This is a genomic window from Pseudomonas sp. O39, from assembly GCF_045447295.1.
GTDB classification, from domain to species: Bacteria; Pseudomonadota; Gammaproteobacteria; order Pseudomonadales; family Pseudomonadaceae; genus Aquipseudomonas; species Aquipseudomonas antarctica_A.
Genome location: NZ_JBJGXV010000004.1, coordinates 114,183 through 169,565, shown reverse-complemented (window position 1 = coordinate 169,565; position 55,383 = coordinate 114,183). Strand labels below are relative to the sequence as shown.

Genomic DNA, 55,383 nt, shown 5'->3' with positions numbered 1-55,383 from the left:
CAGTGGAAGCTGGTTTCAAACCTGGAGAATCCAGCTGAAGGTGATAAGCCGGCGTATAACTTCGAAGTGTGGGAGAGGGGCAGCTGCTAGCTTTAAGCCACAAGCGACAAGCTGAAGTTTAAGCGAAGTGCTCTTTCTTGCAGCTTGCAGCTTGCAGCTTGCAGCTTGCAACTCAGCTAGCTAGCTGCACATGCTCATCGGCATTCAACAGCGCTTTATCCGTCTGCTTCATGACCTGGCTGGTAATCGCGCCCGCCGTCATCGAGCCGTTTACGTTCAAGGCCGTGCGGCCCATGTCGATCAGCGGCTCCACGGAAATCAGCAGCGCCACCAGTGACACCGGCAAGCCCATTGCCGGCAGCACGATCAACGCGGCAAACGTCGCACCGCCACCCACGCCGGCCACACCGGCCGAACTCAAGGTCACAATCGCCACCAGGGTCGCGATCCACAGCGGGTCCAGCGGGTTGATGCCGACGGTTGGCGCAACCATCACGGCCAACATCGCCGGGTAGAGGCCCGCGCAACCGTTCTGGCCGATGGTGGCACCAAACGAGGCGGCAAAACCGGCGATGGATTGTGGAATGCCGAGGCGGCGCGTCTGCGCTTCAATGCTCAGCGGAATGGCCGCCGCACTGGAGCGGCTGGTGAACGCAAAGGTCAGCACCGGCCACACTTTACGGAAGAACCGCAGCGGGTTGATCCCGGCCAGGGACAGCAGCAGGCCGTGCACCACAAACATCAGGCCCAGCGCCAGGTACGACACCACCACAAAACTGCCGAGCTTGATAATGTCTTGCAGGTTGGAACCGGCGACCACTTTGGTCATCAGCGCCAGCACGCCGTACGGCGTCAGCTTCATCACCAGGCGCACCAGGCGCATCACCCAGGCTTGCAGGGTGTCGATGGCGTTGATTACTTTCTGGCCTTTTTCCACGTCATCCTTGAGCAGTTGCAGCGCGGCAAGCCCCAGGAATGCAGCGAAAATCACCACACTGATGATCGACGTCGGCTTGGCGCGCGCCAGGTCGGCGAACGGGTTCGCCGGCACGAACGACAGCAGCAATTGCGGGATATTCAGGTCGGCGACCTTGCCGGCGTAATCGCTCTGGATCACTTGCAGGCGCGCCATTTCCTGGGTGCCGGCCACCAGGCCTTCGGCGGTGAGGCCGAACAGGTTGGTCAGGCCGATGCCGATCAGCGCCGCAATCGCCGTGGTGAACAGCAGCGTGCCGATGGTCAGGAAGCTGATCTTGCCCAGGGACGAGGCATTATGCAGACGTGCCACTGCGCTGAGGATCGAAGCGAATACCAGCGGGATCACGATCATTTGCAGCAGTTGCACATAACCATTACCGACCAGGTCGAACCAGCCGATGGAGGCTTTGAGCACCGGGTTACCGTCGCCATAGATGGTGTGCAATACCGTACCGAACACCACGCCGAGGGCCAGGGCGAACAGGACCTTCTTGGCGAGGCTCCATTGCGTGTGGCGAGTTTGTGCCAGGCCCAGCAACAGGGCCACGAACACCAGTAAGTTGAGAATCAGGGGCAGATTCATTGAAGCTCCGTTGAGAAGGCAGCCAATCGCGTGAGCCTGCGATTGCGAACCGGAAATGCTAACAGCTTGAAATATATTGATTTAATACCGATATGGAATGTGTACTGTCGTTTTTGGAATAAGCGTTTGACGTTCAGGCGTATGCCTTTGGCGCAATCACGACGCAAGCGGTCGCGCTCGGGCGATAACTGTCACACAGATTTGTTAGCGTCGATGTCTTTCACTCAGGGAGAAAACGCTTATGAAGCTCGCGCCAACACTACTTGCCGCCGCCTTCTGCTTCGGCCTCGCCGGCCAGGCATTTGCCGCCACCGAGTTGAAGCACTGGCCGGCGCCCGCCGCCGAGCAACTGAACAAGATGATCGCCGCCAATGCCAACAAGGGTAACTTCGCGGTGTTCGACATGGACAACACCAGCTACCGCTATGATCTTGAAGAGTCCTTGCTGCCGTACCTGGAAAACAAGGGCCTGATCACCCGCGACACCATGGACCCGTCCCTGAAGCTGATCCCGTTCAAGGACACCGCTGAACACAAGGAAAGCCTGTTCAGCTACTACTACCGCCTTTGTGAAGTCGACGACATGGTCTGCTACCCGTGGGTGGCGCAGATCTTCTCCGGCTTCACCCTTAAGGAACTCAAAGGCTACGTCGATGAGATGATGGCTTCCGGCAAGCCAGTCCCGGTCACGTACTACGACGGTGACGTGGTCAAGAACATGGACGTGCAGCCACCAAAAGTCTTCACCGGCCAGGCTGAGCTCTACAACAAGCTGATGGAAAATGGCATTGAGGTCTACGTGATGACCGCCGCGTCCGAGGAACTGGTGCGCATGGTCGCTGCCGATCCGAAGTACGGCTACAACGTCAAACCCGAGAACGTCATCGGCGTGAGCACCCTGCTCAAGGACCGCAAGACTGGCGAGCTGACCACCGCACGCAAACAGATCGCTGCCGGCAAATATGACGAGAAGGCCAACCTGGGGCTGGAACTGACCCCCTACCTGTGGACGCCGGCGACCTGGATGGCCGGCAAACACGCAGCCATCCTGACCTACATCGACGAGTGGAAAAAGCCGGTGATTGTCGGCGGTGACACGCCGACCAGCGACGGCTACATGCTGTTTCACGATGTGGACGTGGCCAAAGGCGGCATTCACCTGTGGGTCAACCGCAAAGACAAGTACATGACCCAACTCAACGGCATGATGGCCAAGCACGCAGCGGCCCAGGCCAAGGAAGGGCTGCCGGTGACGGCCGACAAGAACTGGGTGATCGTCAAGCCTGACGAGATTCAGTAAGACCGAGGCGCCTGCTTCGCGAGCAAGCCCGCTCCCACACTTGACCGAGTTCCAGCATAGGAGTGCGGTCGACCACACTTGACCGAGTTCCAGCACAGGAATGCGGTCGACCACACTTGACCGAGTTCCAGCACAGGAATGCGGTCGACCACACTTGACCGAGTTCCAGCATAGGAGTGCGGTCGACCACACTTGATCGGGTTCCAGCATTGGAATGCGGTCGAATGTGGGAGCGGGCTTGCTCGCGAAGGCGGTGTGTCAGGCCATACATGAGTCGGCTGGCCCACCGCTTTCGCAGGCAAGCCAGCTCCCACAGTTGGTCTTCTATGTCTGGGGAGTTTTCTGCAGGCAAAAAAAATGCCCCGCACTTGGCGGGGCATTTTTATGGGCGAGGCTTACAGGCCGTCGAGCATCGCCTTGTTACGTACCGCACCCTTGTCGGCACTGGTAGCCAGCAGGGCATAAGCCTTCAACGCGGTCGTCACTTTACGTGGACGCTTCTCGACCGGTTTCCAGCCTTTCTTGTCCTGTTCGACCCGGCGTGCAGCCAGTTCTTCATCGCTGATCAACAGGTTGATCGAGCGGTTCGGAATGTCGATCAGCACTTTGTCGCCATCCTGCACCAGGCCAATCGCGCCACCGGCGGCGGCTTCTGGAGAAGCGTGGCCGATGGACAGGCCCGAGGTGCCGCCGGAGAAGCGGCCGTCGGTCAGCAAGGCGCAGGCTTTGCCCAGGCCTTTGGATTTGAGGTACGACGTCGGGTAGAGCATCTCTTGCATGCCCGGGCCGCCTTTCGGGCCTTCGTAACGGATGATGACGATGTCACCTTCTTTGACTTCGTCGGCGAGGATGCCGCGTACCGAGCTGTCCTGGCTTTCGTAGATCTTGGCGCGGCCTTCGAACACGTGGATCGACTCGTCCACGCCAGCGGTTTTGACTACGCAGCCGTCGAGGGCGATATTGCCGTACAGCACGGCCAGGCCGCCTTCTTGCGAGTAGGCGTGCTCGACACTGCGGATGCAGCCGTTTTCACGGTCGTCGTCGAGGGTGTCCCAACGGGTCGACTGGCTGAACGCGGTTTGCGTCGGGATGCCCGCCGGGCCGGCCTTGAAGAAGTGATGCACGGCTTCGTCGGTGGTCTGGGTGATGTCCCATTTGGCGATGCCTTCGGCCAGGGATTTGCTGTGCACGGTCGGCAGGTCGGTGTGCAGCAGGCCGCCGCGGGCCAGGGAGCCCAGGATCGAGAAGATCCCGCCGGCGCGGTGCACGTCTTCCATGTGGTACTTCTGGATGTTCGGCGCGACTTTGCACAGTTGCGGCACGTGGCGGGACAGACGGTCGATGTCGCGCAGGTCGAAATCGATCTCGGCTTCCTGGGCGGCGGCCAGCAAGTGCAGGATGGTGTTGGTGGAACCGCCCATGGCGATGTCCAGGGTCATGGCGTTTTCGAAGGCCTTGAAGTTGGCGATGTTGCGCGGCAACACCGACTCATCGTTCTCGGTGTAGTAACGCTTGCACAGCTCGACGATGGTGCGGCCGGCTTGCAGGAACAATTGCTCGCGGTCGCTGTGGGTGGCCAGGGTAGAGCCGTTACCCGGCAACGCCAGGCCCAAGGCTTCTACCAGGCAGTTCATCGAGTTGGCGGTGAACATGCCGGAGCACGAACCGCAGGTCGGGCAGGCGCTGCGCTCGTATTCCGCGACCTTCTCGTCAGAAGCGCTGGAATCGGCGGCGATGACCATGGCATCGACCAGGTCGAGGCCGTGGGAGGCGAGCTTGGTCTTGCCGGCTTCCATCGGGCCGCCGGACACGAAGATCACCGGGATATTCAGGCGCAGGGAGGCCATCAGCATGCCGGGGGTGATCTTGTCGCAGTTGGAGATGCACACGATGGCGTCGGCGCAGTGGGCGTTGACCATGTACTCCACGGAGTCGGCGATGATCTCGCGGCTCGGCAGCGAATACAGCATGCCGTCATGGCCCATGGCGATGCCGTCATCCACGGCGATGGTGTTGAATTCTTTGGCTACACCGCCGGCGCGTTCGATCTCGCGGGCGACCAACTGGCCCAGGTCCTTGAGGTGGACATGGCCGGGTACGAATTGGGTGAACGAGTTGGCAATCGCGATGATCGGCTTTTTGAAGTCGTCATCTTTCATCCCCGTGGCACGCCACAGTGCGCGCGCGCCGGCCATGTTGCGGCCGTGGGTAGATGTTTTCGAGCGGTAATCAGGCATTGGAGCACTCCGGGCGGCTAATCAAGTACTAAAGGGGAGTGAGCTTCTATTGACGTCTGGAACACTCAGAAAATGGCCGCGTGTCCAAAAGTTGCCACTCGCGTCGCGGGATCGCCGCGTGCTTGGGCCTCGAGCTCATAAACCCGCCGGGGGATGACTGGCGATGAATAACGTCGATTCTACACCGCTGGCGGCGGGAGGGAATGGCCGTAAGCGTGGAGATAGCGCTTACGGGACGTGTGGCGGGGCATTAGCGCCCGACCCGCGCATTCGTCAACCAACCCCACAGGCTGAAAAGGATGAAGCTGACAGCAATGGTCATCAGCAAATGCGTGCCGGTTTGCGCAAGAGCGGCGCTGCTGACGGCGGCGCTGAGGAACATGATGCTGTTGCCTGCGGATGCGGCTGTGCCTGCACTGCTGGAGAACAGCAACATCGCCGCAGAAATCGCGGCAGGCCGAACCAGGGTGACGGCCAGGGCGCTGATCAGCATCGGAATCAGCAGGGTGATGGTGGTGATCGCCTCAACGCTGACGATCAGTGTCAACAGCACGCCAGCGACAAGCAGCAACCCGAGGCCGAGGTTGATTTGCCGGGGCAGCGGGATGCGCTTTTGCAAATACGACGCCGCGACGCCGCCGAGCAGATAGGCCACGCCGTACACCATCAGCACCAGGGCGTACTGGTATTCCGACAGTTTCAGTGCATCCATGAAAATCAGCGGCGTCACGCTGATCAGCGCGAAATAACAGGCAAACACCAGCGCGGCGATCCACCAGTAACGCAGGAAGTCCCGATTGCTTGCGACGGCTTTCAGCGTGCCGATGATCGAAACCGGGGCACGGTGGGGGCTGGCGGATTTGGACGGCAGGATGCAGAACGCATGGATCAACATGCCCAGCGCCATCAGCGCGAATCCGTAGAAGCTGCCTTGCCAGTCGAATGTGGTTTGCAGCCAGGAGCCTATCAGGGGTGACAGCGCGACAAACGAACCGCTCAGGGTCATGTAATAGAGGCGTACCCGGGCTCGATCCTGTTCCTCGAACAGGTCTTCCACCAGGGCGTGGCCCAGCACGAAGAAGCCACAGCCCATCGCCTGTACGGAGCGAAACAGCAGGAAGGTCAGGTAGTCCGCGGCCAGTGCGCAGCCAATCGCGCCCAGGATCGACAATGTGATGCAGCCGAGCAGGACTTCCTTGCGTCCCCATTTATCCGACAACGGGCCCGCGACCAATTGGGAGATGGAAAAGACCAGGGTGAACAGGCTGATGGAGAGTGCGATGTCCGCCGTAGGCATGTCGAACCGGGTAGCCAGCGCGGGGAATGAGGGCAGGAGAATATTGATCGGAAAGAAGCTGATCAGTGAAATGCAGGTGATGAGGATGAAGCGGGACAGTTGTTGGCGTTTTACGTCGCCACTGAGTGGGGGCGAGCAGGTGAACTCAGACATTGTTTTTGTTTTCCGGAGTAAAACCAGAAACCAATACTAGTCTGCGACATGTGGAATTCAATCAAAAACCTTGTGGGAAGCCATATGGACTTGTGTGGCCTGCGGCAATGTTTCTGACACAGCACAAAAAAATGTGGGAGCTGGCTTGCCTGCGATAACGGAGTGTCAGTCAACAGATTCATTGACGGGTTCACCGTAATCGCGGGCAAGCCCGCTCCCACATTTTGATCTGCGCTTATTGCTTAGCTGTTAGGCAGCAACCGGCAGGTAATGCTCTTGATATACCGCGTCTCTGCAATCGCCGGATGCACCGGATGATCCGGGCCCTGGCCGCCGCGTTCGAGCATCTGGATATTGCGATCCAGGTGGCGGGCGCTGGTCAGCAGGATGTTTTGCAGGTCGTCTTCCGGCAGGTGCATCGAGCAGGATGCGCTGACCAGGATGCCGTCCTTGCTGAGCAGGCGCATGGCTTGCTCGTTCAGGCGACGGTAGGCGCCTTCGCCGTTTTTCATGTCTTTTTTGCGTTTGATGAAGGCCGGTGGGTCGGCGACGATCACGTCGAAGCGTTCTTCGCTGGCTTTCAGCTCTTTGAGAGCTTCGAAGACGTCGCCTTCGATGCAGGTCATTTTCTCGGCAACGCCGTTCAGCGCGGCGTTGCGCTCAACGCCGTCGAGGGCGAAAGCGGAGGCGTCGACGCAGAACACTTCACTGGCGCCGAAGGCTGCAGCTTGCACGCCCCAGCCGCCGATGTAGCTGTACAGGTCCAGCACGCGTTTGCCTTTGGCATACGGGGCCAGGCGCGCGCGGTTCATGCGGTGGTCGTAGAACCAGCCGGTCTTCTGGCCCTGGATGACTGGGGCTTCGAACTTCACGCCGTTTTCTTCCAGCGCTACCCATTCCGGCACCAGGCCGAACACGGTTTCAACGTAGCGGTTGAGGCCTTCAGCGTCGCGCGCGGCGGAGTCGTTCTTGAACAGGATGCCGCTCGGCTTGAGCACTTGGGTGAGTGCAGCGATCACGTCTTCTTTGTGGGCTTCCATGGTCGCCGACGCGATCTGCACCACCAGGATATCGCCGAAACGGTCGACTACCAGGCCTGGCAACAGGTCGGAATCGCCGTAGACCAAGCGGTAGAACGGCTTGTCGAACAGGCGATCACGCAGCGACAGGGCGACGTTGATGCGGTGCACCAGCAGCGACTTGTCCAGGGGCAACTTGATGTCGCGCGACAGCAGGCGTGCGCAGATCAGGTTGTTCGGGCTCATGGCCACGATGCCCAGGGTCTTGCCGCCGGCCGCTTCCAGGATAGCCTGGTCGCCTGCCTGGAAGCCATGAAGAGGTGTGGCGGCCACGTCGATTTCGTTGCTGTAGACCCACAGGTGGCCGTTGCGCAAACGACGATCGGCGTTGGCTTTGAGACGCAGGCTTGGCAGGGACATGACGTCGCTCCGGAAAAAAGAGCGGGAGTATACCGTGTTGTGCATGAATTCGCGGCGCCGCCGGACATGTGGGAGCGGGCTTGCTCGCGAAAGCGGTGGATCAGCCACTGTATTCGGTGACTGACACCGCGCTTTCGCGAGCAAGCCCGCTCCCACATTTGATCCGGTTTCAGTTCGGCATTTGGGTGTCGGTCAAGTCTTCATAAGGGTTAGAATCCCCGCCTAGCCCAGAGTGTGTACTTATGTCCCAAGAGCTTTCCGCCGAGCAGATCCAACAGGCCCTGCAAGGCATCAGCGTGCCGCCTCAACCGCAAATCATGGTGGATTTGCAGATGGAGCAGTACATGCCCGACCCGGATCTGGAAGTGATCGCGCGGTTGATCTCCCAAGACCCAGGCTTGTCCGGTGCGCTGCTGAAGATCGTCAACTCGCCCTATTACGGCCTGAGCAACAAGATCGCCTCGATCCAGCGCGCAGTGAACCTGCTGGGCAGCCGCTCGATCATCAACCTGATCAATGCGCAGTCGATCAAGGGCGAGATGAGCGACGACACCATCGTCACCCTCAACCGCTTCTGGGACACTGCCCAGGATGTGGCCATGACGTGCCTGACCCTGGCCAAACGCACCGGTTCGCAAACCGTAGACGAGGCCTATGCCTTGGGCCTGTTTCACGATTGCGGTGTGCCATTGATGCTCAAGCGTTTTCCCAACTACATGACGGTGCTGGAAGAGGCCTACGCCAACGCCGGCCCCGACTGCCGGGTGGTCGACACCGAGAACAACGCGTTCAACACCAACCATGCAGTCGTCGGTTATTACACCGCCAAGTCCTGGCGCCTGCCGGAGCATGTGACCGACGCCATCGCCAACCACCACAATGCCCTGGCGATTTTCAGCGATGAGTCGTCGCGCACTCCGCAACTGAAAAACCTGCTGGCGATCCTGAAAATGGCCGAGCATATCTGCTCGTCTTACCGTGTGCTGGGCAGCCAGTCGGTAGACCATGAGTGGAATGCTATCGGCCACCTGGTGCTGGATTACGTGGGCCTGTCGGACTACGACTTTGAAAGCATGAAGTTGTCGATCCGCGAGCTGGGCGCGCACTGACCCTTTTTTCAAGAGGTACACATGCCCGAGTTACCAGAAGTCGAAACCACCCGGCGCGGAATTGCGCCCCACCTGGAAGGCCAGCGGGTCAGTCGCGTGGTGGTGCGTGAGCGGCGCCTGCGCTGGCCAATCCCGGAAGACCTTGATGTGCGTCTCTCAGGGCAGCGCATCGTATTGGTGGAGCGGCGGGCCAAGTACCTGTTGATCAATGCCGAAGTGGGCACCTTGATCAGCCACTTGGGCATGTCGGGCAACCTGCGCATGGTGGAAGTCGGTTCGCCGGCACTCAAACATGAGCATGTGGACATCGAACTCGAATCCGGCCTGGCCCTGCGTTACACCGACCCCAGGCGTTTCGGCGCAATGCTCTGGAGCCACGACCCGCACAACCACGAGTTGCTGATGCGCCTGGGGCCCGAGCCGTTGACCGACCTGTTTGATGGCGAGCGCCTGTTCCAGCTGTCCCGTGGGCGTTCGATGGCGGTGAAGCCGTTCATCATGGACAACGCAGTGGTGGTGGGGGTGGGCAATATCTATGCGACGGAAGCGTTGTTTGCGGCGGGGATTGACCCGCGTCGGGCCGCGGGCGGTATCTCACGCGGGCGTTATTTGAAGCTGGCGATTGAGATCAAGCGCGTGCTGGCGGCCGCCATCGAACGGGGCGGTACCACGCTGCGCGACTTTATTGGGGGTGACGGGCAGCCGGGGTATTTCCAGCAGGAACTGTTCGTCTATGGCCGGGGAGGCGAGGCGTGCAAGGTCTGCGGGACGGAGTTGCGCAATGTGGTGTTGGGGCAGCGGGCGAGTGTGTTTTGCCCTAAGTGTCAGAGCTGACTCTGTGTGATGGCTGATAACGCCTTCGCGAGCAAGCCCACTCCCACACTTGAATGTATTCACACGTCTAAATGTGGGAGCTGGCTTGCCTGCGATGAGGCCCTGATGGGCGCCACAAAGGCTTAGGCCTTACCGGTAATCTTCCGGTACTTCTCCATCAACTGCTCTTCAGTCTCCGGATGGGCTTCATCCAGCGGAATGCAATCCACCGGGCACACTTGCTGGCACTGAGGCTCGTCGTAGTGGCCGACACACTGGGTGCACAGGTTGGGGTCGATCACGTAGATCTCTTCGCCCTGGGAAATCGCAGCGTTCGGGCACTCGGGTTCGCAGACGTCGCAGTTGATGCAATCGTCGGTGATGATCAGGGACATGGAAACTCCTGCCAGGGCTGTCAGCCAGGGCATCTGAAAACGAATGCGCGCAATTGTGCCGCATTGGCGCCCACAGTGCGAGCGCACATGACCTGTGGCTTATGTGCTTGTGGGGGTGAGCTGGCTTATTGTGGCAAGCCCGCTCGCCACAACAAGCCCACGCCTCAGAAATTACTTCTTGAAACGCAGGGTCAGCGCATCTGCCACGGCCGGGTGCACGAACTTGGTGATATCCCCGCCCAAAGCAGCGATTTCACGGACCAATGTGGAGGAAATGAACGAATAACGCTCCGACGGCGTGAGGAACAGGCTTTCCACGTCGGGCGCCAGTTGACGGTTCATGTTGGCCAGCTGGAATTCGTATTCGAAGTCCGACACTGCACGCAGGCCACGCAGGAACACATTGGCGTTCTGCTCTTTGGCGAAGTGCGCCAGCAGCGTCGAAAAGCCCACCACTTCCACGTTAGGCAGGTGCTTGGTGACCTCGCGTGCCAATTCCACGCGCTGTTCCAGGGGAAACAGCGGGTTTTTCTTGGGGCTGGCGGCGACCGCGATGATCACATGGTCGAACAAGCGAGAGGCGCGTTCGACCAGATCGCCATGGCCTTTGGTAATCGGGTCGAAGGTACCTGGGTACAACACTCGGTTCATCGCGTCGTCCTGGCGGAGTCCGTTGGGGAACCGGATGGTATCGCAGCCGTCCCGGTCGGCCAAGTCAACTTATGCAGAAGAAAGCACTATAGACAGCACGAATACCGTGTTTTTTCATGCCGTTTTCAGACGTTCGGCCAATGCTGTCGCCAGTTGCGCCGTCAATCCGTACACCGACAATTGCGGGTTAGCCCCAATGCTGGTGGGGAATAAAGAGCCGTCGTGGATCGACAGGTTGCGCAATTGGTGATGCCGGCCGAGGCTGTCGGCCACCGCGTTTTTCGGGTCTTCACCCATGGCGCAACCGCCCATTACGTGGGCGCTGCCCAGTGTCGTACGGTGCAATTCCAGGCTCAGGCCGTCAATCAGGCTGCGCGCCTCGGCCAAGGTGTTCACGTAGCGTGCATCGTGGTGCAACGGCTTGACCGACTTGGCGCCCGCCGCGAACTGAATCTCGGCCATGGTATGGAACGCCCGGCGCAGGCCGTCCCAGGCGTAATCCGACACCTGATAATCGAGCACCGGCGTGCCGTCACTGCGCAATTCCACGGTGCCGCCCGGGCTGTCGGGATGAAAGCCGTCACGCAGCAGCGCGAGCATGGCGTGGGTATGGGGCAGTTGGCTCATGTCCAAGGCGTTCTGTGTGCCGTAGCCGCCGAACAGGGTGCTGGCCAAGCCCGGATGTAAGGGCGGAGCCTCCAGCTTGTAGGACATTTTGCCGGTAGTGCCGTCCAGCCATTGGAAGTGGTCGGAATAGATCGACTGCGGCGCACCGTAGAACGGGTTGATGACCTCGTCGAACAGCCCGGCGGAGAAGTTCACCAAGTGCAGAAAAGTGCGCTTGCCCAGCCGCGAATGCGGGTCGGGTGCGTCCGAACGCATCAGCAGTGCCGGGCTGTTGATGCCACCGCCGGACAGGACGTAATGCTTGGCCTTGACCGTGATCTTGCGCCCGGTGGGGGCCACGCAGCGTTCATCCATGGCGACGCATTCCAGGCTGCTGATCGTGTCGCCGCTGTAGTTGAGGCGTTCGGCGCGGGCCAGGTAGAGCAGCTCACCGCCTTTTTCCAGGGTGGACGGAATGGTGGTGACCAGCATCGACTGCTTGGCGTTGACCGGGCAGCCCATGCCGCAATACCCCAGGTTGAAGCAGCCGCGCACGTTGCGCGGAATCACGTGCCAGCTGTAACCGAGTTTTTCGCAGCCTTTGCGAATCACATCGTTGTTGGCATTCGGTGGTATGGCCCACGGCGCGATACCCAGGCGCTGCTCCATCTTCTCGAACCACGGCGCCATCTCGGCGCTGCTGTGGCCTTTTACCGCGTATTCGCTGGCCCAGTGGGCGAGGGTGGCATCGGGCGTGCGAAAGCTCGACGTCCAGTTGATCAGCGTGGTGCCGCCCACGGCCCGGCCCTGCAGGATGGTGATCGCGCCGTCTTTGCTCATGCGGCCGATGCCCTCCTGGTACAGGCTGGCGTAGGCCTCGTCTTCCAGCAGTTTGAAATCGCTGCTGGTTTTGAGCGGGCCTTCTTCGATCAGCAACACCTTGTAGCCGGCTGCGCTGAGGATCTCGGCGGTAGTGCCGCCACCGGCGCCGCTGCCGATAATCGCCACATCGGCTTCCAGGGTCAGGTCGTTGCCTAAGGCGGCGCCATTGTGGGTTTTCCAGCCACGGGCTAGGCCGTCGCGGAACAGATCGGGTACGGGCATATGAAGTGCACTCTTGTTTTTATGAGTTAAACGCTACGAAGTTGCGGTCAATGTGGGCGCTGGCTTGCTCGCGAATACGGTGTCTCCGTTAAGAATTTATTGACTGACCCACCGCTTTCGCGAGCAAGCCCGCTCCCACATTTTCTGATCGGGTTATCAGGGTTAGATCTTCGGCGGGCCGGGGTAGCCGCAATGGGCCCAGGATTGCGGGCGGAAGTACCAGGCCATGATCACCAGCTTGAGCAGTGAGCCCTGGCCCATGCGCAGCAGGTTGAGGTAGCTGTTTTCCCAGCGGTGCAGGAAGTTGCGAATCTGCTCGCTGCTGGCGTTTTCCCAACTGCCCCAGATCCCGGTCAACGGGCCGCGGGTGATACCCATACCCAGTACGTCGAACAGTTGCTGGGTGAGCTTGAACATCTCCGGCGACAAGTGCTGCAGGCTGTAGTCGAGTTTTTTCAGGGTGTCTTCGATCCCGGCGACCACGTCCTGGGCGCTGGCGGCGCCTTCGAGCAGCACCGGGATGACCGCGCGCAGGAACGGCAAATCACTGCTGCGCAGCATGGCAAAGCCGCTGGCCGGGGTGCTGCTGGAGCAGCCACTGAGGCTGGCGCCGAGCCCGGCGGTGGCCAGGAACGCGCTGGCGCACAGGCCGATTTTCAAGACGCCGCGCCGCGACAGCGCAGGTGAATCAGTCAGGCTAGGGTTCATTGTTATTGTTATCCCGAGGGTGTGTTATCAACGGATAAACAGCTTCTGAATCAATTTCTGGATCGACTTGCCGTACGGCGGGTAGATCAACTTCGCCGCGTTCAGGCGCTGCTTGACCAGCACACCCTTGGCCTTGCTGAACGTGAGGAACCCTTCATGACCGTGGTAGTGGCCCATACCGGACGGGCCGATGCCGCCAAAAGGCATGTCGTCCTGAGCCACGTGCAGCAGGGTGTCATTCAGGCACACGCCGCCGGAGTGGGTCTCGTGGAGCACGCGGTTCTGCTCGCCCTTGTTGTAGCCGAAGTAATACAGGGCCAACGGGCGAGGGCGCTGGTTGATGTAGGCAAACGCCTGGTCGATGCCGCGATAAGGCACGATTGGCAGCACCGGGCCGAAGATTTCGTCCTGCATCACGGTCATGTCATCGCTGACATTCAGCAACAGGCTATGGGCCATGCGCCGAGCCTGGCCTTGCTCGTAAAGTGGAATCAGGGTGGCGCCTTTGTCGGTGGCGTCTTTGATGTAGGCATTGAGCCGGGCCTGTTGCCGCTCGTTAATGATGGCGGTGTAGTCCGGGTTGTCGGCCAGGGTTGGATAAAACCCACGGACTGCCTTGGAGTAAGCCTCGACAAAGCCCTCCACTCGGTCTTCCGGCACCAGCACATAGTCCGGCGCCACACAGGTTTGCCCGGCGTTCAGGCATTTGCCGAAGGCGATGCGCTCGGCGGCGTCCTTGAGTGGCACGTCGGCGGAGACAATGGCGGGCGACTTGCCGCCCAGCTCCAGCGTGACCGGCGTGAGGTGCTCGGCCGCCGCGCGCATCACGTGCTTGCCGATGCTGGTGGCGCCGGTGAATAACAAGTGATCGAAGCGCAGTTTGGAAAACGCCATACCCACTTCGGCCTCGCCCAGCACCACGCACACCAGGTCCTCGGGGAATATTTTCGCCAACAGTGCCTTGAGCAGCGCGCCCGTGGCGGGTGTGGACTCGCTGAGTTTGAGCATCACCCGGTTACCTGCCGAAAAAGCGCCGACCAGCGGGCCAATGGCCAAATACAGTGGGTAGTTCCAGGGCACGATTACCCCGACCACACCGAGCGGCTGGTAGATGACTTTGGCTGACGCTGGTTGGAAGGCAATGCCCACAGCGCGACGGGAAGGTTTCATCCAGCCTTTGAGGTGTTGGCTGGCGTAGTGAATGCCATGCAGGCTCGGCATCAGTTCGGCGAACAGGGTTTCGTCGGCGCTACGGTGGCTGAAGTCCTGGCTGATCGCGTCGATCAGCGCCTGGCGCTCGTCGCTGAGCAAGTCGCGCAACGCCTTGAGCCATTGCTGGCGTTGCTCGGCGGGCGGCATCGGGTTGGCCGCATAGGCGAGACGTTGGGCGTCGAACAAGCCCTGGAGTTGATCCAGCGCCTGGGCGTCTTGCAGGTAGGCAACGTTGGCAGACATGGCGCAGTTTCCGATTGTCATTGGAATGCATCATTTATTAGAGTCATTGCTCTAAAATGTCAAATAACATTGCAGCAACATGCGGATTTATCCTGAGCAGGATAGGCCGTAAGATGCTTCATCACGTGTTCAGAAGCTGATCCCCTATGGCACCACGAGTAAAGACCAGCGAGCGCATTGTGCAAACCAGCCTGGAGCTTTTTAACCAGCAGGGTGAACGCAGTGTCAGCACCAACCATATCGCCGCCCATATGGAAATTTCCCCGGGCAACCTGTACTACCACTTCCCCAATAAGCAGGCGATCATCGCCGTGCTGTTTCGTGAATACGAAGCCCTGGTAGACAGTTTTCTGCGCCCGCCCCAAGGCCGCGCCGTTACCGTCGAAGACAAACGCTTCTACCTGCAGGCCGTGCTGGCCGGCATGTGGCGCTACCGTTTCCTGCACCGTGACCTTGAACACCTGCTGGAAAGCGACCCGGAACTTGCCACCGGCTACCGGCGGTTTTCCCAGCGCTGCCTGATCCAGGGCAACGCCATCTATCAGGGGTTTGTCGATGCTGGCATCCTCAATATGGACCCCGTGCAAACCGAAGCGCTGACCCTTAATGCCTGGATCATCCTCACTTCCTGGGTGCGCTTTCTGTGCACCACCAATGAAAACTCCGCTCACTTGAGCGCCGAAGCGATCAAGCGCGGTGTGTACCAGGTGCTGGTGCTGGAGGCGGGGTTTGTCACCGCCGAGGCGAAAGAAGCAGTGGATGCCTTGTTCAAAGAGTTTTACGTGCCGTTGAATCAGGCACTGGAAGAAGTGAAGTAGGGCCTTTCCCCAATCTATTCACAGGAGTCCGTCATGCCGCTTGCCCAACTGATCAGCCCCCAGCAATTGGCCGAGCGCCAACAGCGCGGCGGGCTGGTGATACTGGATTGCCGCTTTGCCCTGGAAGACCCGGACTACGGGCTTTGCAGCTACGCCGAAGGGCATATCGAAGGCGCGCAATATGCCGATCTCGAACGCCATCTCAGCGGGCCGGTGACCAAAGGCGTGACCGGTCGTCATCCGTTACCGGCTGCAGATACGTTGGTTGTGCAACTGCGAGCCTGGGGCATCAACGCCGACACCGACATCGTGCTGTATGACGACGGCCCCGGCGCCTATGCCGCCCGTGCCTGGTGGCTGCTGGCCTGGCTGGGCAAGCGTGATGGCGTGTTTATTCTGGACGGTGGCCTCAAGGCCTGGCATGCGGCAGGTTTCCCGCTGAGCCTGGATGCGCCGGTGGTTGAGCCGGGAACATTCGCCGGTACGCCGGATAATCACCTGCTGTTGGACGCGGAGCACCTGCAAAAGCGCCTGGGCGAACCGGGCATGACCTTGATCGACGCCCGCGCCCAAGCACGTTTTCGTGGCGACGTGGAGCCGATCGACCCGATCGCCGGGCACATTCCCGGCGCGCAATGTGTGGCATTCAACGAAAACCTGGGCAGTGATGGCCGTTTCCTGCCGGCTGAGCAGCTCAAGCAGCGCTTCGCCGCGCAGTTGCAAGGGCGTTCGCCGGATGAACTGGTGGCGTATTGTGGTTCGGGTGTGACGGCGTGCCACAACCTGTTCGCCCTGAGTTTGGCGGGTTATCCGTTGGGCAAGTTGTATGCAGGGTCGTGGAGTGAGTGGATTACTGATCCGGCGCGGAAGATTGCGACTGGCGAATAAATATCCAGTTTGAAAACCCGATTAAGTGTGGGAGCTGGCTCGCCTGCGATTGCGGTGTGTCAGTCAGTAATCGGCCAGCTGACACGGCCTCATCGCAGGCAAGCCAGCTCCCACATTATTTACCGTGTTTCTCCAGCAACCATTGGGGAATGCGGCGCTCCAGGTAGTAGCTGGGGCGCTTCAGCGAGCCGTCGACAAACCCCACATGCCCACCCTTGGCCAGCAACTCGAACTCGGTGCAATCCGACAGTTCGCTGGCTTCAGGCAAGCTGTGTGCGAACACGAAGGGGTCGTCGGCAGCCTGGATGATCAGGGTCGGGGTACGGATTTCGCCCAAGTAGTAACGGCTCGACGCGCGGCGGTAATAGTCCTCTGCACTGAGGAACCCGTGCAGCGGCGCAGTCACCCGGCCATCGAAGTCCCAGAACGTGCGCATCTTCTCCAGGGAGCCAAGCGCTTCCAGGGTTTTCAGCCCGTCAGCCCGGCCATCCTGTAGAAACCGGCTCTGCTTGAGGCGGATATACGCCAGCATCTCGCGCATGAAATGCTTCTGATAAACCCGCGAAAAGCCCAACCCGATGCGATCTGCACATTGATCCAGCCGAAACGGCACCGACACCGCCGCCGCGCCTTGCAGCCCGGAAGCTTCGCCGGTTTCTCCCAGGTGCTTGAGCAGCACATTGCCCCCCAGCGAATAACCCACCGCGTACAGCGGAGCCAACGGCCGCTTGGTGCGCAGATGGGCAATCGCGGCCGCCAGGTCTTCGCTGGCGCCCGAGTGATAGCTGCGCGCCAAGAGGTTGGGTTCACCCGAGCACCCACGCCAGTTCAAGGCTGCGCTGGCCCAGCCTTGGGTGGCGAGGGATTTTTGCAGGCCAGCCACGTAGGGCGAATTGGACGAGCCCGTCAGCCCATGCAACACCAGCACTAATGGCGCTTGCGCGTCATGGGGGCCATGCCAGTCGAGGTCGAGAAAGTCGCCGTCGTCCAGCCATAGGCGCTCGCGCTGGCGTTCGATATGGGTGGTAGGGCGCCACAATGGGCCCCAAAGCGTTTGCAGGTGTGGGTTGCCGAGGCCGAAGGCGGGTTTGAACAGGTCGACGGAAGGGGTCATGGATATCTCTGTAGCGAGCGAGCTTGTTGTGGCGAGCGGGGCAAGCCCGCTCGCCATAAATCAGGCGGCGCTTTCCACCAAGCGGTGCCACAACGCGTAATACACTCGACCGGATTTCTGTTCCCGGTGCAGGCGCCAGGCGCCCGGCAGGCCGAGGGTAGACGGTGCAGTCTCGCTCTCAGTGTAGACCCACGCGTCCGGTGCCAGCCATTGGCGCTCTTCCAGCAACGCACACACTGTCGGCAGCAGGTTCTGGTTGAACGGCGGGTCGAGGAACACCACGTCGTACTCGGTGGCCGGCTGGGTTTCCAGGTAGCGCAGCGCGTCGGCGGTCTGAACCTGGCCGGTGGTGCAGCGCAGGGTGCCCAGGTGTTCCTTGAGGCTGGAGACAGCCACATTGCTGGCATCCAGCGCCTGGCCCTGGGCCGCGCCACGGGACAGTGCTTCGAGGAACAGCGCGCCGCTGCCGGCAAACGGGTCCAGTACCTTGGCCCCGCCGATGTACGGCGCGAGCCAGTTGAACAGGGTTTCACGTACGCGATCCGGCGTTGGGCGCAGGCCGACGACGTCGGGGAAGCTCAGCTTGCGGCTGCCCCATTCGCCACCAATGATGCGCAGTTGGCCCACACCGTTATGGACGTTGTGGACGGGTTTTTTTGGGCGAGATGAACTGGCCATTAATGCTCCGGAACCCCGAGCGGCTGCTCGGCAGGTTTATCAGTGGGGGGCGGTAGTGGCTTTTGCGCAATCGTCGGGCCGGCGGTCACGATGACCATCTTGTCGGCGCTCAAGTGTTTATTCATGGCAGCCTTGACCTGTTCTACGGTCAGGGCCTGGGATTGTTTCATGAAATCTTCCAGATAGCTCAGCGGCAGGTTGTAGAAACCCATGGCGCCCAGCTGCCCGACGATATCGGCGTTACTCGCGGTGGACAGCGGGAAGCTGCCGGCCAGTTCGCGCTTGGCGTCATCCAGTTCTTTCTGCGTCGGGCCGGTCTTGAGGTAGTCGGCCAGCACGTCTTCAACCAGGCGCAAGGTGCCGCCGCTCATTTCGGCGCGGGTCTGCAGGTTGATCATGAACGGGCCGCGCACCTGCATCGGCGAGAAGCCGGAGTACACGCCGTAGGTCAGGCCGCGCTTTTCGCGCACTTCGCTCATCAGACGGGTGCCGAAGCCACCGCCGCCGAGGATCTGGTTGCCCAGGGACAAGGCGGCGTAATCCGGGTCGGCGCGGTCGATGCCCAGTTGTGCGAACAACAGGTGCGTCTGCTTGGACGGGAACTCGATATGGCTCAGGCCAGCCTTCGGCTCGGTTGGCTGGGCGATCTTCGCCAGGGCCGGGCCTTTAGGCAGTGATGCGGAGACCTTGGCGGTCATGGCTTCGGCCTCGGCGCGGGTCAGGTCGCCGACCACGGCAATGACCGCGTTGCCCGCCGCGTAAGCCTTGGCGTGGAACGCCTGTAACTGCGCGAGGGTAATTTTCGGGATGCTATCGGGCGTGCCTTCGCTCGGGTGCGCGTAAGGGTGGTCGCCGTACACGCGCTTGAACAGTTCAAGGCTGGCCAGCTTGGCAGGGTTTTGCTTCTGGTACTCAAAACCGGCGAGGATCTGGTTCTTGATCCGGGCCAGGGAATCGGCCGGGAAGGTCGGCTTGCCGATCACGTCGTCAAACAGTGCCAGGGCCGCATCGCGCTTGTCGCTGTCGCTCAGGCTGCGCAGGGACACCAGCGCCATGTCGCGGTAGGCGCCATTGCCGAAGTCGGCGCCCAGGCCTTCAAAACCGCTGGCAATCTGGCTGACATCCTTGCCCGGCACGCCTTCGTTAAGCATGGCGTTGGTCAGCAGTGCCACACCGGGACTGTTGCCATCCTGGCTGCTGCCGGCGGCGAACAGGATGCGCATGTCGAACATCGGCAGTTCATGCGCTTCGACGAACAGCACCTTGGCGCCCTCGGCGGTGGTCCAGGTTTGCACGTCAAGCTTGCGGTTGGTCGGCGCCTTGCCGTCCAGCTCTGCGAGGGATTGCAGTTTGTTGGCCGATTGAGCGTTGTCCAATGCCTGGCTGGCTACGGACTCGCTCGGGCGCAGGAAGTACACGGCACTGGCTGCAATCAGTGTGACGACGACCAGGCCAGGAAAGATCAGCCGGCTGCTTTTGCGATCACTCATGAGCGGTCTCCTCAGGCAAAACATGGGCGACGCTCAAACGCTCGCGGGTGAAATAGGTACGTGCGGCTTTCTGGATATCTTCCGGCGTCACGCTTTGCAGGTCGGCCAGTTCGGTGTCCATGAGCTTCCAGGACAGGCCGACGGTTTCCAGGGAGCCGATGGCCGTGGCCTGGCTGGTAATGGAATCACGTTGGTAAACCACGCCGGCAATCACCTGAGCGCGGATACGCTCCAGCTCTTCAGCGGTCGGCGGTTTGGCTTTCAACTCGTCCAGCAGGCGCCACAGGCCGGCTTCGGCTTGGGCAATGGTCTTTTTCTTCTGCTGGTTCGGAGTGGCCGTCAGGGTGAACAGGCTGTCGCCACGGGTGTAGGCGTCGTAGCTGGTGGAAGCGGCGGACACCAACTCTTCACCGCGCTCCAGTTGCTCCGAGATGCGCGCGCTGTAGCCGCCATCCAACAGGGCCGAGAGCAGGCGCAGGGCTTGTACCGAGCGTTTGTCTTCGGCGGTGGCCAGGCCCGGTACGTTGAAACCGAGGATTACGCTCGGCAACTGGGTCTGCACGTGCATGGTCAGCAAGCGCTCGCCGGGTTCGGCGAGCTCCAGCGGGATCTTGGTGGGTGGCACATCACGTTTGGGGATCGGGCCGAAGTAGCGCTGGGCCAGGTTTTTCACCTCGTCCGGGGTCACGTCGCCGACCACCACCAGCGTGGCGTTGTTCGGCACGTACCAGGACTGGTACCAGTGGCGCAGTTCTTCGACTTTCATGCGTTCAAGGTCGGCCATCCAGCCGATGGTCGGCGTGTGATAGCCGCTGGCCGGGTAGGCCATGGCCTTGAAGCGCTCGTAGGCCTTGGACATTGGGTTGTCGTCGGTGCGCAGGCGGCGCTCTTCCTTGATGACCTCGATCTCGCGGCTGAACTCATCGGCCGGCAGGCGCAGGCTGGCCATGCGGTCGGCTTCCAGTTCGAAGGCGACGCCCAGGCGATCACGGGCCAATACCTGGTAGTAGGCGGTGTAGTCGTCGCTGGTGAAGGCGTTCTCTTCGGCGCCCAGGTCGCGCAGGATCAACGAGGCTTCGCCGGGCCCGACCTTGGCACTGCCCTTGAACATCATGTGTTCTAGGGCGTGGGACAAACCGGTCTGGCCTGGTGTTTCATAGCTCGAACCCACCTTGTACCAGACCTGGGAAACCACCACCGGTGCACGATGATCTTCGCGCACGACCACTTTAAGGCCGTTATCCAGGGTGAATTCATGGGTGGGTTGTGGGTCGGCAGCCAAGGCTGAAAGGGGCAGACAAACTGTGCCGAGCAGCAGGCCAGCGGCGCGGCGGGCTAGAGCATTCATTCGTTTTTAAACCTGTTGGGTTGCCCGCTTGGTCTTAGCGTCGGCGGGCGAGGAGGTGCTAGGATACTGATCCGATTTGGACACGGCCACTGCGGCTGTCATCTTGTCCCGGATCCAGTCGTAGGAATGTTGGAGTAGATGGTGGGTTTCCCCGACGATCTTCCACTTTTCGCCGATTTTATCGCTTCAGTCCTTTATTGAAACGATTTGTTGAGGCCTTTATTTACGCCTTACAAAATGTTGCGCATGAACAAGCGAGCGTTAAAGCAGTCTGTTCTGCATCGAATTTATTTACCGAGGCGCCCTGGCGCATCGCTACTTTGAGATAGCCGTCCTCCATGTTTGGTTCCAACGACGACAAGAAGAGCCCAGCTGCGGCTGGCGAGAAAAAAGGCCTGTTCGGATGGCTGCGCAAAAAGCCGCAGGAAACCGTCGTCGAACAGTCGCAGGTTCAACCTGAGCCTATCCCAGAGCCTGTACTGGAAGCCGAACCGGTCGCTGAAACCCCGGCGCCGATCGTGTTGCCGATGGCTGAGCCGGTATTGCAGCCAGTGGAACAGGTTGAGCCAGAGCCAGAGCACAAACCGTGGCTGGAACTGCCGGTGGCCGAAGAGCCCGTGGCCTTGGTCGAAGATGTGCAGGCTGAGCACGTGACGCCGCCGATTCCAGTCGTGGTTGAGCCGGTAGCGGTTGTGGTCGAAGCGCCGCCAGCCATCGAAGCATCTGCGCCGGTAGTTGTAGAGCCAACACCGGCCCCCGTGGTTGTTGCCGCGCCTGCCGTTATCGAGCCGCCGGTCGCACCAGAGCCGGTCGTCGTTCCCGCCGAAACCAGCAAGACCGGCTTCTTCGCCCGTCTCAAGCAAGGCCTGAGCAAGACCAGCGCCAGCATCGGCGAAGGTATGGCCAGCCTGTTCCTGGGCAAGAAGGTCATTGATGATGAACTGCTGGAAGACATCGAAACTCGCCTGCTGACTGCCGACGTGGGCGTCGAAGCCACTGCGGTGATCATCCAGAGCCTGACCCAGAAGGTCGCGCGCAAGCAGTTGACCGACGCCGATGCGCTTTACAAATCCCTGCAGGCCGAGCTGGCTGCGATGCTCAAACCCGTCGAAGCCCCGCTGGTGATCACGCCGAACAAACCGTTCGTGATCCTGGTGGTCGGCGTCAACGGCGCCGGCAAAACCACCACCATCGGCAAGCTGGCCAAGAAACTGCAGTTGGAAGGCAAGAAAGTCATGCTTGCCGCCGGTGACACATTCCGTGCCGCCGCCGTGGAGCAGCTGCAAGTCTGGGGTGAGCGCAACAAGATTCCGGTGATCGCCCAGCACACCGGCGCCGACTCCGCCTCGGTGATCTTCGATGCCGTGCAAGCCGCCAAGGCCCGTAACATCGATGTGTTGATCGCCGATACCGCCGGTCGCCTGCACACCAAAGACAACTTGATGGAAGAGCTGAAGAAAGTGCGCCGCGTGATCAGCAAGCTCGACGCCGAAGCACCGCACGAAGTGTTGCTGGTGCTCGACGCCGGCACCGGCCAGAACGCCATCAGCCAGGCCAAACAATTCAACCAGACGGTGCAACTGACCGGCCTGGCATTGACTAAGCTCGACGGCACGGCCAAGGGCGGCGTGATCTTCGCCCTGGCCAAACAGTTCGGGTTGCCGATTCGTTATATCGGCGTCGGTGAAGGCATCGACGACCTGCGCACCTTTGAAGCCGAACCCTTTGTACAGGCACTTTTCGCCGAGCGGGAGCGTTCATGATTCGATTCGAACAGGTCGGTAAACGCTACGCCAACGGGCATGTGGGCTTGCATGAGCTGAGCTTTCGAGTGCGTCGCGGCGAGTTTTTGTTTGTGACCGGCCACTCGGGTGCCGGCAAAAGTACATTGTTGCGCCTGTTGCTGGCGATGGAGCGTCCTACCACCGGCAAGTTGCTGCTGGCGGGTCAGGACCTGGCCACCATCAGCAATGCGCAGATTCCTTTCCTGCGCCGTCAGATTGGCGTCGTGTTCCAGAACCATCAGTTGCTGTTTGATCGTACGGTGTTCAATAACATTGCCTTGCCGTTGCAGATCCTCGGGCTGTCCAAGGCTGAGATCGTCAAACGTGTGGATTCGGCGCTGGAGCGCGTGGCGCTGTCGGACAAAACCGACCTGTACCCGGGCGACCTGTCCACCGGCCAGCAACAACGCGTCGGTATCGCCCGCGCCATTGTTCACCGCCCGGCCTTGCTGCTGGCGGACGAACCCACCGGTAACCTCGACCCGCGTCTGGCGGCCGAGATCATGGGCGTGTTCGAAGACATCAACCGATTGGGCACCAGCGTGCTGATCGCCAGCCACGACCTGGCCCTGATCGCCCGTATGCGCCACCGCATGCTGACCCTGCAACGTGGCCGCCTGATCGGTGACGGGGAGGCCGGCGTATGAGTGCGACACGCAGCCCTAAAGTTTCCGAGCGCGTGGCGCCCAAAGCCGCCGACCCGCAACCGCAGAAGAAAAAACGCGACGATGACGATGGCCCGGATTTCGGTACGCTGCTGCGCGCCTGGATCGAAAGCCATCGCGCCAGCCTGCTCGACAGCCTGCGCCGCCTGGGCAAACAGCCGATTGGCAGCTTTTTCACCTGCCTGGTGATGGCTGTGGCCCTGAGCCTGCCGATGGGGTTGTCGCTGCTGCTTAATAATGTCGAGCGCCTGGGTGGGTCCTGGCAGCGCGCGGCGCAGATTTCTCTGTACTTGAACCTCGACGCCAACACCAAAGACGGCGAGAGTTTGCGTGATGACATCAAGAACCTGCCGGGTGTCGCAGATGCTGAGTACATCAGCCGCGACCAGGCCCTTGAGGAGTTCCAGCAGCAATCCGGCCTGGGCGAGGCGCTCAAGGAGCTGCCGCAGAACCCGCTGCCGGGCGTGGTGCTGGTAACGCCGAATGAAGTCGACAAGCCGGCCCTTGAAGCCCTGCGACAAAAACTCGCAGAGATGCCCAAGGTGCAACAGGCTCAACTTGATCTAGTCTGGGTAGAGCGCCTGGCCGCGATCCTCAAGCTGGGCGACCGCTTTGTGTTTGGCCTGACGGTGCTGTTGGTGTCTGCATTACTTTTGGTGATAGGTAATACCATTCGTCTTCATATTGAAAACCGTCGCACCGAGATAGAAGTGATTAAACTGGTCGGCGGCACGGACAGCTATGTGCGTCGTCCATTTCTGTACATGGGCGCGCTTTATGGCTTTGGTGCGGGGATTTTGTCCTGGGGTGTGCTGGCGTTTGGCCTTGATTGGCTGAACGACGCGGTAGTCGGGCTTGCCGGTTTGTACGGCAGCGATTTCGCCTTGGCTGGCGTGCCGGTCGCCGATGGGCTGTCACTCTTGCTTGGCGCGGTATTGTTGGGGTATATCGGTGCCTGGATTGCGGTCGCTCGTCATTTACGTGAGCTGGCGCCGAAGTAGTTAATGTCAGATTAATGTGGTTTCGTTTGTATTGACCGTATTGGTGGTTTAGGGAACTTGTCCTACGGTTCCCGGTCAATTTTCGCAGTGCTGAACTGCACGAGTTATGTGAGTCGGAGGTTTTTTCGTATGACCACTTCTTTGCAACCTGCTTATGCTTTGGTCCCGGGTGCGAACCTGGAGGCCTATGTGCACACGGTCAACAGCATTCCATTGCTGACACCGGAGCAGGAGCGTGAACTGGCCGAGAGTCTCTACTATGAGCAGGATTTGGGGGCGGCTCGGCAGATGGTGCTCGCCCACCTGCGTTTTGTCGTACATATCGCCCGTAGCTATAGCGGCTACGGCCTGGCCCAGGCTGACCTGATCCAGGAAGGCAACGTCGGCCTGATGAAGGCTGTAAAGCGCTTCAACCCTGAGATGGGTGTGCGCCTGGTGTCGTTTGCTGTGCACTGGATCAAGGCGGAAATCCACGAGTTCATCCTGCGCAACTGGCGCATCGTGAAAGTCGCGACCACCAAAGCCCAGCGCAAACTGTTCTTCAACCTGCGCAGCCAGAAGAAACGCCTGGCGTGGCTGAACAACGAAGAAGTCCACCGCGTGGCCGAGAGCCTCGGTGTGGAGCCGCGTGAAGTGCGCGAGATGGAAAGCCGCCTGACCGGCCATGATATGGCCTTCGACCCCGCCGCTGAAGCGGATGACGACAGCGCTTTCCAATCGCCGGCCAACTACCTGGAAGACCACCGGTACGACCCGGCGCGTCAACTGGAAGACGCCGACTGGAGCGACAACTCCAACCACAACCTGCACGAAGCGCTGGAAGTGTTGGACGACCGCAGCCGTGACATCCTCTACCAGCGTTGGCTGGCAGAAGAAAAAGCCACGCTGCACGACCTGGCACAGAAGTACAACGTGTCGGCCGAGCGAATTCGTCAGCTTGAGAAAAGCGCGATGAACAAGCTGAAGTTGTCGATCGCCGCCTAAAACGTAGCGATAAGTCAAAAAAATGCCCCGATCGAAAGATTGGGGCATTTTTGTTTGGGCTCGAAAATCTGATATCCAGTGCGGTTCTCTGTGGGACCTGGCTTGCCTGCGATGAGGCCCTTTCACCAGCACCTCTGCAAGCTGCCACACCGCTATCGCAGGCAAGCCAGCTCCCACAGGGGTTGTGCTGTGTCAGTCGGACCACGGGGCCTTTCGGGAATTATTCAGCTCCACCAGGTAACCATCCCCACCCAACTGGCTCATCTGCTGGCGAATCCACGCCGCGCGCCGCGCCACATAGGACGTCGGATGGCTGGCGCTCCAAACCCGTGGGTTGGGCAGCACTGCCGCCAGGTAGCTGGCCTGCTGTCGGGAAAGCGCCTTGGCGCTCACACCAAAATGGTGCCGCGCCGCAGCCTCTGCGCCAAACACGCCTTCATCCCATTCCACGCTGTTGAGGTACACCTCAAGAATCCGCTGCTTGGGCCATAACACCTCGATCAATCCGGTAAACCAGGCCTCCAGGCCTTTGCGCAAATAACTGCGGCCGGTCCACAGAAACAGGTTTTTCGACACCTGCTGGCTCAAGGTGCTGGCGCCGCGAATCGAACCGCCGCGCTCGTTGTGCAGCAACGCGGCTTGAATCGCGCCAAAGTCAAAACCCCAATGTTGGGGAAAACGCTGGTCTTCACCGGCCATCACCGCCACCTTCAGGTCATCGGAGATCTCATCCCACGACACCCACGTGCGTTGCAGGTCAATCGGCTCGCCGTCGACCCAGGATTCGACCTTGCGCTCCACCATCAGCGCCGTGAACGGCGGCGGGACGACGCGCAACAGCAGCACCAGCAGCGCACTGCCGATGGCAAACCATTTCACGACTTTGAGAAAGCGTTTGAAGAGGAGACGCAGCATAGAGATGGCTTGGCCGAACCCGTTGAGGGGGCCATTATACAGACACCGCCCTTTGAGTCTGACTGGAGTTCCTCATGCTGCGTAGCTTTCTGATGCTGGCTGCCTTTTTCGGCTTCACCGGCGTCGCCCTCGGTGCCTTTGCTGCCCACGGCCTGAAAAACCGCCTGAGCGCCGAATACCTGGCGATCTTCCAAACTGGCGTGACCTACCAGCTGGTGCATGCCCTCGCGTTGTTCGGCGTCGCGCTGCTGGCGGCGCATATTCCTGGCCGACTGGTCAGCTGGGCGGGTATTTCCTTTACCGTCGGTATCCTGCTGTTCTCCGGCAGCTTGTATGCGCTGACCCTGACCGGCATCAGCAAGCTGGGGATCATCACGCCATTTGGCGGGCTGGCATTCCTGCTGGGCTGGTTCTTTCTGGGGCTGACGGCGTGGCGCTTGCAGCTTTGACCGCTTGACGCTTGCAGCTGACCTTAAGGTCCCAATCGCGCTAGAATGCTGGCCCCTAAAAACGATGGCGGCCCGTGGCATGCGCATTCAGTTGAACGGCGAATCCTTTGAACTGCCCGACGGTGAAACCGTTGCGGCCCTGCTGACCCGTCTGGACTTGACCGGGCGTCGCGTCGCAGTGGAGCTCAACCTGGATATCGTCCCGCGTAGCCAGCACGCCGACACGGCGCTCACCGAAGGCGACCAAGTCGAAGTGGTTCACGCCATCGGCGGCGGTTAGCCGTTCGGCGCTCAACGGCGCCACCCCGAATTCTGCAGAACCTCACCCCATTTCGAGGATTTCCCATGAGCATCGTTCGTAGCGACAAGCCCTTCGTCCTGGCCGGTCGTACCTACCAGTCCCGTCTGCTGGTCGGCACTGGCAAGTACCGCGACATGGAAGAAACCCGCCTGGCCATCGAAGCCTCGGGTGCAGAGATCGTCACCTTTGCCGTGCGCCGCACTAACCTGGGCCAGATCGAAGGCGAGCCGAACCTGCTCCAGGTGCTGTCGCCGGAACGCTACACCTTCTTGCCCAACACAGCAGGTTGCTACGACGCTATCGAGGCTGTGCGCACTTGCCGCCTGGCCCGTGAGCTGCTCGACGGCCACAACCTGGTGAAGCTGGAAGTATTGGCCGACCAGAAGACCCTGTTCCCCAACGTAATCGAAACCCTCAAGGCCGCCGAAACGCTGGTCAAGGAAGGCTTCGACGTCATGGTCTACACCAGTGATGATCCGATTATTGCCCGTCAATTGGCGGAAATCGGCTGCATCGCGGTGATGCCGCTGGCCGGTCTGATCGGGTCCGGGCTGGGTATCTGCAATCCGTACAACCTGCAGATCATCTTCGAAGAAGCCAAAATCCCTGTGCTGGTGGACGCGGGCGTGGGCACTGCCTCCGACGCCACCATCGCCATGGAACTGGGCTGCGATGCAGTGCTGATGAACTCGGCCATCGCCCATGCCCAGCAGCCGATCATGATGGCTGAAGCCATGCAACACGCAATCGTTGCAGGTCGCCTGGCCTATCTCGCCGGGCGCATGCCGAAAAAACTTTACGCCAGCGCCTCCTCGCCGCTGGATGGTCTGATCAAGTAAGAGCCATTGATGACTGAATCAAACGAAACGCCGAACACCGTGGAAGAAGGCGACGAGTCCAAGCACCGCCGCATCAAGAGTTTTGTGATGCGCGCCGGTCGCATGACCGAAGGCCAGCAAAAGGGCCTGGAGCAAGGTACACCGCTGTTCGTATTGCCACTGGCTGACGCGCCGGTGGACTACGACCAGGTGTTCGGCCGTTCGGCCCCGCGCTCCCTGGAAATCGGCTTCGGCATGGGCCACTCCCTGCTGGAAATGGCGGCTGCCGCGCCGGAACAGGACTTCATCGGTGTAGAAGTACACCGCCCGGGTGTCGGCGCGCTGCTTAACGGTGTGCTGACCCAAGGCCTGACCAACCTGCGGGTCTACGACTGCGACGCGATCGAAGTGCTCAACCGCTGCATCGCCGACAACAGCCTCGACCGCCTGATGCTGTTTTTCCCGGACCCGTGGCACAAGTCCCGCCACCACAAGCGCCGCATCGTCCAGGCTTCGTTTGCCGAACTGGTGCGCAGCAAGCTGAAAGTGGGCGGCATCCTGCACATGGCCACCGACTGGGAACCGTATGCGGAATACATGCTGGAAGTGATGGGCGTAGCGCCTGGCTATCGCAACCTGGCCGAAGACGGCAAATGCGTGCCACGCCCGGCCGAGCGCCCGATCACCAAGTTCGAACGCCGCGGCGAGCGGTTGGGGCACGGCGTTTGGGATTTGAAGTTCGAGAAAATCGACTGACAAGTCATTAGTTTGGAATGCAGTCAAAAATGTGGGAGGGGGCTTGCTCCCGATAGCGGTGGATCAGTCCTCTTGATGTTGACTGACACTCAGCTATCGGGAGCAAGCCCCCTCCCACAGGTGTATCTGTGTGTTGGGTTTGGGGTCAGCGGCGGTCTGCCACAACGCCAATCAACACCAGCACCACCACCAACACCGGCGCCAGGCTGTAGTTATTGAACTGGCTCAGCCCGCGCACTATCCACGGTGTGGCGTAGATCAACGCTGCGCCGCTGCCGATCATGCACACCAGCGCCATCAACGGTACGCGCAGCGCGCCGGCAATGCTGCCCAAGCGGCCTTCGATCCAGCCTTTGATATCAGCGCCAAACAGCACCAGCAAGCAGCCGACAAGAGCCAGGGCGATTTCCGACAGGTTGCTACGGCTCCAGCGGGATACGGTGGCGAGCAGGTCGAGTACCAAATCCATTCGATTTCCTTAGAGCGTCAGCTCAAAAACTTCTGCAACAGGTCATTGAGAAAGAGTTGCCCGCGGTCGGTCGCCGCCAGGCGTGACGGTTCGACCTGCATTAAGCCACTTTGTTCTGCTTCACGGCGGCCTTCGTCGAGGCTGGCCAGGTCGAGGCCGGTGCGCTCGGCGTACAGCTTGGATTCAACGCCTTCGGTCAGCCGCAACGCGTTCATCAGAAACTCGAACGGCAGTTCTTCATTGGTCAGTTCTTTCGCGCCGGCCTGGAAGCTTTTGGCCGGGTTTAGATAGTCCTTGGGCGCTCGGGTCTTCCACGTGCGCACGATGCGCCCGTCTGGATGGCTGAGCTTGCCGTGGGCGCCCGCGCCGATGCCGATAAAGTCGCCGAAGCTCCAGTAGTTCAGGTTATGCCGCGCCGGGCGACCCGGTTGGGCATAGGCCGACACCTCATATTGCGCGTAACCGTGTTCGGCCAGCAGCGCCTGGCCAGCTTCCTGAATGTCCCACAGCATGTCGTCTTCCGGCAGCACGGGCGGCTGGTTCCAGAAGACGGTGTTGGGTTCCAGGGTCAGCTGGTACCAGGACAGGTGGGTCGGCTTGAGGGCGATGGCTTGGCGCAAGTCGCTCAGGGCATCGTCCAGGGACTGGTTGGGCAGGCCGTGCATCAGGTCCAGGTTGAAGTTATCAAACCCGGCCTGGCGCGCCATGCCGGCGGCGCGTACGGCTTCATCGCCGTTGTGGATACGGCCCAGGGCTTCGAGCTTTTCCTGCTGAAAGCTCTGGATGCCGATGGACAGGCGATTGATCCCGAGCTTGCGGTACGCCACGAACTTCTCTTGCTCGAAGGTCCCGGGGTTGGCTTCCAGCGTGATTTCGATATCGCCGGCAAAAGGAATGCGGGCTTCCACGCCCTTGAGCAGGCGACCCAGTGCCGCGGCGCTGAACAGGCTAGGCGTACCGCCGCCGAAGAAGATCGAGCTCAGTTCACGGCCGTAAACCGCATGCAGGTCCTGATCAAGGTCGGCCAGCAGCGCGTCCACATACTCTTCTTCCGGCAGCACGTTGCTGGCCGTGTGGGAGTTGAAGTCGCAATAAGGGCATTTGCGCACGCACCACGGAATGTGGATGTACAGCGCCAGGGGCGGCAGGTGGGGCAGGGCCGCCCGAGGTGTTTGCGCGCCGCCGTGGATCAGCGGCTGCGCAGAGGTGTTTTGGGTCATTTCAGGCTCAGGCGTTGGCGCAGCAAATCCATTGCGCGGGCGCGGTGGCTGATCTGGTTCTTGTCGGCCGGGCTCAGTTCGGCGCTGGAGACATTACGCTCCGGCACCCAGAACAGAGGGTCATAGCCAAACCCATGCTCGCCGCTGGCCGCATGCAGGATGCGCCCGTGCCACAGGCCTTCGCACAGGATCGGCAGCGGGTCATCGGCGTGCCGCACCAGCGCCAGCACGCAGACGAACTGCGCACCACGCATCGCGTCCGGCACGTCCTTGAGGGCGTCCAGCAGCTTCGCGTTGTTGGCCGCATCGCCCTTGCCGTCGGCATAACGCGCCGAGTAGATGCCAGGGGCGCCGCCGAGGTAATCCACCGCCAGGCCCGAGTCATCGGCCAAGGCCGGCAGCCCGGAGATACGCGCGGCATTGCGTGCCTTGAGGATCGCGTTCTCGACAAACGACAGGCCGGTTTCTTCCGGCTCGACCTGGCTGAACTCGCCAATCGAGCGCAGTTGCACGGACTCACCGAGCATGGCCTGGAGTTCTTTGAGTTTGCCTGCGTTATGGCTGGCGAGTACGAGTTGGGTAAGGTTCATCATGGGGCCGGGAACAGTTCCTGGTTGAAACTGAAACCGTGAGCCTTGCCGCCGGTTTCAACATTGATGGTGAATATCTTGGTTTCCTGCTGCGGCACCGGGTATTGGGCGATGTAATTGGTGCTGCCGTTCTCGGTGACCTTCTTGAACGTCAGCATCTCGCTTTTGCCGCCGAGGTCTTTGACCGTGCCGGTGACGGTGGCATCGATCGGCGTCACGCCCTTTTGCACGAACACGTTGATCATGCCGACCTTTTTGTCGCGCACCACCTCCAGTTCCTGGGCCTGTTCCGGCTGCAGGAAGGTGGATGTGAAGGTGTTGTAACGCACCGTGATATCACCAAATTCCTTCAGGCGATTGCTGTCGATAGCGTCCGCTGCCATGGCGCTGGTGCCCAGGCAGGCGGTGAGTAGAAAAATAGCCAAACGACTCATGTTCGTCCTCCTTGAAAATGGTTAGACGGCAATTTGATGGTCTGTCAGGCCAGGGCTGCTGACTCGGTAGATACCGATTTCGCCCAACAGATTGGGCCATAGCTTACTCGCCCAGCCGTGGCGGTGTTGTTGATCGACAGCAAGGCGGTTGATCACCTTGGCTTCACGCTCGCCGCACAAGGCTTCGAAGTCTTCGAAGGTGCAGAAGTGGATGTTTGGCGTGTTGTACCACGTGTAGGGCAGGAAGTCCGACACCGGCATGCGGCCCTTGGTGGCCAGGTACCAGCGGCAACGCCAGTGGCCGAAATTGGGGAAAGTGATGATGCACTGGCGACCTACACGCAGCATTTCGTCGAGGATACGGTCTGGGTAGTGCACCGCTTGCAGGGCTTGGGTCATCACTACGATATCGAAGCTGTTGCTGGCAAAGTTGCCCAGGCCCTTGTCCAGGTCCTGCTCGATCACGTTGATGCCCTTGGCCACGCACTGGGCGATGTTGTCCGGGTCGTTTTCCAGGCCATAGCCGGTGACTTGCTTGTTGTCGCGCAGCCAGCTCAGCAGTTCGCCATCGCCGCAGCCAAGGTCGAGCACGCGGCTGCCGGCGGGGATCCAGTCTTGGATGATTTCCAGGTCGGCTCTCATGGCGTTCTCACAGGGCTATTCGGTTCATGTAGTTGCTGAAGGCTTGCAGGTAGCGCGGGATCGGAATCAGGAAGGCATCGTGGCCTTGCGGTGCATCGATCTCCAGGTAGCAGACGTCTTTGCGGGCGGCCATCAAGGCGTCCACCAGCTCTCGGGAGCGGGCCGGCGAGAAGCGCCAGTCGGTGGTGAACGACATCACGCAGAACTTGGCCGTGGCGCCCTCGAAGGTTTTCGCCAGGTCGTCGTCATGGTTCGCGGCCGGGTCGAAGTAGTCCAGGGCCTTGGTCATCAGCAGGTAGGTGTTGGCGTCGAAACGCCCCGAGAATTCCTCTCCTTGATAACGCAGGTAGCTTTCCACCTGGAACTCGACGCTGTGGAAGTCGTAGTTGAGCTTCTCGCTCTTGAGCCCACGGCCGAATTTTTCGCCCATGGAGTCATCGGATAGATAAGTGATGTGCCCGACCATCCGCGCCAGCATCAAGCCGCGCTTGGGAATCACGCCCGCTTCCTGGAACGAACCACCGTGGAACTCGGGGTCGGTGAGGATGGCCTGGCGCGCCACTTCGTTGAACGCGATGTTCTGCGCCGACAGTTTTGGTGCCGAGGCGATTGCCAGGCAATGGCGCACGCGATCCGGGTAGGAAATGGTCCACTGCAACGCCTGCATGCCGCCCAGGCTGCCGCCGATCACCGCGGCCCATTGTTTGATGCCCAGCAGGTCAGCGAGGCGGGCCTGGCTGTGTACCCAGTCTTCCACGGTCAGTACCGGGAAATCCGCGCCGAATGGCTTGCCGGTTTCCGGGTTGAGGCTGCTCGGGCCGGTGGAACCGTTGCAGCCGCCAAGGTTGTTCAGGCTGACCACAAAGAACGTGTTGGTGTCGATGGGCTTGCCGGGGCCGATGCAACTGTCCCACCAACCGGGCTTGCGCTCGTCAACACTGTGGAAACCGGCGGCGTGATGATGGCCGGACAGGGCGTGGCAGATCAGCACGGCGTTGCTCGCCGTGGCATTCAACTGGCCGTAGGTTTCGTAGATCAGGTCATAGGCCGGCAGCGAACGGCCACAGGCCAGGGCCAGCGGTTCGCTGAAGTGCGCCACTTGGGGCACGACCAGTCCAACAGAATCGGGGGGGAAGGCAGCTGGCATCGACCCTGCTCTCGTTTAAATGAGGCGTAAGTCTAAAGACCGCTGCACCTAGCGGCAAGCAAAGGCCTGCACCCGTACAAAGATACAAATGTGGGAGGGGGCTTGCTCCCGATGACGGCGTGGCAGTCGACATCTGTTTGACTGATCCACCGCTATCGGGAGCAAGCCCCCTCCCACATTTTTTACAGCACTCAGATCAGGCCAAACAGTTCCTTGGGCATGAACGCGTAGTAGGCCAGGCGCGGGATCACCCAGCTTTGCAGCAGCTGGATCGCGATAAACGCGAAGATCGGCGAGATATCCAGGCCGCCCAGGTTGGGTATTAACCGACGGAACGGTGCCAGCACGGGCTCGGTAATCTGCGCAACCAGCTCAGCACCCGGGCTGCGGCTGCCAGGTGCGACCCACGACAGAATCACGCTGATGATCATCGACCAGAAGATGATCTTCAAAAACAGCGAGAAGATGCCGATCAGGCCCCATGGCAACAGCAACACGGTGAAGGCCTGGTAGCCGTTGAGCATCAGGATCACCACAAACAGCAAAATCTGCAGCAGCAGCGCCAGTACCAACGACGACATATCCAGGCCGAACAGGCTCGGGATCACTCGGCGCAGGGGTTTGAGCAACGGTTGCGTAGCCTTCACCACGAACTGGCACAGCGGGTTGTAGAAGTTCGCCCGCACCAGTTGCAGGATAAAACGCATCAGCACGATCAGCAGGTACAGGCTGCCCAAGGTCTGAATGATGAAAATGGCAGCGTCATTGATTCCGAGCATGTGTGTTTCCTATCTAATCCAGTTGCGAGTAGGGGACGACTATTTACCCAGCTGCTCGGCCATTTCAGCCGAACGATGTGCCGCGGCACCCAGTGCTTTTTCCACCAGGGCTTCAAAGCCCCCGGCCTGGAACGATTCGATGGCCGCTTGCGTGGTGCCGCCCGGGGACGTCACGCGGCGGCGCAGCTCGGCCGCATCCACCTCGCTGGCGACGGCCATCTTCGCGGCGCCCAGCGCGGTTTGCTCGGCCAGTTGCTCAGCGACTTCGTGTGGCAGGCCCAGTTTCACGCCGGCGGCGGTCATGGCTTCGATCAGCAGGAAGAAGTAGGCCGGGCCGCTGCCGGAGACGGCGGTCACCGCATCCAGTTGCTGTTCCTGTTTCAGCCACAAGGCGATGCCCACCGCAGACAGCAGCTCTTGAGCCTGGTCGCGCTGTTGGGCGGTCACTTCGGACGTCGCGTACAGGCCGCTCACGCCCTGGCGCAGCAGCGCCGGGGTGTTGGGCATGCAGCGCACGATTGGCTGGGCACCCAGCCAGTTGTTCATGCTGGCGCAGGTGATGCCAGCGGCAATCGATACCACCAGTTGATGCGGTTGCAGGCTCGGGCGCAGGCTTTCGCACACGGCTTTCATGGCTTGCGGCTTCACCGCCAGCACGATCACGTCAACGCCCTGAATGGCTTCGGCGTTGTCGGCAAAGGTTTCGATCCCGTGCTCGGCGCTGACGCGCTCGCGTGTGTCGGCGCCCGGGTCGCTGGCGCGGATGTGCTGGGCTTGCAGGCCTTTGGCCCGTAAGCCACCGATCAGGCTGGCCGCCATGTTACCGGCGCCGATAAAGGCAATACGCGTGTTGCTCATGACAGGTCCTTATTCAGAGGAAAGTCAGCCATTTGATGGCTGGCCGTAGTCGCGGGCGCCAAACAGCGCGGTACCGATCCGCACCCAGGTGGCGCCTTGGGCGATGGCCGACTCAAGGTCGTGGCTCATGCCCATGGAAAGTGTGTCCAGGCCCAGGTTCAGGCTCGCTTGCAGGTCGCGTACTGTCGCGAAGGCTGCATCCTGCTCGGCACGGTCTTCAGTCGGCTCGGGGATCGCCATCAAACCACGCAGCTTCAGGCGCGGCAGGGCACTGATCGCTGCGGCCAGGGCCGGCAGGTCGGCGGGTGTACAGCCGGACTTGCTGGCTTCGCCACTGACGTTGACCTGGATGCAGATGTTCAGCGGCGGCAGGTCGGCCGGGCGTTGTTCGGACAGGCGTTGCGCGATTTTCAGGCGGTCCACGGAATGCACCCAAGCAAAGTTCTCGGCGATCGCACGAGTCTTGTTCGATTGAATGGGGCCGATGAAGTGCCAACTCAAGGGCAGGTCGGTTAATTCAGCTTGTTTGCCCAGGGCTTCCTGCAGGTAGTTCTCGCCAAAATCGCGCATCCCGGCCGCATAGGCTTCGCGTACCGCTTGTGCGGGTTTGGTCTTGCTCACGGCCAGCAGGTGGATGCTGCTTTCGTCACGTTGCACGGCGTGGGCCGCGGCGCGGATCCGCTCGCTAACCAGGCCAATGTTGTCTGCTATCGTCGACATTCAAGATGCACCCGTGGATATGGAGTCCGCGGCATTCTACTGGAAATGGAAAGCCCTATGGATATCACTGAATTGCTGACGGCCAGCGTGCGTCGTGGCGCCTCTGACCTGCATTTGTCGGCTGGCGTGGCGCCGATGCTGCGTGTGGATGGCGAGGTCTGGCCCCTGGACGGCCCGGCACTGTCCCCCCCGCAAGTGGCGGATTTATTGAGCCCTTTGCTCAACCAATACCAAGAAAAGGATTTCGAAACATCTCTTGAAACGGATTTTGCCTTCGAGCTGCCGGGCGTGGCACGGTTCCGGGCGAATGTGTTCCAGCAGGCGCGCGGCATGGGCGCGGTGTTTCGTACCATTGCGACCGAAGTACAAAGCCTGGAAAGCCTCGGGCTGGGAGAAGTGTTCCAGCGGATCGCCCGGTTTCCGCGCGGCCTGGTGTTGGTGACCGGGCCAACCGGGTCCGGCAAGTCCACGACGCTGGCAGCGATGATCGACCATCTTAATCAACACCGGCGCCAGCACATTCTTACGCTGGAAGACCCCATCGAATTTATCCACAGGCCGAAAATGGCCTTGATCAACCAGCGGCAGGTACAACGCGATACACACAGTTTTTCCACGGCACTGCGCTCGGCGCTACGGGAAGACCCGGATGTCATTCTGGTGGGTGAGTTGCGCGACCTGGAAACCATACGCCTGGCGCTGACGGCGGCTGAGACCGGCCACCTGGTATTTGGCACCGTGCACACCACTTCGGCGGCAAAGACCGTGGACAGGCTGGTGGATGTGTTCCCGGCGGGGGAAAAGGCCATGGTTCGCTCGATGCTGTCGGAGTCGTTGCAGGCCGTGGTGTCCCAAGTGCTGGTCAAGAAGATCGGCGGCGGGCGGGTGGCGGCTCACGAAATCATGCTGGGCACGCCGGCCATCCGTAACCTGATCCGTGAGGACAAGGTGGCGCAAATGGTCTCCGCGATACAGACCGGTGGGGCGCTGGGCATGAAAACGTTGGATATGAGCTTGAAGGCGTTGGTCAGCGAAGGGTTGGTCAGCCGCGAGGAGGCGCGGGGGCAGGCGAGGGTGCCGGGGGATATCTGAGGTCTTGCGGGCCATGAAAATCAAATGTGGGAGCGGGCTTGCTCGCGAAGGCGCAGTGTCAGTCACCATCTTAGGTGACTGATCTACCGCCTTCGCGAGCAAGCCCGCTCCCACATTGTTTACCGCATTTCAGCCAGGGATCAGCGCTGCACAACCCGCAGGTTGTTCTGCTCTTTAGGCAGAACACGCTTGGCAATCACGTAGTTCTTGTCCCAGAACGGCTTCTTCAGCGTGTCGATGCTCACCGACTTGCCACGACGCGGTGCGTGGATAAAACGGTCGTTGCCCAGGTAGATGGCAACGTGGTTGACCTGGCGGCTCTTCAGTTTGAAGAACAACAGGTCACCCGGTTTCAGGTCCTTGCGATCAACCTTCAGCCCGTGGCCGGCGGCCATGGCGTTGGAAGTGCGGGGCAAATCCACCGCTTTAACGTCATTAAAGGCATATTTCACCAAGCCACTGCAGTCGAACCCTTTACTTGGGCTGCTGCCGCCCCAACGATAAGGAGTACCGAGCACGTTAACGGCGCGGCTGAGGACATTACTGCTTTGCTTGGTGTTGCCGGCCAGTTGGGTATGAATGGCTTTACCGTGGGCCTTGCTCACTTGAGTAGGGCGGTTGACGGTCAGCTTTACCGACTTGGCAGTGCTGGGTGTGCTGTGAACTTTAGGGGTAAAACCGTTAACGTTAGGAAGACGTTGCTCACGATTGGTGGCGTGGGCGGCCAGTGGCATTAATAGGCAAATGGTTAGCCATGTCTTGAAAAATGGTCGCATTAGGCGTGGCTCTTTTTGGTTTGCGCGCAACTTTATAACAGCTTTTTGTGTCGTTCTAAGGCCGTTTGTCGACTGAACCCTGGGGTCAAATTCAGGAAAAACGCGACGAATTGCCGCTATTGTCCTACAGAGGTCAGGTGGCATAAGGCTTTGCGGGAGGGAAGATACCATTTGCCGTGCGTCGGGCGCCCGTAAAAAAGTCACAAAGAAAATGAAAAAATTTATCTATCGAGGCAAAAGAGGTACTCCATGAACACCTATCGACAGGATGTGATGCAGCAGGACACCCACAGCAAGGTGATTGGCTACCTGCTCTGGATTTTCGGTTTTACCGGGGCGCATCGCTTCTATTATGGCAAGCCCGTGACCGGGACAATCTGGTTTTTCACCTTCGGCCTGTTCGGTATCGGGTGGCTGATCGACGTGTTCCTGATCCCGGCCATGGACCGTGAAGCGGACCTGCGTTTTACCGCCGGGCCCATCGAATACAACGTGGCCTGGGTACTGTTGGCGTTCCTGGGTGTGTTCGGTCTGCACCGTATGTACCAGGGCAAATGGATCACTGGCCTGATCTACCTGCTGACCGGTGGGTTGTTCCTGATCGGTGTGCTGTATGACTTCTGGACGTTGAATACGCAGATTTCGATCCGCAATGCCGAGCGCAATAGCGGGCGCTGAGTCTCTCAAGGCCTATACAAAACCAAATGTGGGAGGGGGCTTGCTCCCGATGGCAGTGGGTCAGCTACAGATAAGCTGACTGACCCACCGCCATCGGGAGCAAACCCCCTCCCACTTTTTTTACCGTGTCCGCTTTAGGCCTGGTAGCTGATCCGCCCATCCACCAAGGTGTACCGCACCGTCGCCGGCAGGCTATGGCCGATGAACGGGCAGTTTTCGCCCTTGGACAGCCAGTGTTCCCCGGCAACCGTGGAGCTGGCCGGATCAAACAGCACCAGGTCCGCCGCCGAGCCCACCGCCAGCTTACCCGCCGGCAGGCGCAAGGCCTCGGCCGGGCCGGCGCTCAGGCGCGCCAGCAGCGTCGGCAGGTCGAGCAAGCCATCCTCCACCAGCGTCATCGCCAATGGCAGCAACAGTTCGACGCTGCTGATGCCCGGCTCTGTCGCGCCAAACGGTGCCAGCTTGGCATCCCGCTCGTGGGGCTGGTGATGGCTGGAGATCGCCGAGACAACGCCTGACTTCACGGCCGCACGCAAACCTTCACGGTCGGCCAGGGTGCGCAGCGGCGGCTGCACGTGGTAAAGGCTGGAAAAGTCGATCAGCGCCTCATCGGTCAAAATCAGCTGATACAACGCCACGTCCGCCGTCACCGGCAGGCCACGAGCCTGTGCCTGGGCGATCAAGGCCACGCCCCGCGCGCTGGTCAATTGGCTGAAGTGCGCGCGCACGCCGCTTTGTTCCACCAGCAGCAGGTCGCGGGCCAGGGCTACGGTTTCAGCGGTTTCCGGAATACCCGGCAGGCCGAGGAAGCTGGCGACGGCGCCTTCATGGGCCAGGCCGCCTTCGGCCAGGTCGCGGTCCTGGGAGTGAAAAATCACCGTCAGGTCGAAGGTGGCCGCGTATTCCAGGGCGCGACACAGCGTGCGCGTACTGCGGAAGCTTTCCAGGCCGTTGCCGAATGCCACGCAACCGGCGTCGCGCAGGGCGATCAGCTCGGCGAGCTGTTCGCCTTCCAGGCCTTTGCTCAGCGCGCCGATCGGGAACACTTTGCAATTGCCGGCTTCACGGGCGCGGTCGAGGATCAGCTCGGTCACGGCCGAAGTGTCCAGCACGGGCTTGGTGTGCGGCGGGCAGCACAGGCTGGTCACGCCACCGGCAGCGGCGGCGCGGGTTTCGCTGGCGATACTGCCTTTGCGGCTATAACCCGGCTCACGCAGGGCGACGTTCAGGTCCACCAGGCCAGGCGCGGCCACCAGGCCTTTGGCGTCGATGGTCTCAACCGCGCTGAAGCCGCTGGGCGCGGCGCCGATGGCGATGATTTTGCCGGCTTCCACATGAAGATCGGTAACGTGATCCAGGCCGCTGGCCGGATCGATGACTCGGGCGCCGAGAATGCTGAGCTTCACTGGGCGTTCTCCTGCTCGAATTGACGTTGCGCGGTTTGCCCGCTCATGGCCATGGACAGCACGGCCATGCGTACGGCGATGCCGTAAGTCACCTGGTTCAAGATCACCGATTGCGCGCCGTCGGCCACCGCCGACTCAATCTCTACGCCACGGTTGATCGGGCCTGGGTGCATCACGATGGCATCCGGCTTGGCGCCGGCCAAACGCGCGGTGGTCAGGCCGAACAGGCGGTAGAACTCACCTTCGCTCGGCAGCAGGCCGCCGGCCATACGCTCGCGTTGCAGACGCAGCATGATCGCCACGTCCACATCCTTAAGGCCTTCGGCCATGTCGGTGTAGACCTTCACGCCGTACTGCTCGATGCCGATCGGCAGCAAGGTTTTTGGCGCGATCACGCGGATGTCCGGGCAACCCAGGGCTTTGAGGGCCAGCATGTTTGAGCGGGCTACCCGCGAGTGCAGGATGTCGCCGACGATGGCCACCGACAGGTTTTCAAAGCCGCCCTTGTGCCGACGGATCGTCAGCATGTCGAGCATGCCTTGGGTCGGGTGGGCGTGACGGCCGTCGCCGCCATTGATGATTGCCACGTTCGGGCACACGTGTTCGGCGATGAAGTGCGCGGCACCGGAGTCGCCGTGGCGTACCACGAACATGTCGGCGGCCATGGCTTCCAGGTTGCGCAGGGTGTCGAGCAGGGTCTCGCCCTTGCTCGCCGACGAGGTGGACACGTTCAGCGTGATCACGTCGGCCGACAGCCGCTGGGCCGCCAGTTCAAAGGTGGTGCGGGTGCGGGTAGAGTTCTCGAAGAACACATTGCAGATGGTCTTGCCGCGCAGCAGCGGGACCTTCTTCACCGCGCGGCCACCGACTTCAAGGAACGAGTCGGCCGTGTCGAGGATTTCAGTCAGCAGTTCGCGGGGCAAACCGTCGAGGGACAAGAAGTGTTGCAGCTGGCCCTGAGCATTGAGCTGCAGCGGGCGCTTGGCATCTAGAGGCGTCATCGCGGGGACTCTGTACAAGGCGGTTTAAAGGGCAAGGTCTTGCAGTTCGAGTTCGAGCGGCGTTGGACCGGACAATTTTACCCGCTGGTGGGCTCCCAGGGACAGGGTTGCGCCGACTACATCCGGGCTGATCGGCAATTCGCCGGCGTCCAGGTCCAGCAGGCACACCAGGGTCACACTGGCGGGGCGGCCATAGTCGAACAGCTCGTTCATGGCGGCGCGGATAGTGCGGCCGCTCATCAGCACGTCGTCGATCAGCACCAGGTGCTGGCCTTCGATTTCGAACGGCAGGGCCGAAGGACGCACTTGCGGGTGCAGGCCGTTCTGGCTGAAGTCGTCGCGGTAGAAGGACACATCCAGCGTGCCCAGTGGCGAATCACTGCCCAGTTCTTCCAATAACGCTTGGGCCACCCACACACCGCCGGAGCGAATGCCGATAAAGCGCGGTTCGCTGATGGCACGGTGTTGCAGGTGCGCCTTGAGGCGAATCGCCATCTGGCTGATCAGTTCGGCGGGATTGGGCAGGCTCATGGTGGCTCCTTCAAGGCCTTGCGCGGCGGGGGTGCGTGCAAGGTCCGGGCTCAAACGTAAAAAGACGCGGCAAGCCGCGTCAGTCAGGATTCAAATAAAGCGGTGTTTTCATCCAGCCAACCCTGCAACAGCAAGGCGGCGGCGATGGCGTCCACCGGGTTGTCGCGGTAACTGCCTTTCTGGCCGCCACGGTCCCGGCGCTCGCCTTTGGCTTCAAAGGTGGTCAGGCGTTCGTCGTGGGTATAGAAGGGCAGGTTGTAGCGGCCGTTGAGGCGGCGGGCGAACTTTTCCGCGCGCAGGCACATCTCGCTGGGGGTGCCGTCCATGTTCAAGGGCAGGCCAACCACGACTGCGTCGGGCTTCCACTCCTTGATCAGGGCTTCGACCTGGTTCCAGTCCGGCACGCCGTTCTGGGCTTTCAAGGTGCACAGCTCACGGGCCTGGCCGGTAATGACCTGGCCGACTGCCACGCCGATCTGTTTGGTGCCGTAGTCAAACCCGAGGATCAAGCGCAAGGCCATCAGGCGTGCCCCGCCTGGCTGGTCAGCAGGTTGAGGTTGACCCGCAACTTGGCCGCCGCCGCTTCCAGGCGCAGTTCGCTGGCGGTGTTGAACAGGATGTCGGCGTCGAACGGGCAGGTCAGCCACGCATTACTGGCCAATTCGGCCTCCAGTTGCCCGGCTTCCCAACCGGCGTAGCCGAGGGTAATCACGCTTTGCTCAGGCCCCACGCCGTCGGCGATGGCGAACAGCACGTCTTGGGAAGTGGACAACGACACACCTTCGAGGTCGACCGTGGCCTGAAACTTGGGCCCGGTCGGGTGCAGCACAAAACCGCGATCGGTCTGCACCGGCCCGCCGATATAGATCGGCACGCTCTGGCAACGGGCCGGCGGGTCGATCTCGGGGCGCAGTTGCTCAAGGATGTCGGCCAGGTTCAGCTCTTGCGGGCGGTTCACCACCAGCCCCATGGCACCATTGGCCGTGTGCTCGACGATATAGGTCAAGGTCTGCGCAAAGTTCGGGTCGGCCATATGGGGCATGGCGATCAGGAATTGGTGCTTGAGGTAGGTCGGGCTGACATTTTTCATGTCCGCTAGTGTGGCGTTGGAGGGGCGAACTGACAAGCTGGGGATGCGGGTGATGTGGCAATTGTCATCAATTGCTGAACAGCTGATCACCCCGGGCAAACTTCCAGGTGCGGATGATTTCCAGGCGGTCTACATCATTCAGGTCGCCGGTAAACGGTGCGAAAGGCGCGGCCAGGCGCACGATGCGCTGGGCGGCCTGGTCCAGCAGCGGCTGGCCGGATGACTCCAGCACCTGCACTTCATATAACGAACCATCACGGTTGATCGACACCAACAAGCGCAAATTGCCATAGATCTGCTGGCGCCGGGCTTCATCCGGGTAGTTGAGGTTGCCGATGCGTTCGACCTTCTTGCGCCACTCGTCCTTATACCAGGCACCTTTGTCGCGCATGGTCGAGGCAGCGTTCAGGCGGTAGATACGGGGGCGCTTGGCGTACAACTGTTGTTCGTTGGCCAGTTCGGCTTCGAGGCTGGAGATCTGGTCGGAGAGCTGCGAACTGTCAAAAGTCGGCGCCGGTTTTACTGGTTCGGGCTGCGGCTCGGTCTTGGCTTTCTCGCGCTGGGTCGGGGCTTTTTGCGGTTTGGGCGCGACGGTGGTCACCGCAGCCTTGGGCGCGGCTTGCTTGACTTCGGGCTTGGGCGTCGGCGGCGGGGTGACTTTATTGACCTTGTTGTCCTGGAACGGCGCCACTTCAGTGGTCTTGGGCACGGCTTTCTTGTCGAGCGTGCCGCTGCCCTGCTGGTTGTCCTGAGCGAGAAAATCCGCCTTCTCCGGCTTCTTTTCGCTCTTGAACGTGGCGAGGGTGATTTCCAGGGTTTTGGTGATCTGCTTGGGTTCGACAAAGGTGAAGCCCAGGCCGAGCAGCAAGGCGAGGTGAATCAAGGCCGCCAGGAACAGGGTAAATCCGAGCCGATCAGCCGGGCGCACGCCACTGTGGGAGAGTTCGGGGGACAGATCGGACGGGAGTGTCATGACAAAAAAACCAACATCGCGCGTTTCACAGGTGGCGCATGATAACGCAATGTTGGTGTGTGTCCGGCTGTTCTATGTCACTTGGCTTGTAGCTTGCGCTCAATGGCCGCCATCAGCATTTCGCCGATGTTCGTGCCAAATGCGTTGTCAATCTCGCGGATACAGGTCGGGCTGGTGACGTTGATTTCAGTGAGGCTCTCACCAATAACGTCAAGCCCCACAAACAGCAGGCCTTTCTCGCGCAGGGTTGGGCCAACCTGAGCGGCGATCCAACGGTCCTTATCCGACAATGGCCGTGCTTCACCACGACCGCCGGCCGCCAGGTTGCCACGGGTTTCACCCGCTGCCGGGATACGCGCCAGGCAGTAATCCACCGGCTCGCCGTCGATCATCAGGATGCGCTTGTCGCCGTCCTTGATCGCCGGCAGGTAAGCCTGGCCCATGATCTGCTGGGTGCCCAGCGCGGTCAGGGTTTCCAGGATCACCGACAGGTTCGGGTCGCCGGCACGGTGACGGAAGATCGAGGTGCCGCCCATGCCGTCCAGCGGCTTGAGGATCACATCGCCGTGCTTGGCGGCGAATTCACGCAACACATCGGCGCGGCGGCTGACCACGGTGGGCGGGGTGCACTGCGGGAACAGCGTGGCGAACAGCTTTTCATTGCAGTCGCGCAGGCTTTGCGGCTTGTTGACGATCAGCACGCCGGCGCGCTCGGCTTGTTCCAGCAGGTAGGTGGAGTAGACGAATTCCATGTCGAACGGCGGGTCCTTGCGCATCAGGATCACGTCCAGGTCGCTCAAGGGGCTGTCGATTTCATCCGCAAGCTCAAACCACTTTTCCGGGTTGGCAAACACCTGCAGCGGGCGCATGCGTGCGCGGGCTTCGCCGTCGCCCTGGTAAAGGTCGCGCTGCTCCATATAGAACAGGCTCCAGCCGCGGGCCTGGGCGGCCAGGAGCATGGCCAGCGAGCTGTCCTTTTTATAGGAAATGCTGGCGATAGGGTCCATGACAATGCCGACGCGAACGCTCATGGGGGATTTTCCTCTAGCAAATTAGGGCGCATAAAAGTGGCGTCAGAGTGGCGCTGCGGCTGTTGTGGGTCAAGGAAAAACCACCTGGCCGGTTGCTCGATAGATTGCGCCCGGAGACTGTGCTAAAAAGACTGGCACGGCGCAGCAGCCCTTGAATTCCAAGGCTTGCGGCGCTCATCCTGTGCAACATCAGGCAGTACACACCGAAAACCGATTCGCTGTGGCGATGGTAGAGCAGATATGGAACAGCATTCCAACGCCTTGAGAGTGATGGTGATCGACGATTCGAAAACGATCCGCCGCACCGCCGAGACGCTGTTGAAGAACGTGGGGTGCGATGTCATCACGGCCATCGACGGTTTCGATGCATTGGCCCGGATTGTTGATCACCACCCGCACATTATCTTTGTCGACATCATGATGCCGCGCCTGGATGGCTATCAGACCTGCGCCCTGGTGAAGAATAATCCGGCGTTCAAGTCGATCCCGGTGATCATGCTGTCCTCCAAGGACGGCCTGTTCGACAAGGCCAAGGGGCGCATCGTTGGTGTCGATCAGTTTTTGACCAAGCCTTTCAGCAAGGAAGAACTGCTGAGTGCGATCAAGGCCTATGTGCCAGGGTTCGCCGCAGTAGAACAAGCACACTGACGCCGCCTCACAAGGGCAGGCGCCGACCAATGTAGTGGGGAAAACCATGGCACGCGTTCTGATCGTCGACGATTCGCCGACTGAAATGTACAAACTGACCGGCATGCTGGAAAAGCATGGGCATCAGGTCCTCAAGGCCGAAAATGGCGCTGACGGCGTGGCGCTTGCCCGTCAGGAAAAACCCGATGCGGTCCTGATGGACATCGTGATGCCGGGCCTCAATGGCTTCCAGGCAACGCGTCAGCTGTCCAAGGAGCCGGAAACCAACGGCATTCCGATCATCATCATCACCACCAAGGATCAGGAAACCGACAAGATCTGGGGCGCGCGCCAGGGCGCCAAGGACTACCTGACCAAGCCGGTGGACGAAGAAACCCTGATTGCCACCCTGAACAAGGTGCTGGCCGGCTGACGGCACGCCATCATGACCGAGTCGCAAACCGCCTTCGAACTGCTGCTGGACATCGACCGCCGCTGCCGCCTGTTGGCGGCTGACCTGCCGTCCCAGGAAACCCGTCTGCAGCGTTGGAGCGGGATCGGCTTTCGCCTGGGGCCGCATTGGTATGTGGCGCCGATGGGCGAAGTCGCCGAGGTGTTGCACGAACCGCGTTGCACCTTGATGCCGGGGGTTAAACCCTGGGTCAAGGGCGTGGCCAACCTGCGCGGGCGTTTGCTGCCGGTGATGGACCTGGGCGGGTTTCTCGGCCTGGACCTGTCCAAGGCGCGCAAGCAACGGCGGGTGCTGGTGGTGGAATTCAACGACTTGTTTGTCGGGCTGCTGGTAGATGAGGTGGTGGGCATGCAGCATTTCGCACAAGACGCCTTGTTGACAGGCGCCAACTCCGGCGTGCCGTTTATTCAGGGGCAGTTCGACAGCGACCAGCTCTGGCAGGTCTTCAGCCCCTTCGCTTTGGCCCAGGCCCCAGGCTTCATGGATGTTGCCGCATGACCACCGCTACTACTCCCAAACCGCAAGCCGCGTCGCGCAGCCGTTCGCAGATCATCGTGCTGTTTATCGCGCTGATCGTGTTCATCATGCTGTTGTTCGCCAACTTCGCGTACCTCAACACCCAATCCACCTATGACAAACAGTACATCGGCCACGCCGGTGAGCTGCGCGTGCTGTCCCAGCGCATCGCCAAAAATGCCACCGAAGCCGCTGCCGGCAAGGCCGCCGCGTTCAAGCTGCTGGGCGACGCGCGCAACGACTTCGCCCAGCGCTGGGGCTACCTGAAAAAAGGTGACGCCGAGACCGGCCTGCCGGCGGCGCCCAGTGCGGTACGCGCCGAGATGCGCGCCGTGCAGACTGACTGGGAAGCGCTGCTGAAAAACACCGACGCGATCCTCGCCAGCGAGCAGACGGTGTTGTCGTTGCATCAAGTGGCCGCGACCCTGGCCGAAACCGTGCCGCAATTGCAGATGGAGTCGGAAAAGGTCGTCGATATCTTGCTGCAGCGCGGCGCCCCGGCGAGCCAGGTGGCGTTGGCTCAGCGCCAGTCGCTGCTGGCCGAGCGCATCCTGGGCGCCGTCAATACCGTGCTGGCCGGCGACGAAACCGCCGTGCAGGCCGCCGACGCGTTTGGTCGCGATGCCAACCGCTTCGGCCTGGTGCTCAACGGCATGCTCAACGGCAACCCGGGCCTGCGCATTACCCAGGTTGAAGACCACGATGCCCGCGCGCGCCTGGCGGAAATCGCCGAGCTGTTTGAGTTCGTCTCCGGCTCTGTGGATGAAATCCTTGAAACCTCGCCGCAACTGTTCCAGGTGCGCGCTTCGGCGAGCAATATTTTCAACCTGTCGCAAACCCTGCTCGATGAAGCCTCACACCTGGCCACCGGGTTTGAAAACCTCGCCAGCGGGCGCAGCTTCGACACCATCGGCGGCTATGTGCTGGGCCTGTTGGCGTTGACCTCGATCATCCTGATCGGCCTGGTGATGGTGCGCGAAACCAACCGCCAACTGCATGAAACCGCCGAGAAGAACGAGCGCAACCAGAACGCGATCATGCGCCTGCTCGACGAAATCGAAGACCTGGCCGATGGCGACCTCACGGTGACCGCCTCGGTGACCGAAGACTTCACCGGCACCATCGCCGACTCCATTAACTATTCGGTGGACCAACTGCGCGATCTGGTCGCCACCATCAACCTCACCGCCGGGCAAGTTGCCGGCGCGGTGCAAGAGACCCAGGCCACCGCCATGCATCTGGCCCAGGCCTCGGAGCATCAGGCCCAGCAAATCGCCGAAGCCTCCACCGCGATCAACCAGATGGCCCAGTCCATCGACCAGGTGTCGGCCAACGCGGCGGAGTCTTCGGCGGTGGCGGAGCGTTCGGTGGAAATCGCCAACAAGGGCAATGAGGTGGTGCACAACACCATCCACGGCATGGACAACATTCGCGAGCAGATCCAGGACACCGCCAAGCGCATCAAGCGCCTGGGCGAGTCTTCCCAGGAGATTGGCGATATCGTCAGCCTGATAGACGACATTGCCGACCAGACCAACATCCTCGCCCTCAACGCGGCGATCCAGGCGAGCATGGCCGGTGACGCCGGGCGCGGTTTTGCGGTGGTGGCCGATGAAGTGCAACGGTTGGCTGAACGCTCATCCGCCGCCACCCGGCAAATCGAAACGCTGGTGCGGGCCATTCAGACCGACACCAATGAAGCCGTTATTTCCATGGAACAGACCACCACCGAAGTGGTGCGTGGCGCGCGGTTGGCCCAGGACGCCGGGGTGGCGCTGGAAGAAATCGAAGGCGTGTCGAAAACCCTGGCGGCGTTGATTCAGAGTATTTCCAATGCGGCGCAGCAACAGACGTCGTCCGCCGGGCAGATCTCCCTGACGATGAACGTGATCCAGCAAATCACCACGCAGACGTCATCCGGCTCGACCGCCACCGCCGAAAGTATCGGCAACCTGGCGAAGATGGCCAGCCAGTTGCGCAGGTCGGTGTCGGGTTTCACCTTGCCACCGCCCAAGCAAGTTGAGGATTGAAATGCAGTCAAAATGTGGGAGCGGGCTTGCTCGCGAAAGCTATGTATCAGTCGCCTAATCTGCTGGCTGGCCCACCGTATTCGCGAGCAAGCCCGCTCCCACATTTAATCTTCATTGGTTTTGAGATCTTGGCAACACACGCAGTCCATGAATTCTAAGCGGAGCAGTTATGGTTGATCGGCACGACTACGTGGCCCTCGAATGGGTCAAGGGCGACATTGCCGAAACCCTGAAACAGGCCCGTTCGGCGCTGGACGCGTTTGTCGAAACCAGCGACGGCGACGCCATCGGCGAGTGCCTGGCCTGCGTCCATCAGGTGCATGGCGCGCTGCAAATGGTCGAGTTCTACGGCGCGGCCCTGCTGGCTGAAGAAATTGAAGAGCTGGCCCTGGCCCTGCAAGCCGAACGCGTCAGCCAGCGCGATGAAAGCATCCGCCTGCTGCAACAGGCGCTTAGCCAGTTGCCGCTGTACCTCGAGCGCGTACACAGTGCCCGCCGCGACCTGCCGCTGGTGGTGTTGCCGCTGCTCAATGACCTGCGCAGCGCGCGCGGCGAAAGTCTGCTGTCGGAGACCAGCCTGTTCAGCCCGCAACTGCTGTCGATTGCGCCGTTGCCCGATGAGGCCTTGGCCCAGCGCGCGCTGCCTGACCTTCACGAGCAACTGCGCCAGTGGCACCAGCTTCTGCTGCAGGCGTTGGCCGGTTTGCTGCGCGAAGACCATGGCCCAAGCAACCTGGAAGACATGGCGCGGGTTTTCGCGCGCCTCGAAGCGCTATGCCAGGGCGCGCCGCTGCTGCCTTTGTGGCAAGTCACCTCGGCGCTGGTCGAAGGCATGCTCACGGGCGTGATCGCCAACAGCCCGGCGCTGCGCAGTTTGCTCAAAGCCAGCGACAAGCAACTCAAGCGCCTGCTGGTCCAGGGTATCGGCGGCATCAACCAACCTGCGCCGGATGAACTGCTCAAGAGCCTGCTGTTCTACGTCGCCAAGGTCACCCGGCTAACGCCGCGCATGCAAAGCCTCAAGGAACGCTACGGCCTGGATGAAGCCTTGCCCGACAGCGCCGTGGTCGATGCCGAGCGCGCGCGCCTGGCCGGGCCGGATCGCAATGCCATGGGCTCGGTGCTTGGCGCGTTGTGCGAGGAACTGGTGCGGGTCAAGGAGCGCCTGGACCTGTTCGTGCGCAGTGACCGGCAGCACACCAGCGACCTTGATGCCTTGCTGGCGCCCCTGCGGCAGATCGCCGACACCTTGGCCGTGCTGGGCTTCGGCCAGCCGCGCAAAGTCATTATCGACCAGCTTGCCGTGGTGCTTGGCCTGGTCCAAGGCCACCGCGAACCCAATGATGCAGTGCTGATGGATGTCGCCGGGGCCTTGCTCTATGTCGAGGCCACGCTGGCGGGAATGGTCGGCACCGTCGAACCGGAAAGCCGCGAAGAAAGCCGCCTGCCCACCACTGACCTGACCCAGATTCACCAACTGGTTATCCGCGAATCTTGCCAGTGCCTCAAGCAAGCCAAAGAGCTGGTGATTGACTGCATTGAAGCCCATTGGGATCGCCAGCGCCTGGAGTCTCTGCCCGAGTTGCTCAGCCAAGTGCGCGGGGCGTTGGCGATGATTCCCCTGCCGCGCGCGGCGAGCCTGATGCGCGGCTGTACCGATTATGTCGACGAACAACTGATGGTGAACGAGGCCGCGCCCTCCGAGGTACAACTGGCGCATTTTGCCGACGTAATCAGCAGCCTGGAGTACTACCTGGAACGCATGCTTCAGGACGCCGACGCTGCGGGCGAACGCGTGCTGGAACTGACCACCCAGGGCCTGGCCGCGCTCGGCTATCTGCCCGCCGAAAAACCCTGGCGTCAGGCACTGGTCGCGCCGGACGGCGCGCTGTCGACCGAGGTTGCGCCGAGCCAATCCCAGTTCGACGCACTGGCCAGCCCGACATCACGCCTGAACCCGCCTGCACTGCAACGCCCCGGCAGCCTGCTGCCACCGCCGCTCGGTGAAGAGCCCATCGACGATGAGCTGCGCGAAGTCTTCCTCGAAGAAACCGACGAAGTCCTCGAAGTGCTGCACCGTTACTTGCCGAATTGCGCGGACAAAACCGCTCAAGGCGAGATGCGCCGCGCGTTCCACACCTTGAAAGGCAGCGGCCGTATGGTCCGCGCCCTGGTGCTGGCCGAGTTGGCCTGGGCAGTGGAAAACCTGCTTAACCGCGTGCTCGAACGCAGCGTTACCCTCGGCCCTGATATTCAACAGGTGCTGGATGAAGCCGTGGCCCTGCTGCCGGAATTGATTGCCGATTTCGCCACCGATGACCAACGCCAACGCGATGAAGTCGACGCCTTGGCCGCCCGTGCCCACGCCCTGGCCAGCGGCACTGAAAAGGTCGCAGAACCCCACGACCCGATGCTGTTGGAGATCTTCCGCAACGAAGCCCAGAGCCACCTGGAAAGCCTCAACCACTTCCTGCAGCAGGCCGCCGAACACGTGCCGCTGCAAGTCAGCGATGAACTGCAACGCGCCCTGCACACCCTCAAGGGCAGCGCCTACATGGCTGGCGTGTTGCCGATTGCCGAACTGGCGCGGCCGCTTGATCACCTGACCCGCGAATACAAGGCCCACCGCCTGCCGCTGGACCTGGATGAAGTGGAACTGCTGCTGGAAGCTGAAGGTTTGTTTCAGCGCGGGTTGCGACAACTGGACAGCGACCCGCTCGTGCCGATCAAGGGCGCAGCGGACCTGATCGGCCGTACCCAAAGCCTGCTCGACCATCAGCTCGACGCCTTGCTCGACGCGCCTAATACGGGCCTGCGTATCAAACGCGACCCGCAGTTGATTACCAACTTCCTGGCCCAAGGCATGGACATCCTGCTGGATGCCGAAAGCCTGCTGCGCCGCTGGCAGCAACACCCCGGCGAGCGCCAGGAGCTGACGGCGCTGCTGGACGAATTGACCACCTTGGGCGAGGGCGCGCACATCGCCGACCTGCACGCCATCGACGCGCTGTGCGAGGCCTTGCTCGATCTGTACGGTGCCGTGGAAGAGAGCAGCCTGGCGGTCAGCGAGCGGTTTTTCCAGGAGGCCGAACAGGCCCATGAAGCGTTGATCAACATGCTCGACCAACTGGCCGCCGGCCAGGAAATCAGCCCGGCCCCGGCGCGGGTACAAGCCCTGCGCGAATTGCTTGATGACGCCCTCGATCCGTCCGCCACCGGCCTGATCAAAAGCGACGGCAGCCGCGCCCTGAGCATCTCGGAACTGGGCGCCGCCACGGCACAGTTGGGCCAGGACACGGCGATGGACGACGAGATCGTCGAGATCTTCCTGGAAGAGGCGGTGGATATCCTCGACAGCGCCGGGCAGTCGCTTAAACGCTGGTTGCTGGAGCCCGACAGCGCGGCACCGCTCTCGTCACTGCAACGGGATTTGCACACCCTCAAAGGCGGCGCGCGCATGGCCGAGATTGGGCCAATTGGCAACCTGGCCCATGAGCTGGAATGCCTTTACGAAGGCTTGGTGGACCGCCGCTACAGCTACTCGCCGGAACTGTCCCACGTGCTGATGGCCAGCCATGAGCGGCTGGCCTTGCAGTTGGATCAACTGCAAGGCCACCAACCCCTGAGCGACTCCAGCGACTTGATCGCTCAACTGCGCGAGTTACGCCAGAGCAGCACGCCAGCCACCCCGGCAACTGCGCCCGAAGCGCCGGCTGACCCCGAGCTGCTGGATATTTTCCTCGAAGAAGCCGCCGATATTCTCGACAGCTCAAGCAGCGCGTTGCTGCGCTGGCAGGCTGAGCCGAACAATCGCCAGGAGGTGGAAACCCTGCTGCGCGACCTGCACACCCTCAAAGGGGGCGCGCGCATGGTCGAAATCGGGCCGATTGGCGATTTGGCCCATGAGCTGGAATTTCTCTACGAAGGGCTGTCCGCCGGTTTGCTGGCCCCGTCCCCCGAACTGTTCGCGTTGCTGCAGGGCTGTCATGACCGCCTGGCGCAGATGATCGATGCGGTGACGGACGGCTTGCCGGTGGGCTCGGTGGACAAGCTCATCGAGCGGATCAAAAGCCTGGTGCACCCGAGTGATGAACCGTTGTTGCCAGTGGCATTGCCAGCGGGCAAGGCGGAAGCGGCGGTTGATCCTGCTGCGGACATGGTGAAAATCTCTGCCGATTTGCTGGATGACCTGGTCAACCTGGCCGGTGAAACTTCGATCTTCCGTGGCCGTATCGAGCAGCAGGTGAACGACGCGCGCACCGCGCTCAATGAAGTCGAAACCACTATTGAGCGCATGCGCGACCAACTGCGCCGGCTCGACACCGAAACCCAGGGCCGCATCCTCAGCCGCCAGCAGGCCGAGGCCGAGCGCTTGGGTTATGAAGAATTTGACCCGCTGGAAATGGACCGCCACTCGCAGTTGCAGCAGCTGTCCCGAGCGCTGTCTGAGTCAGCCTCCGACTTGCTGGACCTCAAGGAAACCCTCGACCGCCGCAACCAGGATGCGCACAACCTGTTGCAGCAACAGGCGCGCATCAACACCGAGTTGCAAGAAGGCCTGATGCGCACGCGCATGGTGCCGTTTGAACGCATGCTGCCGCGCCTCAAGCGCATCGTGCGCCAGGTGGCGGAGGAGTTGGGCAAGGACGTCGAATTCGTGGTCGGCAATGCCGAGGGCGAGATGGACCGCAACGTGCTGGAACGCATGGTGGCGCCGCTGGAACATATGCTGCGCAATGCCGTGGACCATGGCCTGGAATCGCGCGAGGCACGGTTGCTGGCCGGCAAACCTGCGAGGGGCCGTATCAGCCTGGACCTGGCCCACGAAGGCGGCGATATCGTCTTCGACATGCGCGACGATGGCGCCGGGGTGCCACTTGAGGCGGTGCGGCGCAAGGCAATCAAGCGGGGTTTGCTCAGCCCCCATCAAGAGATCAGCGACCGCGACGTGTTGCAGTTCATCCTGCAGCCGGGGTTCTCCACGGCGGAAAAAATCACGCAGATTTCCGGGCGTGGCGTGGGCATGGACGTGGTGCACGAAGAAGTGCGCCAACTCGGTGGCTCGATGGTCATTGATTCGACGCCGGGCGAGGGCGTGCACTTTCGCATTCGCCTGCCGTTTACGGTGTCGGTCAACCGGGCACTGATGGTGCAATGCGCGGACGATCAATATGCGATTCCGCTCAACACTATTGAAGGCCTTGTGCGCGTGCTGCCCCACGAACTGGCGGGGCACTACCAACAAGACCCGCCACGTTATGAATACGCTGGCCAGCGCTACGAGTTGTTCTACCTGGGCGACCTGCTGCACACCGTCGCCCGGCCGAAACTGTTGGGCCAGTACCAGCCGGTGCCGGTGCTGCTGGTGCAATGCAACGAGCGGCGCGTGGCGGTGCATGTGGATGCCATGGCCGGTACGCGAGAGATCGTGGTCAAGGGCCTGGGCCCGCAGTTTGCGGGCGTGCAGGGGTTGTCCGGGGCGACCATTCTGGGCGATGGCCGCGTGGTGTTGATCATCGATTTGCTCGCGCATATCCGCGCCCGGCAACCGGCCTTGCCGGCCCGGTCGGTCGACGCCGCGCTGGTCCTCAACGACCCGCTGAAAAAACGCCCGCTGCTGGTGCTGGTCGTGGACGATTCGGTCACCGTGCGCAAAGTCACCAGCCGCCTGCTGGAGCGCAACGGCATGAACGTACTCACTGCCAAAGACGGGATCGACGCCATCGCCCTGCTCGAAGAACACACCCCGGACCTGATGCTGCTCGACATCGAAATGCCGCGCATGGACGGCTTCGAAGTGGCCATCCAGGTGCGCAACGACCCACGGCTGATGCGCCTGCCGATCATCATGATCACCTCGCGCACCGGCCAAAAACACCGCGACCGCGCCATGGCCATTGGCGTCAACGACTACCTCGGCAAGCCGTATCAAGAGTCGGTGCTGCTGGAAAGCATCGCCTACTGGAGCAAGTCCCATGCTTGACCACCGCACCAGCCAACTCACCGGCCTGCTATTGCCCCTGGCTGACCGCCACCTGGTGCTGCCCAACGTTGCCATCGCCGAACTGATCGACTATCAGCGTGGAGAACCGGCCAGCGATGCACCGCCGTGGTACCTGCGGCAAGTGACCTGGCGCGACCGGCAGTTGCCGTTGATCAGCTTTGAAGCGGTGTGCGGTGAGGCCAGCGTGACCGGCGAGCGCTCGCGGATTGTGGTGTTGAACGCGCTCGGCGGGCGACCGACGTTGAAGTTCATTGCGATGGTGATTCAGGGCATTCCCCGCTCGTACAAGCTCGATAGCCAGTTGAGTTACGTGGATGTGCCGCTGTGCCCGCTGGAACTGGCGGCGGTGCAGGTGGGGGAGCATGTGGCGAAAGTACCGGATTTGATGGGGTTGGAGGCCTTATTGGTAGAGTCCGGGTTGGCCTGACGATTAGCCTTGTGAAGATCCACTGTGGGAGCTGGCTTGCCTGCGATAGCGGTTTGTCAGTCACTGCATCAATAACCGACCCACCGCAATCGCAGGCAAGCCAGCTCCCACACTGAATTGTGCTCGGCCCAAGATCTCAATCAATCCGCGCAAATCGCTCAATCACCGGTTGCTCCCGATGCTCGGCCTGCCACAAGTCGTAGGCACTTTGCATCGACAACCATAGCTGCGCGGTACTCACGCCTGCCCGCTCCAGCCTCACGGCAAGGTCGGGGCTGACAGGCGCATGGCCATGCAAGATCCTTGAAAATGTCTCGCGGGCAAAGCCCAGGCGTCGTGCCATTTCAGTGATGGTAATGCCCAAGGCTGGGATTACATCTTCAAGCAGGATTTCGCCTGGGGGAGGTGGGTTGTGCATGCCTATGTTGGGTTTGACGGTCGGGTTCATGATGTTTGCCCGTGGCGCTATCCGGAGGGAAAAAAAGACTAGAGGGGCGGGTTCCAAGCAACAACCTGAATACCTTGTCGGAATATTCTCTGTGGCAAGCCCGCTCACCACAGGAAGCGCCTTTGCTTCGAGATTTGTAGGAGGACTTCAGATTTTTCCTGCAAGATTTCGGGCGGTGCATGAACTTGTTGCGGGTAGTCATGGCGGCTAGTCTTCGTCCCGTCATCGAAAAAACGGTGACACGGACGTGCAAGTCCGAGAAATCTGTTTAGGCGTTCAAGACGCCTAGATTCAAAGGCGTTCCTCAATGATTCGTTTAGGAACCGCACATCATGCCTAATTCGTCCTCGTCCAATATCTTCACCGTCAACCCCAATCAAAACACCGAAGCTCTACTCGTCGACGCCAGTGAAACCCTGTCATCGCTGAACGCCATGACCTGCAACCTGGCCTTTGACCTGAATACTTCCCAGCGCGCAATCATGCTCGGCATTCAGCAAATGGCCGAGTTGGGCCAGTTGCTGGTCGATAGAGCGCTGGAGCAGGTCAGCCCGGCGGCGGAAGGTTAAATCGGTCCCAAATAGG

General features: G+C 61.1%; 55 protein-coding genes (1 of these 55 cut by a window edge). 23 read left to right on the top strand and 32 right to left on the bottom strand.

Features of this window, described 5'->3' with window-relative positions; all coding sequences use genetic code 11:
- Positions 1–90 carry the end of a dihydrofolate reductase gene (locus ACI77D_RS07690; protein ID WP_221295844.1) on the top strand. 429 nt of this gene lie to the left of the window's left edge, so only the last 90 of its 519 coding nucleotides appear in the window; its start codon lies beyond the left edge, outside the window; it ends in the stop codon at positions 88–90.
- Between the two features lie 82 nt (positions 91–172).
- On the opposite strand, the gene ACI77D_RS07685 is transcribed toward ACI77D_RS07690, so the two are convergent.
- Positions 173–1,561: an L-cystine transporter gene (locus ACI77D_RS07685; protein ID WP_407016344.1), complete on the bottom strand. Its 1,389-nt coding sequence runs from the start codon at positions 1,559–1,561 to the stop codon at positions 173–175.
- A 241-nt stretch (positions 1,562–1,802) separates the two neighbouring features.
- Between ACI77D_RS07685 and ACI77D_RS07680 the strand changes: the two genes are divergently transcribed.
- A complete protein-coding gene (locus ACI77D_RS07680) occupies positions 1,803–2,861 on the top strand; it encodes a hypothetical protein (RefSeq protein ID WP_064454574.1) in 1,059 nt (352 codons plus the stop codon).
- Positions 2,862–3,256: 395 nt separating this feature from the next.
- On the opposite strand, the gene ilvD is transcribed toward ACI77D_RS07680, so the two are convergent.
- From ilvD to ACI77D_RS07665, 3 genes are all read right to left on the bottom strand, one after another.
- Positions 3,257–5,098 carry a dihydroxy-acid dehydratase gene (gene ilvD / locus ACI77D_RS07675; RefSeq protein ID WP_064454573.1) on the bottom strand — a complete coding sequence of 614 codons (1,842 nt, stop codon included), beginning with the start codon at positions 5,096–5,098 and terminating at the stop codon, positions 3,257–3,259.
- A 250-nt stretch (positions 5,099–5,348) separates the two neighbouring features.
- Positions 5,349–6,548 (bottom strand): MFS transporter, encoded by a 1,200-nt coding sequence (locus ACI77D_RS07670; RefSeq protein ID WP_407016343.1) that lies wholly within the window; start codon positions 6,546–6,548, stop codon positions 5,349–5,351.
- A 242-nt stretch (positions 6,549–6,790) separates the two neighbouring features.
- A complete protein-coding gene (locus tag ACI77D_RS07665) occupies positions 6,791–7,987 on the bottom strand; it encodes a class I SAM-dependent rRNA methyltransferase (RefSeq protein WP_003213799.1) in 1,197 nt (398 codons plus the stop codon).
- Between the two features lie 296 nt (positions 7,988–8,283).
- On the opposite strand from ACI77D_RS07665, the gene ACI77D_RS07660 reads away from it, so the two are divergent.
- Together ACI77D_RS07660 and mutM are read left to right on the top strand one after the other, a co-directional pair.
- Positions 8,284–9,096 carry an HDOD domain-containing protein gene (locus ACI77D_RS07660; RefSeq protein WP_208604480.1) on the top strand — a complete coding sequence of 271 codons (813 nt, stop codon included), beginning with the start codon at positions 8,284–8,286 and terminating at the stop codon, positions 9,094–9,096.
- A 21-nt stretch (positions 9,097–9,117) separates the two neighbouring features.
- Positions 9,118–9,930, top strand: a complete 813-nt coding sequence (gene mutM / locus ACI77D_RS07655) for a bifunctional DNA-formamidopyrimidine glycosylase/DNA-(apurinic or apyrimidinic site) lyase (RefSeq protein WP_064454569.1) — start codon at positions 9,118–9,120, stop codon at positions 9,928–9,930.
- Positions 9,931–10,052: 122 nt separating this feature from the next.
- On the opposite strand, the gene ACI77D_RS07650 is transcribed toward mutM, so the two are convergent.
- The 5 genes from ACI77D_RS07650 to ACI77D_RS07630 form a co-directional block, all read right to left on the bottom strand.
- Positions 10,053–10,304: a YfhL family 4Fe-4S dicluster ferredoxin gene (locus ACI77D_RS07650; RefSeq protein WP_003195146.1), complete on the bottom strand. Its 252-nt coding sequence runs from the start codon at positions 10,302–10,304 to the stop codon at positions 10,053–10,055.
- A gap of 171 nt (positions 10,305–10,475) precedes the next feature.
- Positions 10,476–10,955: a pantetheine-phosphate adenylyltransferase gene (gene coaD, locus ACI77D_RS07645; RefSeq protein ID WP_003176711.1), complete on the bottom strand. Its 480-nt coding sequence runs from the start codon at positions 10,953–10,955 to the stop codon at positions 10,476–10,478.
- A gap of 114 nt (positions 10,956–11,069) precedes the next feature.
- A complete protein-coding gene (locus ACI77D_RS07640; protein ID WP_064454568.1) occupies positions 11,070–12,665 on the bottom strand; it encodes a GMC family oxidoreductase in 1,596 nt (531 codons plus the stop codon).
- A 162-nt stretch (positions 12,666–12,827) separates the two neighbouring features.
- Positions 12,828–13,373 (bottom strand): hypothetical protein, encoded by a 546-nt coding sequence (locus ACI77D_RS07635; protein ID WP_053258498.1) that lies wholly within the window; start codon positions 13,371–13,373, stop codon positions 12,828–12,830.
- A gap of 27 nt (positions 13,374–13,400) precedes the next feature.
- On the bottom strand, positions 13,401–14,828 hold the full coding sequence (locus ACI77D_RS07630) for a coniferyl aldehyde dehydrogenase (protein WP_407016342.1): 1,428 nt from the start codon (positions 14,826–14,828) through the stop codon (positions 13,401–13,403).
- Positions 14,829–14,974: 146 nt separating this feature from the next.
- On the opposite strand from ACI77D_RS07630, the gene ACI77D_RS07625 reads away from it, so the two are divergent.
- Both ACI77D_RS07625 and ACI77D_RS07620 read left to right on the top strand, forming a co-directional pair.
- Positions 14,975–15,646 (top strand): TetR/AcrR family transcriptional regulator, encoded by a 672-nt coding sequence (locus tag ACI77D_RS07625; protein WP_064454566.1) that lies wholly within the window; start codon positions 14,975–14,977, stop codon positions 15,644–15,646.
- A 33-nt stretch (positions 15,647–15,679) separates the two neighbouring features.
- Positions 15,680–16,534, top strand: a complete 855-nt coding sequence (locus tag ACI77D_RS07620) for a sulfurtransferase (protein ID WP_407016341.1) — start codon at positions 15,680–15,682, stop codon at positions 16,532–16,534.
- Between the two features lie 115 nt (positions 16,535–16,649).
- Here ACI77D_RS07620 and ACI77D_RS07615 read toward each other — a convergent pair whose 3' ends face one another.
- From ACI77D_RS07615 to ACI77D_RS07600, 4 genes are read right to left on the bottom strand one after another with little or no spacing between them, the layout of a single operon-like run.
- Complete coding sequence (locus ACI77D_RS07615; protein WP_407016340.1) at positions 16,650–17,648, bottom strand: hydrolase; 999 nt, start codon at positions 17,646–17,648, stop codon at positions 16,650–16,652.
- Positions 17,649–17,708: 60 nt separating this feature from the next.
- A complete protein-coding gene (gene rsmD, locus ACI77D_RS07610; RefSeq protein WP_064454563.1) occupies positions 17,709–18,326 on the bottom strand; it encodes a 16S rRNA (guanine(966)-N(2))-methyltransferase RsmD in 618 nt (205 codons plus the stop codon).
- Positions 18,326–19,816, bottom strand: a complete 1,491-nt coding sequence (locus ACI77D_RS07605) for a M16 family metallopeptidase (protein ID WP_407016339.1) — start codon at positions 19,814–19,816, stop codon at positions 18,326–18,328. The genes rsmD and ACI77D_RS07605 overlap by 1 nt, the downstream gene beginning before the upstream one ends.
- A complete protein-coding gene (locus tag ACI77D_RS07600) occupies positions 19,809–21,164 on the bottom strand; it encodes a pitrilysin family protein (protein ID WP_064454561.1) in 1,356 nt (451 codons plus the stop codon). Before ACI77D_RS07600 ends, ACI77D_RS07605 begins: the two co-directional genes overlap by 8 nt.
- A 338-nt stretch (positions 21,165–21,502) precedes the next feature.
- On the opposite strand from ACI77D_RS07600, the gene ftsY reads away from it, so the two are divergent.
- The 4 genes from ftsY to rpoH all read left to right on the top strand — a co-directional run bounded on the left by ftsY (position 21,503) and on the right by rpoH (position 25,598).
- Positions 21,503–22,927, top strand: a complete 1,425-nt coding sequence (ftsY, locus tag ACI77D_RS07595; protein WP_407016338.1) for a signal recognition particle-docking protein FtsY — start codon at positions 21,503–21,505, stop codon at positions 22,925–22,927.
- Entirely contained in the window at positions 22,924–23,595 is a 672-nt protein-coding gene (ftsE, locus tag ACI77D_RS07590) for a cell division ATP-binding protein FtsE (RefSeq protein WP_003213784.1), read from the top strand. The genes ftsY and ftsE overlap by 4 nt, the downstream gene beginning before the upstream one ends.
- A complete protein-coding gene (gene ftsX, locus ACI77D_RS07585; protein WP_407016337.1) occupies positions 23,592–24,614 on the top strand; it encodes a permease-like cell division protein FtsX in 1,023 nt (340 codons plus the stop codon). The genes ftsE and ftsX overlap by 4 nt, the downstream gene beginning before the upstream one ends.
- A gap of 129 nt (positions 24,615–24,743) precedes the next feature.
- Positions 24,744–25,598, top strand: coding sequence for an RNA polymerase sigma factor RpoH (rpoH, locus tag ACI77D_RS07580; RefSeq protein ID WP_003176698.1), 855 nt, complete (start codon positions 24,744–24,746; stop codon positions 25,596–25,598).
- A 192-nt stretch (positions 25,599–25,790) separates the two neighbouring features.
- Here rpoH and mtgA read toward each other — a convergent pair whose 3' ends face one another.
- Positions 25,791–26,513, bottom strand: a complete 723-nt coding sequence (gene mtgA / locus ACI77D_RS07575; protein ID WP_407016336.1) for a monofunctional biosynthetic peptidoglycan transglycosylase — start codon at positions 26,511–26,513, stop codon at positions 25,791–25,793.
- Between the two features lie 74 nt (positions 26,514–26,587).
- Here mtgA and ACI77D_RS07570 point away from each other — a divergent pair, with 74 nt between their 5' ends.
- From ACI77D_RS07570 to trmB, 4 genes are all read left to right on the top strand, one after another.
- Positions 26,588–26,962 carry a DUF423 domain-containing protein gene (locus ACI77D_RS07570; RefSeq protein ID WP_064454557.1) on the top strand — a complete coding sequence of 125 codons (375 nt, stop codon included), beginning with the start codon at positions 26,588–26,590 and terminating at the stop codon, positions 26,960–26,962.
- A gap of 79 nt (positions 26,963–27,041) precedes the next feature.
- Entirely contained in the window at positions 27,042–27,242 is a 201-nt protein-coding gene (gene thiS, locus ACI77D_RS07565; RefSeq protein ID WP_053258809.1) for a sulfur carrier protein ThiS, read from the top strand.
- 65 nt (positions 27,243–27,307) lie between these two features.
- Complete coding sequence (locus ACI77D_RS07560) at positions 27,308–28,102, top strand: thiazole synthase (protein ID WP_407016335.1); 795 nt, start codon at positions 27,308–27,310, stop codon at positions 28,100–28,102.
- A 9-nt stretch (positions 28,103–28,111) separates the two neighbouring features.
- Entirely contained in the window at positions 28,112–28,837 is a 726-nt protein-coding gene (gene trmB, locus ACI77D_RS07555) for a tRNA (guanosine(46)-N7)-methyltransferase TrmB (RefSeq protein WP_064454555.1), read from the top strand.
- A 145-nt stretch (positions 28,838–28,982) separates the two neighbouring features.
- Here the strand turns inward: trmB and ACI77D_RS07550 are convergent, their stop codons facing one another.
- The 9 genes from ACI77D_RS07550 to ACI77D_RS07510 all read right to left on the bottom strand — a co-directional run bounded on the left by ACI77D_RS07550 (position 28,983) and on the right by ACI77D_RS07510 (position 35,696).
- Positions 28,983–29,306 (bottom strand): DUF3392 domain-containing protein, encoded by a 324-nt coding sequence (locus tag ACI77D_RS07550; RefSeq protein ID WP_064454554.1) that lies wholly within the window; start codon positions 29,304–29,306, stop codon positions 28,983–28,985.
- A 17-nt stretch (positions 29,307–29,323) separates the two neighbouring features.
- The gene (gene hemW, locus ACI77D_RS07545) at positions 29,324–30,526 is read right to left on the bottom strand and encodes a radical SAM family heme chaperone HemW (RefSeq protein WP_407016334.1); all 1,203 of its coding nucleotides are present in this window, start codon (positions 30,524–30,526) and stop codon (positions 29,324–29,326) included.
- On the bottom strand, positions 30,523–31,119 hold the full coding sequence (gene rdgB, locus ACI77D_RS07540) for an RdgB/HAM1 family non-canonical purine NTP pyrophosphatase (protein ID WP_064454552.1): 597 nt from the start codon (positions 31,117–31,119) through the stop codon (positions 30,523–30,525). Before rdgB ends, hemW begins: the two co-directional genes overlap by 4 nt.
- Positions 31,116–31,550, bottom strand: a complete 435-nt coding sequence (locus ACI77D_RS07535; protein WP_064454551.1) for a DUF4426 domain-containing protein — start codon at positions 31,548–31,550, stop codon at positions 31,116–31,118. The genes rdgB and ACI77D_RS07535 overlap by 4 nt, the downstream gene beginning before the upstream one ends.
- Before the next feature lie 21 nt (positions 31,551–31,571).
- On the bottom strand, positions 31,572–32,192 hold the full coding sequence (gene metW / locus ACI77D_RS07530; protein WP_003213768.1) for a methionine biosynthesis protein MetW: 621 nt from the start codon (positions 32,190–32,192) through the stop codon (positions 31,572–31,574).
- 7 nt (positions 32,193–32,199) lie between these two features.
- Positions 32,200–33,339, bottom strand: coding sequence for a homoserine O-acetyltransferase (locus ACI77D_RS07525; RefSeq protein WP_064454550.1), 1,140 nt, complete (start codon positions 33,337–33,339; stop codon positions 32,200–32,202).
- Positions 33,340–33,530: 191 nt separating this feature from the next.
- Positions 33,531–34,118, bottom strand: a complete 588-nt coding sequence (locus ACI77D_RS07520; protein ID WP_053258481.1) for a YggT family protein — start codon at positions 34,116–34,118, stop codon at positions 33,531–33,533.
- A gap of 39 nt (positions 34,119–34,157) precedes the next feature.
- Positions 34,158–34,976, bottom strand: a complete 819-nt coding sequence (gene proC, locus ACI77D_RS07515; protein ID WP_407016333.1) for a pyrroline-5-carboxylate reductase — start codon at positions 34,974–34,976, stop codon at positions 34,158–34,160.
- A gap of 24 nt (positions 34,977–35,000) precedes the next feature.
- Positions 35,001–35,696 carry a YggS family pyridoxal phosphate-dependent enzyme gene (locus tag ACI77D_RS07510; RefSeq protein WP_064454548.1) on the bottom strand — a complete coding sequence of 232 codons (696 nt, stop codon included), beginning with the start codon at positions 35,694–35,696 and terminating at the stop codon, positions 35,001–35,003.
- A 57-nt stretch (positions 35,697–35,753) separates the two neighbouring features.
- Between ACI77D_RS07510 and ACI77D_RS07505 the strand changes: the two genes are divergently transcribed.
- Positions 35,754–36,788 (top strand): type IV pilus twitching motility protein PilT, encoded by a 1,035-nt coding sequence (locus tag ACI77D_RS07505; RefSeq protein ID WP_064454547.1) that lies wholly within the window; start codon positions 35,754–35,756, stop codon positions 36,786–36,788.
- 140 nt (positions 36,789–36,928) lie between these two features.
- Here the strand turns inward: ACI77D_RS07505 and ACI77D_RS07500 are convergent, their stop codons facing one another.
- Positions 36,929–37,564 (bottom strand): C40 family peptidase, encoded by a 636-nt coding sequence (locus ACI77D_RS07500; RefSeq protein ID WP_053258477.1) that lies wholly within the window; start codon positions 37,562–37,564, stop codon positions 36,929–36,931.
- Positions 37,565–37,813: 249 nt separating this feature from the next.
- Here ACI77D_RS07500 and ACI77D_RS07495 point away from each other — a divergent pair, with 249 nt between their 5' ends.
- Complete coding sequence (locus ACI77D_RS07495; RefSeq protein ID WP_064454546.1) at positions 37,814–38,242, top strand: TM2 domain-containing protein; 429 nt, start codon at positions 37,814–37,816, stop codon at positions 38,240–38,242.
- A 134-nt stretch (positions 38,243–38,376) separates the two neighbouring features.
- On the opposite strand, the gene ACI77D_RS07490 is transcribed toward ACI77D_RS07495, so the two are convergent.
- The 7 genes from ACI77D_RS07490 to gshB form a co-directional block, all read right to left on the bottom strand.
- Entirely contained in the window at positions 38,377–39,648 is a 1,272-nt protein-coding gene (locus ACI77D_RS07490; RefSeq protein ID WP_064454545.1) for a dihydroorotase, read from the bottom strand.
- Complete coding sequence (locus ACI77D_RS07485; RefSeq protein ID WP_407016332.1) at positions 39,645–40,649, bottom strand: aspartate carbamoyltransferase catalytic subunit; 1,005 nt, start codon at positions 40,647–40,649, stop codon at positions 39,645–39,647. The genes ACI77D_RS07490 and ACI77D_RS07485 overlap by 4 nt, the downstream gene beginning before the upstream one ends.
- 24 nt (positions 40,650–40,673) lie before the next feature.
- Positions 40,674–41,180: a bifunctional pyr operon transcriptional regulator/uracil phosphoribosyltransferase PyrR gene (pyrR, locus tag ACI77D_RS07480; RefSeq protein WP_407016331.1), complete on the bottom strand. Its 507-nt coding sequence runs from the start codon at positions 41,178–41,180 to the stop codon at positions 40,674–40,676.
- Positions 41,181–41,263: 83 nt separating this feature from the next.
- Positions 41,264–41,701, bottom strand: coding sequence for a Holliday junction resolvase RuvX (gene ruvX, locus ACI77D_RS07475; protein WP_003213744.1), 438 nt, complete (start codon positions 41,699–41,701; stop codon positions 41,264–41,266).
- Entirely contained in the window at positions 41,701–42,270 is a 570-nt protein-coding gene (locus ACI77D_RS07470; protein WP_057022840.1) for a YqgE/AlgH family protein, read from the bottom strand. Before ACI77D_RS07470 ends, ruvX begins: the two co-directional genes overlap by 1 nt.
- Before the next feature lie 67 nt (positions 42,271–42,337).
- Positions 42,338–43,243, bottom strand: a complete 906-nt coding sequence (locus ACI77D_RS07465) for an energy transducer TonB (RefSeq protein ID WP_407016330.1) — start codon at positions 43,241–43,243, stop codon at positions 42,338–42,340.
- Positions 43,244–43,320: 77 nt separating this feature from the next.
- Positions 43,321–44,274 carry a glutathione synthase gene (gene gshB, locus ACI77D_RS07460; RefSeq protein WP_064454541.1) on the bottom strand — a complete coding sequence of 318 codons (954 nt, stop codon included), beginning with the start codon at positions 44,272–44,274 and terminating at the stop codon, positions 43,321–43,323.
- Between the two features lie 240 nt (positions 44,275–44,514).
- Between gshB and pilG the strand changes: the two genes are divergently transcribed.
- From pilG to ACI77D_RS07430, 6 genes are all read left to right on the top strand, one after another.
- Complete coding sequence (gene pilG / locus ACI77D_RS07455) at positions 44,515–44,922, top strand: twitching motility response regulator PilG (protein ID WP_003176671.1); 408 nt, start codon at positions 44,515–44,517, stop codon at positions 44,920–44,922.
- 46 nt (positions 44,923–44,968) lie between these two features.
- Positions 44,969–45,334 (top strand): twitching motility response regulator PilH, encoded by a 366-nt coding sequence (gene pilH, locus ACI77D_RS07450; RefSeq protein WP_014720320.1) that lies wholly within the window; start codon positions 44,969–44,971, stop codon positions 45,332–45,334.
- Positions 45,335–45,346: 12 nt separating this feature from the next.
- Positions 45,347–45,871, top strand: coding sequence for a chemotaxis protein CheW (locus ACI77D_RS07445; RefSeq protein ID WP_064454540.1), 525 nt, complete (start codon positions 45,347–45,349; stop codon positions 45,869–45,871).
- The gene (locus tag ACI77D_RS07440; RefSeq protein ID WP_064454539.1) at positions 45,868–47,919 is read left to right on the top strand and encodes a methyl-accepting chemotaxis protein; all 2,052 of its coding nucleotides are present in this window, start codon (positions 45,868–45,870) and stop codon (positions 47,917–47,919) included. Before ACI77D_RS07445 ends, ACI77D_RS07440 begins: the two co-directional genes overlap by 4 nt.
- A gap of 169 nt (positions 47,920–48,088) precedes the next feature.
- On the top strand, positions 48,089–53,902 hold the full coding sequence (locus ACI77D_RS07435) for an Hpt domain-containing protein (protein ID WP_407016329.1): 5,814 nt from the start codon (positions 48,089–48,091) through the stop codon (positions 53,900–53,902).
- Complete coding sequence (locus ACI77D_RS07430; protein ID WP_159960623.1) at positions 53,895–54,350, top strand: chemotaxis protein CheW; 456 nt, start codon at positions 53,895–53,897, stop codon at positions 54,348–54,350. Before ACI77D_RS07435 ends, ACI77D_RS07430 begins: the two co-directional genes overlap by 8 nt.
- 136 nt (positions 54,351–54,486) lie before the next feature.
- Here ACI77D_RS07430 and ACI77D_RS07425 read toward each other — a convergent pair whose 3' ends face one another.
- Positions 54,487–54,774, bottom strand: a complete 288-nt coding sequence (locus ACI77D_RS07425; RefSeq protein ID WP_221296152.1) for a HigA family addiction module antitoxin — start codon at positions 54,772–54,774, stop codon at positions 54,487–54,489.
- A 356-nt stretch (positions 54,775–55,130) separates the two neighbouring features.
- Here ACI77D_RS07425 and ACI77D_RS07420 point away from each other — a divergent pair, with 356 nt between their 5' ends.
- Positions 55,131–55,367: a DUF6124 family protein gene (locus tag ACI77D_RS07420; protein WP_407016328.1), complete on the top strand. Its 237-nt coding sequence runs from the start codon at positions 55,131–55,133 to the stop codon at positions 55,365–55,367.
- Positions 55,368–55,383 lie beyond the last annotated feature (16 nt).

What these genes read in the sequence shown, in the direction of transcription:
- ACI77D_RS07495 (WP_064454546.1), top strand. Translation starts at nt 37,814, where the DNA reads ATGAACACCTATCGACAGGATGTGATGCAGCAGGACACCCACAGCAAG.
- ftsE (WP_003213784.1), top strand. Translation starts at nt 22,924, where the DNA reads ATGATTCGATTCGAACAGGTCGGTAAACGCTACGCCAACGGGCATGTG.
- ACI77D_RS07535 (WP_064454551.1), bottom strand. Translation starts at nt 31,550, where the DNA reads ATGAGTCGTTTGGCTATTTTTCTACTCACCGCCTGCCTGGGCACCAGC.
- ACI77D_RS07435 (WP_407016329.1), top strand. Translation starts at nt 48,089, where the DNA reads ATGGTTGATCGGCACGACTACGTGGCCCTCGAATGGGTCAAGGGCGAC.
- ACI77D_RS07465 (WP_407016330.1), bottom strand. Translation starts at nt 43,243, where the DNA reads ATGACACTCCCGTCCGATCTGTCCCCCGAACTCTCCCACAGTGGCGTG.
- hemW (WP_407016334.1), bottom strand. Translation starts at nt 30,526, where the DNA reads ATGACCCAAAACACCTCTGCGCAGCCGCTGATCCACGGCGGCGCGCAA.
- mutM (WP_064454569.1), top strand. Translation starts at nt 9,118, where the DNA reads ATGCCCGAGTTACCAGAAGTCGAAACCACCCGGCGCGGAATTGCGCCC.
- ACI77D_RS07635 (WP_053258498.1), bottom strand. Translation starts at nt 13,373, where the DNA reads ATGAACCCTAGCCTGACTGATTCACCTGCGCTGTCGCGGCGCGGCGTC.
- trmB (WP_064454555.1), top strand. Translation starts at nt 28,112, where the DNA reads ATGACTGAATCAAACGAAACGCCGAACACCGTGGAAGAAGGCGACGAG.
- ACI77D_RS07665 (WP_003213799.1), bottom strand. Translation starts at nt 7,987, where the DNA reads ATGTCCCTGCCAAGCCTGCGTCTCAAAGCCAACGCCGATCGTCGTTTG.
- rsmD (WP_064454563.1), bottom strand. Translation starts at nt 18,326, where the DNA reads ATGGCCAGTTCATCTCGCCCAAAAAAACCCGTCCACAACGTCCATAAC.
- ACI77D_RS07510 (WP_064454548.1), bottom strand. Translation starts at nt 35,696, where the DNA reads ATGTCGACGATAGCAGACAACATTGGCCTGGTTAGCGAGCGGATCCGC.
- ACI77D_RS07640 (WP_064454568.1), bottom strand. Translation starts at nt 12,665, where the DNA reads ATGCCCGTACCCGATCTGTTCCGCGACGGCCTAGCCCGTGGCTGGAAA.
- pyrR (WP_407016331.1), bottom strand. Translation starts at nt 41,180, where the DNA reads ATGAGCCTGCCCAATCCCGCCGAACTGATCAGCCAGATGGCGATTCGC.
- ilvD (WP_064454573.1), bottom strand. Translation starts at nt 5,098, where the DNA reads ATGCCTGATTACCGCTCGAAAACATCTACCCACGGCCGCAACATGGCC.
- ACI77D_RS07485 (WP_407016332.1), bottom strand. Translation starts at nt 40,649, where the DNA reads ATGACGCCTCTAGATGCCAAGCGCCCGCTGCAGCTCAATGCTCAGGGC.
- rdgB (WP_064454552.1), bottom strand. Translation starts at nt 31,119, where the DNA reads ATGATGAACCTTACCCAACTCGTACTCGCCAGCCATAACGCAGGCAAA.
- ACI77D_RS07650 (WP_003195146.1), bottom strand. Translation starts at nt 10,304, where the DNA reads ATGTCCCTGATCATCACCGACGATTGCATCAACTGCGACGTCTGCGAA.
- ACI77D_RS07430 (WP_159960623.1), top strand. Translation starts at nt 53,895, where the DNA reads ATGCTTGACCACCGCACCAGCCAACTCACCGGCCTGCTATTGCCCCTG.
- rpoH (WP_003176698.1), top strand. Translation starts at nt 24,744, where the DNA reads ATGACCACTTCTTTGCAACCTGCTTATGCTTTGGTCCCGGGTGCGAAC.
- pilH (WP_014720320.1), top strand. Translation starts at nt 44,969, where the DNA reads ATGGCACGCGTTCTGATCGTCGACGATTCGCCGACTGAAATGTACAAA.
- ACI77D_RS07680 (WP_064454574.1), top strand. Translation starts at nt 1,803, where the DNA reads ATGAAGCTCGCGCCAACACTACTTGCCGCCGCCTTCTGCTTCGGCCTC.
- ACI77D_RS07570 (WP_064454557.1), top strand. Translation starts at nt 26,588, where the DNA reads ATGCTGCGTAGCTTTCTGATGCTGGCTGCCTTTTTCGGCTTCACCGGC.
- ACI77D_RS07615 (WP_407016340.1), bottom strand. Translation starts at nt 17,648, where the DNA reads ATGACCCCTTCCGTCGACCTGTTCAAACCCGCCTTCGGCCTCGGCAAC.
- ACI77D_RS07520 (WP_053258481.1), bottom strand. Translation starts at nt 34,118, where the DNA reads ATGCTCGGAATCAATGACGCTGCCATTTTCATCATTCAGACCTTGGGC.
- ruvX (WP_003213744.1), bottom strand. Translation starts at nt 41,701, where the DNA reads ATGGCCTTGCGCTTGATCCTCGGGTTTGACTACGGCACCAAACAGATC.
- metW (WP_003213768.1), bottom strand. Translation starts at nt 32,192, where the DNA reads ATGAGAGCCGACCTGGAAATCATCCAAGACTGGATCCCCGCCGGCAGC.
- mtgA (WP_407016336.1), bottom strand. Translation starts at nt 26,513, where the DNA reads ATGCTGCGTCTCCTCTTCAAACGCTTTCTCAAAGTCGTGAAATGGTTT.
- ftsX (WP_407016337.1), top strand. Translation starts at nt 23,592, where the DNA reads ATGAGTGCGACACGCAGCCCTAAAGTTTCCGAGCGCGTGGCGCCCAAA.
- ACI77D_RS07500 (WP_053258477.1), bottom strand. Translation starts at nt 37,564, where the DNA reads ATGCGACCATTTTTCAAGACATGGCTAACCATTTGCCTATTAATGCCA.
- ACI77D_RS07685 (WP_407016344.1), bottom strand. Translation starts at nt 1,561, where the DNA reads ATGAATCTGCCCCTGATTCTCAACTTACTGGTGTTCGTGGCCCTGTTG.
- ACI77D_RS07630 (WP_407016342.1), bottom strand. Translation starts at nt 14,828, where the DNA reads ATGTCTGCCAACGTTGCCTACCTGCAAGACGCCCAGGCGCTGGATCAA.
- coaD (WP_003176711.1), bottom strand. Translation starts at nt 10,955, where the DNA reads ATGAACCGAGTGTTGTACCCAGGTACCTTCGACCCGATTACCAAAGGC.
- ACI77D_RS07440 (WP_064454539.1), top strand. Translation starts at nt 45,868, where the DNA reads ATGACCACCGCTACTACTCCCAAACCGCAAGCCGCGTCGCGCAGCCGT.
- pilG (WP_003176671.1), top strand. Translation starts at nt 44,515, where the DNA reads ATGGAACAGCATTCCAACGCCTTGAGAGTGATGGTGATCGACGATTCG.
- ACI77D_RS07525 (WP_064454550.1), bottom strand. Translation starts at nt 33,339, where the DNA reads ATGCCAGCTGCCTTCCCCCCCGATTCTGTTGGACTGGTCGTGCCCCAA.
- ftsY (WP_407016338.1), top strand. Translation starts at nt 21,503, where the DNA reads ATGTTTGGTTCCAACGACGACAAGAAGAGCCCAGCTGCGGCTGGCGAG.
- proC (WP_407016333.1), bottom strand. Translation starts at nt 34,976, where the DNA reads ATGAGCAACACGCGTATTGCCTTTATCGGCGCCGGTAACATGGCGGCC.
- ACI77D_RS07560 (WP_407016335.1), top strand. Translation starts at nt 27,308, where the DNA reads ATGAGCATCGTTCGTAGCGACAAGCCCTTCGTCCTGGCCGGTCGTACC.
- ACI77D_RS07605 (WP_407016339.1), bottom strand. Translation starts at nt 19,816, where the DNA reads ATGAGTGATCGCAAAAGCAGCCGGCTGATCTTTCCTGGCCTGGTCGTC.
- ACI77D_RS07505 (WP_064454547.1), top strand. Translation starts at nt 35,754, where the DNA reads ATGGATATCACTGAATTGCTGACGGCCAGCGTGCGTCGTGGCGCCTCT.
- ACI77D_RS07620 (WP_407016341.1), top strand. Translation starts at nt 15,680, where the DNA reads ATGCCGCTTGCCCAACTGATCAGCCCCCAGCAATTGGCCGAGCGCCAA.
- ACI77D_RS07470 (WP_057022840.1), bottom strand. Translation starts at nt 42,270, where the DNA reads ATGAAAAATGTCAGCCCGACCTACCTCAAGCACCAATTCCTGATCGCC.
- ACI77D_RS07625 (WP_064454566.1), top strand. Translation starts at nt 14,975, where the DNA reads ATGGCACCACGAGTAAAGACCAGCGAGCGCATTGTGCAAACCAGCCTG.
- ACI77D_RS07600 (WP_064454561.1), bottom strand. Translation starts at nt 21,164, where the DNA reads ATGAATGCTCTAGCCCGCCGCGCCGCTGGCCTGCTGCTCGGCACAGTT.
- ACI77D_RS07670 (WP_407016343.1), bottom strand. Translation starts at nt 6,548, where the DNA reads ATGTCTGAGTTCACCTGCTCGCCCCCACTCAGTGGCGACGTAAAACGC.
- gshB (WP_064454541.1), bottom strand. Translation starts at nt 44,274, where the DNA reads ATGAGCGTTCGCGTCGGCATTGTCATGGACCCTATCGCCAGCATTTCC.
- ACI77D_RS07420 (WP_407016328.1), top strand. Translation starts at nt 55,131, where the DNA reads ATGCCTAATTCGTCCTCGTCCAATATCTTCACCGTCAACCCCAATCAA.
- ACI77D_RS07445 (WP_064454540.1), top strand. Translation starts at nt 45,347, where the DNA reads ATGACCGAGTCGCAAACCGCCTTCGAACTGCTGCTGGACATCGACCGC.
- ACI77D_RS07550 (WP_064454554.1), bottom strand. Translation starts at nt 29,306, where the DNA reads ATGGATTTGGTACTCGACCTGCTCGCCACCGTATCCCGCTGGAGCCGT.
- thiS (WP_053258809.1), top strand. Translation starts at nt 27,042, where the DNA reads ATGCGCATTCAGTTGAACGGCGAATCCTTTGAACTGCCCGACGGTGAA.